The organism is Spirosoma aerolatum (assembly GCF_002056795.1).
GTDB lineage: Bacteria > Bacteroidota > Bacteroidia > Cytophagales > Spirosomataceae > Spirosoma > Spirosoma aerolatum.
The window spans coordinates 6,070,960-6,127,942 of sequence record NZ_CP020104.1 but is presented as its reverse complement, the minus strand read 5'-3'; the positions used below and the strand labels follow the sequence as shown (position 1 = coordinate 6,127,942).

The 56,983-nt window shown below is 49.7% G+C and carries 62 protein-coding genes (2 of these 62 running past the window's edge); 40 read left to right on the top strand and 22 right to left on the bottom strand.

Annotation, left to right across the window (positions count from 1 at the left end; genetic code table 11):
- Positions 1-673, bottom strand: partial view of a ParB/RepB/Spo0J family partition protein gene (locus tag B5M13_RS25405; protein ID WP_080058341.1) — the 5' portion only. 242 nt of this gene lie to the left of the window's left edge; only the first 673 of its 915 coding nucleotides appear in the window; it begins with the start codon at positions 671-673; its stop codon lies beyond the left edge, outside the window.
- Between the two features lie 120 nt (positions 674-793).
- Positions 794-1,576 carry a ParA family protein gene (locus B5M13_RS25400; protein WP_020594914.1) on the bottom strand — a complete coding sequence of 261 codons (783 nt, stop codon included), beginning with the start codon at positions 1,574-1,576 and terminating at the stop codon, positions 794-796.
- Between the two features lie 382 nt (positions 1,577-1,958).
- Here B5M13_RS25400 and B5M13_RS25395 point away from each other — a divergent pair, with 382 nt between their 5' ends.
- Positions 1,959-4,685, top strand: a complete 2,727-nt coding sequence (locus B5M13_RS25395; RefSeq protein ID WP_080058340.1) for an alkaline phosphatase family protein — start codon at positions 1,959-1,961, stop codon at positions 4,683-4,685.
- Positions 4,686-4,860: 175 nt separating this feature from the next.
- Positions 4,861-7,353, top strand: coding sequence for an alkaline phosphatase family protein (locus tag B5M13_RS25390; RefSeq protein WP_080058339.1), 2,493 nt, complete (start codon positions 4,861-4,863; stop codon positions 7,351-7,353).
- Between the two features lie 54 nt (positions 7,354-7,407).
- Here B5M13_RS25390 and B5M13_RS25385 read toward each other — a convergent pair whose 3' ends face one another.
- The gene (locus B5M13_RS25385; protein WP_080058338.1) at positions 7,408-8,199 is read right to left on the bottom strand and encodes an MBL fold metallo-hydrolase; all 792 of its coding nucleotides are present in this window, start codon (positions 8,197-8,199) and stop codon (positions 7,408-7,410) included.
- Positions 8,200-8,400: 201 nt separating this feature from the next.
- Between B5M13_RS25385 and B5M13_RS25380 the strand changes: the two genes are divergently transcribed.
- Entirely contained in the window at positions 8,401-9,942 is a 1,542-nt protein-coding gene (locus B5M13_RS25380; protein WP_080058337.1) for a YifB family Mg chelatase-like AAA ATPase, read from the top strand.
- A 554-nt stretch (positions 9,943-10,496) separates the two neighbouring features.
- Here the strand turns inward: B5M13_RS25380 and B5M13_RS25375 are convergent.
- Complete coding sequence (locus tag B5M13_RS25375) at positions 10,497-11,351, bottom strand: DUF2911 domain-containing protein (RefSeq protein WP_080058336.1); 855 nt, start codon at positions 11,349-11,351, stop codon at positions 10,497-10,499.
- 298 nt (positions 11,352-11,649) lie between these two features.
- On the opposite strand from B5M13_RS25375, the gene B5M13_RS25370 reads away from it, so the two are divergent.
- A complete protein-coding gene (locus B5M13_RS25370) occupies positions 11,650-13,215 on the top strand; it encodes a sensor histidine kinase (RefSeq protein ID WP_245859493.1) in 1,566 nt (521 codons plus the stop codon).
- Between the two features lie 245 nt (positions 13,216-13,460).
- Positions 13,461-14,285: a DUF1835 domain-containing protein gene (locus tag B5M13_RS25365; protein WP_080058335.1), complete on the top strand. Its 825-nt coding sequence runs from the start codon at positions 13,461-13,463 to the stop codon at positions 14,283-14,285.
- Positions 14,286-14,325: 40 nt separating this feature from the next.
- Here B5M13_RS25365 and B5M13_RS25360 read toward each other — a convergent pair whose 3' ends face one another.
- From B5M13_RS25360 to B5M13_RS25335, 6 genes are all read right to left on the bottom strand, one after another.
- A complete protein-coding gene (locus B5M13_RS25360) occupies positions 14,326-15,900 on the bottom strand; it encodes an FG-GAP repeat domain-containing protein (protein ID WP_080058334.1) in 1,575 nt (524 codons plus the stop codon).
- 197 nt (positions 15,901-16,097) lie between these two features.
- On the bottom strand, positions 16,098-18,464 hold the full coding sequence (locus B5M13_RS25355) for an ABC transporter permease (RefSeq protein ID WP_080058333.1): 2,367 nt from the start codon (positions 18,462-18,464) through the stop codon (positions 16,098-16,100).
- Positions 18,465-18,594: 130 nt separating this feature from the next.
- Entirely contained in the window at positions 18,595-20,970 is a 2,376-nt protein-coding gene (locus B5M13_RS25350) for an ABC transporter permease (protein ID WP_080058332.1), read from the bottom strand.
- Between the two features lie 498 nt (positions 20,971-21,468).
- Positions 21,469-22,080 (bottom strand): hypothetical protein, encoded by a 612-nt coding sequence (locus B5M13_RS25345; protein WP_080058331.1) that lies wholly within the window; start codon positions 22,078-22,080, stop codon positions 21,469-21,471.
- A 24-nt stretch (positions 22,081-22,104) separates the two neighbouring features.
- Positions 22,105-22,506, bottom strand: coding sequence for a hypothetical protein (locus B5M13_RS25340; protein WP_080058330.1), 402 nt, complete (start codon positions 22,504-22,506; stop codon positions 22,105-22,107).
- A 77-nt stretch (positions 22,507-22,583) separates the two neighbouring features.
- Complete coding sequence (locus B5M13_RS25335; protein ID WP_080058329.1) at positions 22,584-23,393, bottom strand: XRE family transcriptional regulator; 810 nt, start codon at positions 23,391-23,393, stop codon at positions 22,584-22,586.
- 62 nt (positions 23,394-23,455) lie between these two features.
- Here B5M13_RS25335 and B5M13_RS25330 point away from each other — a divergent pair, with 62 nt between their 5' ends.
- The 19 genes from B5M13_RS25330 to B5M13_RS25250 all read left to right on the top strand — a co-directional run bounded on the left by B5M13_RS25330 (position 23,456) and on the right by B5M13_RS25250 (position 32,299).
- Positions 23,456-23,638, top strand: a complete 183-nt coding sequence (locus tag B5M13_RS25330) for a hypothetical protein (protein WP_080058328.1) — start codon at positions 23,456-23,458, stop codon at positions 23,636-23,638.
- A 68-nt stretch (positions 23,639-23,706) separates the two neighbouring features.
- The gene (locus tag B5M13_RS25325) at positions 23,707-25,785 is read left to right on the top strand and encodes a hypothetical protein (protein WP_080058327.1); all 2,079 of its coding nucleotides are present in this window, start codon (positions 23,707-23,709) and stop codon (positions 25,783-25,785) included.
- Positions 25,786-25,805: 20 nt separating this feature from the next.
- The gene (locus tag B5M13_RS25320) at positions 25,806-26,120 is read left to right on the top strand and encodes a hypothetical protein (RefSeq protein ID WP_080058326.1); all 315 of its coding nucleotides are present in this window, start codon (positions 25,806-25,808) and stop codon (positions 26,118-26,120) included.
- A gap of 49 nt (positions 26,121-26,169) precedes the next feature.
- Positions 26,170-27,144: an ATP-binding protein gene (locus tag B5M13_RS25315; RefSeq protein ID WP_080058325.1), complete on the top strand. Its 975-nt coding sequence runs from the start codon at positions 26,170-26,172 to the stop codon at positions 27,142-27,144.
- Between the two features lie 15 nt (positions 27,145-27,159).
- Positions 27,160-27,546: a hypothetical protein gene (locus tag B5M13_RS25310; protein WP_080058324.1), complete on the top strand. Its 387-nt coding sequence runs from the start codon at positions 27,160-27,162 to the stop codon at positions 27,544-27,546.
- 42 nt (positions 27,547-27,588) lie between these two features.
- Positions 27,589-28,023 (top strand): hypothetical protein, encoded by a 435-nt coding sequence (locus B5M13_RS25305; protein WP_080058323.1) that lies wholly within the window; start codon positions 27,589-27,591, stop codon positions 28,021-28,023.
- Between the two features lie 3 nt (positions 28,024-28,026).
- On the top strand, positions 28,027-28,251 hold the full coding sequence (locus B5M13_RS25300; protein ID WP_080058322.1) for a hypothetical protein: 225 nt from the start codon (positions 28,027-28,029) through the stop codon (positions 28,249-28,251).
- 12 nt (positions 28,252-28,263) lie between these two features.
- On the top strand, positions 28,264-28,488 hold the full coding sequence (locus B5M13_RS25295; RefSeq protein ID WP_080058321.1) for a hypothetical protein: 225 nt from the start codon (positions 28,264-28,266) through the stop codon (positions 28,486-28,488).
- Between the two features lie 37 nt (positions 28,489-28,525).
- The gene (locus B5M13_RS25290; RefSeq protein WP_080058320.1) at positions 28,526-28,720 is read left to right on the top strand and encodes a hypothetical protein; all 195 of its coding nucleotides are present in this window, start codon (positions 28,526-28,528) and stop codon (positions 28,718-28,720) included.
- Positions 28,721-28,988: 268 nt separating this feature from the next.
- Positions 28,989-29,375 carry a hypothetical protein gene (locus B5M13_RS25285; protein ID WP_080058319.1) on the top strand — a complete coding sequence of 129 codons (387 nt, stop codon included), beginning with the start codon at positions 28,989-28,991 and terminating at the stop codon, positions 29,373-29,375.
- Between the two features lie 66 nt (positions 29,376-29,441).
- On the top strand, positions 29,442-29,669 hold the full coding sequence (locus B5M13_RS25280; RefSeq protein ID WP_080058318.1) for a hypothetical protein: 228 nt from the start codon (positions 29,442-29,444) through the stop codon (positions 29,667-29,669).
- A 5-nt stretch (positions 29,670-29,674) separates the two neighbouring features.
- Positions 29,675-29,998, top strand: a complete 324-nt coding sequence (locus tag B5M13_RS25275) for a DUF3850 domain-containing protein (protein WP_080058317.1) — start codon at positions 29,675-29,677, stop codon at positions 29,996-29,998.
- Positions 29,982-30,377: a hypothetical protein gene (locus B5M13_RS25270; protein WP_080058316.1), complete on the top strand. Its 396-nt coding sequence runs from the start codon at positions 29,982-29,984 to the stop codon at positions 30,375-30,377. Before B5M13_RS25275 ends, B5M13_RS25270 begins: the two co-directional genes overlap by 17 nt.
- 10 nt (positions 30,378-30,387) lie before the next feature.
- Positions 30,388-30,564 (top strand): hypothetical protein, encoded by a 177-nt coding sequence (locus tag B5M13_RS33590; RefSeq protein ID WP_170061191.1) that lies wholly within the window; start codon positions 30,388-30,390, stop codon positions 30,562-30,564.
- Entirely contained in the window at positions 30,521-30,958 is a 438-nt protein-coding gene (locus B5M13_RS25265) for a hypothetical protein (protein WP_080058315.1), read from the top strand. Before B5M13_RS33590 ends, B5M13_RS25265 begins: the two co-directional genes overlap by 44 nt.
- 2 nt (positions 30,959-30,960) lie before the next feature.
- Complete coding sequence (locus tag B5M13_RS33585; RefSeq protein WP_155297328.1) at positions 30,961-31,116, top strand: hypothetical protein; 156 nt, start codon at positions 30,961-30,963, stop codon at positions 31,114-31,116.
- The gene (locus B5M13_RS25260; RefSeq protein WP_080058314.1) at positions 31,116-31,514 is read left to right on the top strand and encodes a hypothetical protein; all 399 of its coding nucleotides are present in this window, start codon (positions 31,116-31,118) and stop codon (positions 31,512-31,514) included. The genes B5M13_RS33585 and B5M13_RS25260 overlap by 1 nt, the downstream gene beginning before the upstream one ends.
- Before the next feature lie 66 nt (positions 31,515-31,580).
- Positions 31,581-31,847, top strand: coding sequence for a hypothetical protein (locus B5M13_RS25255; RefSeq protein WP_080058313.1), 267 nt, complete (start codon positions 31,581-31,583; stop codon positions 31,845-31,847).
- Positions 31,844-32,299, top strand: coding sequence for a hypothetical protein (locus tag B5M13_RS25250; RefSeq protein WP_080058312.1), 456 nt, complete (start codon positions 31,844-31,846; stop codon positions 32,297-32,299). The genes B5M13_RS25255 and B5M13_RS25250 overlap by 4 nt, the downstream gene beginning before the upstream one ends.
- 297 nt (positions 32,300-32,596) lie before the next feature.
- On the opposite strand, the gene B5M13_RS25245 is transcribed toward B5M13_RS25250, so the two are convergent.
- The 12 genes from B5M13_RS25245 to B5M13_RS25190 form a co-directional block, all read right to left on the bottom strand.
- Positions 32,597-35,257, bottom strand: coding sequence for a beta strand repeat-containing protein (locus tag B5M13_RS25245; protein WP_080058311.1), 2,661 nt, complete (start codon positions 35,255-35,257; stop codon positions 32,597-32,599).
- A complete protein-coding gene (locus tag B5M13_RS25240; RefSeq protein WP_080058310.1) occupies positions 35,233-35,514 on the bottom strand; it encodes a hypothetical protein in 282 nt (93 codons plus the stop codon). Before B5M13_RS25240 ends, B5M13_RS25245 begins: the two co-directional genes overlap by 25 nt.
- A gap of 28 nt (positions 35,515-35,542) precedes the next feature.
- Positions 35,543-35,881, bottom strand: a complete 339-nt coding sequence (locus tag B5M13_RS25235) for a hypothetical protein (protein ID WP_080058309.1) — start codon at positions 35,879-35,881, stop codon at positions 35,543-35,545.
- Positions 35,878-36,336, bottom strand: coding sequence for a hypothetical protein (locus B5M13_RS25230; RefSeq protein WP_080058308.1), 459 nt, complete (start codon positions 36,334-36,336; stop codon positions 35,878-35,880). Before B5M13_RS25230 ends, B5M13_RS25235 begins: the two co-directional genes overlap by 4 nt.
- Positions 36,333-36,809, bottom strand: coding sequence for a hypothetical protein (locus tag B5M13_RS25225; RefSeq protein ID WP_080058307.1), 477 nt, complete (start codon positions 36,807-36,809; stop codon positions 36,333-36,335). The genes B5M13_RS25230 and B5M13_RS25225 overlap by 4 nt, the downstream gene beginning before the upstream one ends.
- Before the next feature lie 39 nt (positions 36,810-36,848).
- On the bottom strand, positions 36,849-37,277 hold the full coding sequence (locus B5M13_RS25220) for a phage virion morphogenesis protein (RefSeq protein WP_080058306.1): 429 nt from the start codon (positions 37,275-37,277) through the stop codon (positions 36,849-36,851).
- Between the two features lie 93 nt (positions 37,278-37,370).
- Complete coding sequence (locus tag B5M13_RS25215) at positions 37,371-38,168, bottom strand: DNA-methyltransferase (protein ID WP_080058305.1); 798 nt, start codon at positions 38,166-38,168, stop codon at positions 37,371-37,373.
- A gap of 61 nt (positions 38,169-38,229) precedes the next feature.
- On the bottom strand, positions 38,230-39,318 hold the full coding sequence (locus B5M13_RS25210) for an LPD3 domain-containing protein (protein ID WP_170061190.1): 1,089 nt from the start codon (positions 39,316-39,318) through the stop codon (positions 38,230-38,232).
- 134 nt (positions 39,319-39,452) lie between these two features.
- On the bottom strand, positions 39,453-40,823 hold the full coding sequence (locus tag B5M13_RS25205; protein WP_080058303.1) for a phage portal protein family protein: 1,371 nt from the start codon (positions 40,821-40,823) through the stop codon (positions 39,453-39,455).
- Between the two features lie 122 nt (positions 40,824-40,945).
- Positions 40,946-41,389, bottom strand: coding sequence for a phage protein Gp36 family protein (locus B5M13_RS25200; protein WP_080058302.1), 444 nt, complete (start codon positions 41,387-41,389; stop codon positions 40,946-40,948).
- A 2-nt stretch (positions 41,390-41,391) separates the two neighbouring features.
- Entirely contained in the window at positions 41,392-42,960 is a 1,569-nt protein-coding gene (locus B5M13_RS25195) for a hypothetical protein (RefSeq protein WP_080058301.1), read from the bottom strand.
- The gene (locus B5M13_RS25190) at positions 42,957-43,418 is read right to left on the bottom strand and encodes a terminase gpP N-terminus-related DNA-binding protein (RefSeq protein ID WP_080058300.1); all 462 of its coding nucleotides are present in this window, start codon (positions 43,416-43,418) and stop codon (positions 42,957-42,959) included. The genes B5M13_RS25195 and B5M13_RS25190 overlap by 4 nt, the downstream gene beginning before the upstream one ends.
- Positions 43,419-43,641: 223 nt before the next feature.
- Between B5M13_RS25190 and B5M13_RS25185 the strand changes: the two genes are divergently transcribed.
- The 16 genes from B5M13_RS25185 to B5M13_RS25110 all read left to right on the top strand — a co-directional run.
- Positions 43,642-44,658, top strand: coding sequence for a hypothetical protein (locus B5M13_RS25185; protein WP_080058299.1), 1,017 nt, complete (start codon positions 43,642-43,644; stop codon positions 44,656-44,658).
- Between the two features lie 119 nt (positions 44,659-44,777).
- Positions 44,778-45,680, top strand: a complete 903-nt coding sequence (locus B5M13_RS25180) for a phage capsid protein (RefSeq protein WP_080058298.1) — start codon at positions 44,778-44,780, stop codon at positions 45,678-45,680.
- A 78-nt stretch (positions 45,681-45,758) separates the two neighbouring features.
- Complete coding sequence (locus B5M13_RS25175) at positions 45,759-46,931, top strand: DUF2586 family protein (protein WP_080058297.1); 1,173 nt, start codon at positions 45,759-45,761, stop codon at positions 46,929-46,931.
- A gap of 2 nt (positions 46,932-46,933) precedes the next feature.
- Positions 46,934-47,362 carry a hypothetical protein gene (locus tag B5M13_RS25170; protein WP_080058296.1) on the top strand — a complete coding sequence of 143 codons (429 nt, stop codon included), beginning with the start codon at positions 46,934-46,936 and terminating at the stop codon, positions 47,360-47,362.
- An 8-nt stretch (positions 47,363-47,370) separates the two neighbouring features.
- Entirely contained in the window at positions 47,371-47,727 is a 357-nt protein-coding gene (locus B5M13_RS25165; protein ID WP_080058295.1) for a hypothetical protein, read from the top strand.
- Complete coding sequence (locus tag B5M13_RS25160) at positions 47,697-48,146, top strand: DUF5675 family protein (RefSeq protein WP_179950460.1); 450 nt, start codon at positions 47,697-47,699, stop codon at positions 48,144-48,146. The genes B5M13_RS25165 and B5M13_RS25160 overlap by 31 nt, the downstream gene beginning before the upstream one ends.
- A 20-nt stretch (positions 48,147-48,166) precedes the next feature.
- Positions 48,167-48,568 carry a hypothetical protein gene (locus B5M13_RS25155; protein ID WP_080058293.1) on the top strand — a complete coding sequence of 134 codons (402 nt, stop codon included), beginning with the start codon at positions 48,167-48,169 and terminating at the stop codon, positions 48,566-48,568.
- A 168-nt stretch (positions 48,569-48,736) separates the two neighbouring features.
- The gene (locus tag B5M13_RS25150; RefSeq protein WP_080058292.1) at positions 48,737-50,605 is read left to right on the top strand and encodes a tape measure protein; all 1,869 of its coding nucleotides are present in this window, start codon (positions 48,737-48,739) and stop codon (positions 50,603-50,605) included.
- Entirely contained in the window at positions 50,605-51,117 is a 513-nt protein-coding gene (locus B5M13_RS25145; RefSeq protein ID WP_080058291.1) for a DUF6046 domain-containing protein, read from the top strand. The genes B5M13_RS25150 and B5M13_RS25145 overlap by 1 nt, the downstream gene beginning before the upstream one ends.
- A 16-nt stretch (positions 51,118-51,133) precedes the next feature.
- A complete protein-coding gene (locus tag B5M13_RS25140) occupies positions 51,134-52,177 on the top strand; it encodes a hypothetical protein (RefSeq protein WP_080058290.1) in 1,044 nt (347 codons plus the stop codon).
- Positions 52,177-52,779 (top strand): hypothetical protein, encoded by a 603-nt coding sequence (locus tag B5M13_RS25135; protein WP_080058289.1) that lies wholly within the window; start codon positions 52,177-52,179, stop codon positions 52,777-52,779. Before B5M13_RS25140 ends, B5M13_RS25135 begins: the two co-directional genes overlap by 1 nt.
- A complete protein-coding gene (locus B5M13_RS25130) occupies positions 52,776-53,072 on the top strand; it encodes a hypothetical protein (protein ID WP_080058288.1) in 297 nt (98 codons plus the stop codon). Before B5M13_RS25135 ends, B5M13_RS25130 begins: the two co-directional genes overlap by 4 nt.
- Positions 53,069-53,350: a LysM peptidoglycan-binding domain-containing protein gene (locus tag B5M13_RS25125; RefSeq protein ID WP_080058287.1), complete on the top strand. Its 282-nt coding sequence runs from the start codon at positions 53,069-53,071 to the stop codon at positions 53,348-53,350. Before B5M13_RS25130 ends, B5M13_RS25125 begins: the two co-directional genes overlap by 4 nt.
- A 3-nt stretch (positions 53,351-53,353) precedes the next feature.
- Positions 53,354-54,169 (top strand): hypothetical protein, encoded by an 816-nt coding sequence (locus tag B5M13_RS25120; RefSeq protein ID WP_080058286.1) that lies wholly within the window; start codon positions 53,354-53,356, stop codon positions 54,167-54,169.
- Positions 54,162-55,661 carry a putative Ig domain-containing protein gene (locus B5M13_RS25115; protein WP_080058285.1) on the top strand — a complete coding sequence of 500 codons (1,500 nt, stop codon included), beginning with the start codon at positions 54,162-54,164 and terminating at the stop codon, positions 55,659-55,661. Before B5M13_RS25120 ends, B5M13_RS25115 begins: the two co-directional genes overlap by 8 nt.
- Positions 55,661-56,983 carry the 5' portion of a hypothetical protein gene (locus B5M13_RS25110; protein ID WP_080058284.1) on the top strand. It continues 84 nt past the right edge of the window, so 1,323 of the gene's 1,407 nt are visible here — the first part of the coding sequence; it begins with the start codon at positions 55,661-55,663; the stop codon falls past the right edge of the window. Before B5M13_RS25115 ends, B5M13_RS25110 begins: the two co-directional genes overlap by 1 nt.

Sequence of the window (56,983 nt, the reverse complement as noted above, 5' to 3'; positions counted from 1 at the left end):
ACCATTCTTCGTCAACGGCTTTCGTAAAAAGTCGAATTTGTGTTTCAGGATTTTCGATGTTGATAATGGCCCGTGCGTGGCCCATCGAAATTCTATTGTCGCGAAGAGACGCCTGTATCACGGGCGGAAGCTTCAGCAGACGGATGTAGTTATTGACGGTTGTCCGGTTTTTGCCTACCCGTTCGCCTAGCTCTTCCTGCTTCAGACTGCATTCGGTAATGAGTCGCTGATAGCTAAGGGCAATTTCGATGGCGTTGAGGTTTTCACGCTGAATGTTTTCGATTAGCGCCATCTCCAGCATTTGCTGGTCATTGGCTGTGCGGATATACGCAGGTATATGCGTAAGACCGGCTATTTTGGAGGCCTGCAAACGGCGTTCACCAGCAATGAGCTGATAGCGCTCTTTGCCTAGTTGCCGAACAGTAATCGGTTGTATGATACCTTGTGTCCGAATCGAATCGGCAAGTTCCTGGAGAGCTTCTTCATCGAATCGGGTACGAGGTTGAAAGGGGTTCGTTTCAATCAGCGACAGACTGATTTCAGTCATCGTACTGATGGATTCGTACGGAGACGGTTTCGACTGTCGGTTGACCGCTTCGGTATCGTGCAGCAAGGCACCTAAGCCACGGCCCAATCCTATCATCTTCTTATTCGGTGCTTTGGTGTTATCCATGCGTAAAGATGTATGATATAAGATGTATGATATACGATATAGGGTACAGAATGTATGGCCACTGTGGGTGAGCAGGCATCCTTATACGTTATATATCATACACCATACATCATACATATTTTAAGCTTCTTGTGGCATCATGCCATTTTTAATCAAAATCTCACGAGCCAGATTTAAATAACTGACTGCTCCTTTACTGTCGGCATCCTGAGCCAGGGCCGGAACCCCAAAACTGGGTGATTCGCTTAGCCGAATATTTCGCGGAATGATGGTGTTGAACACCATTTGCTGGAAGTGACTTGTTACTTCACTTACCACCTGATTCGACAACCGAACCCGCAAATCATACATGGTCAGCAGAATGCCTTCAATGGCCAGATGCGTATTTAACCGCGACTGGATGATTTTGATCGTGTTCAGTAATTTGCCCAATCCTTCGAGTGCAAAATATTCGCACTGAACCGGAATAATAACCGAGTCAGCAGCCGTTAAACTGTTGATGGTGATCAATCCGAGCGAAGGCGAACAGTCAATGATAATGAAGTCGTACTCATCGCGCAGGCTACCGAGTGCTTCTTTCATCTTATCCTCCCGATTCTGGAGGTTAATCATTTCGATTTCAGCACCTACGAGGTCGATGTGGGAAGGCAGCAGGTCCAGGTTCGGGAAGTCCGTCTGGATAATAGCATCCTGCGGCCGAACACCTTCGACCATGCATTCGTAAATACTGTTTTCGATTTCCTTCGGATTGTATCCCAGTCCCGACGTGGAGTTCGCCTGAGGATCTGCATCAACAATGAGCGTCTGAAATTCGAGGGCGGCCAAACTGGCGGCCAGATTTATCGTTGTTGTAGTTTTACCGACGCCCCCCTTTTGGTTGGCGATAGCAATGACTTTACCCATCGGTCTGTACGTTGCAGGTCCAAAGATGCCGGATAGTTTTCACGAAAGCAAGAAATGTTCCACGGAATGTTCCACAAAATTTTATTCCGTATAAAATGCTCTTGATACAGAGACAAAAAGGGGCAAAAAGTGTCCGATCATGCGAAATGGCTACCATTACGATAAAAAAGGCAGAAAAAAATAATAAAGAATTAATCAGGGTGGGAAGCTAAGGGCTGTGCAACAAGTTGATAAGTGACTGAGCCATTGGGATACATCGTCGGTTTCTTTGGCGAGTTGATATATGTTTGCATACTGTTAAATCGTAAGGCGTATCGTTGCGATTTACCGACGGATAGCGATTCTTTGGCTATCTTTCTGGCTCCGCTGGCAATTGCGTCTTATGAATACCTATTTTACATCAATTCTCTACGGGCTGGCTACCCTGTTTATTGTTACGCTTCTGCAAGGATGCCGTCATTCGTTGAATCCGTCGTCTGGCTACGGACCATCCGCTTACAAAACCGCAACGGATGATAGTACGCTCTACAATCTGAAGTCGCCTTTCCTGATGCCCTATAACCGGATTATCGATGCGGCCGGGCAGTCGGTTAGTTTTGGGGATGCGAGCCAGGAAAATCATAGCCTGGATGCTGTATTGCTTCCCGATGGCAAAACGTTAGCGGTCGAAGATCGGTATGGCGTGGCTTTTTTTGATGCTAACGCCCATCAGCTTATTTCGCGCTGGGAGTATGCCAAAGCCTCGAACCTGCGCGGGAGTATGAGTTCGTTTTCGGGTATAAAAGCCATCGTTCACCACGATTCGACCTATATTTTCTGGGGTGCCGGTGGACGCGGCAAGCCCAATTCGTATGTGGTGCAGGCTGTTTGGGATGGCTCTCGCGCCCGGTTGGTTCGGACGTTTCCGTTTGAGCCGCTGGCTCCAGCTACCATTGCTCTACCGAATGAAGTGGCTGTGCGGGAAGAGTCGGGCGAGTTATATCTATATACGGTGCTTAACGGGAATAATCAGCTCGTAAAAATCCGGGTTAGGGATCAGCACACCATTTGGACGGCTCCTACTGGTGTTGCCCCCTATGGGCTGACATTGCTCGGGCAGAAAGCCTACGTAACTAACTGGGCCGGGCCTGTGCCTGACCCTACCAATGGTTTTGAAACGGCGGGTGTTCCCTGGGGGAGTGCCTACGTTGATCCAAAAACGGGAGCGATGGCACGGGGTACGGTTTCGGTTATTGAGCTTCAGCAGGGTAAACCCGAAACGGAGTTGTCGGTCGGTCTGCACCCCAACGCCATCATTAGCAGCCCCGATGGACGATTTTTGTACGTGGCCAATGGCAATAGCGATCATGTGTCGGTCATTGATGCCCAGAAACAACAGGTGACCGACTCCATTTTTGTCGGATTATTCAACCGGGGTAATGGCTACATCGGCAGCACGCCCAATGCACTGGCTATCGATCCGCAGGGAACGACGCTGTATGTGGCCAATGGTATGGATAACGCCGTCTGTGTGGTTGCGCTGGGGAAGACTGCCTCAACAAACGGTAAAGATAACCATCAGATTAAAGGGTATATTCCGACGCAGGCGTATCCATCCGGGCTGGTGCTCAACAACGGCGAAATCTACGTAACGAATCTGGAAGCGATTGGCCCCCGAATTGCGAATCCCGTCGATCAGGGTGGAAAGCCGACCAAAAAGGAACTGAGCGCCTTTAACTCGCACAAGCAACTGGCTTCCATCTCGTTCATTCCGCTGCCAACGGAGAGTCAGCTAGACGTCTACACAGATAAAGTCAAACAGCAGAGTCTTCAGTTTCGGCTTTCGCTGACCGAACAGGCTCCCCGGCCTAATGTGGCCCCTCGGCCCGTTCCTGAGCGAATTGGTGAGCCATCGGTTTTTAAGCATGTACTCTACATCATTAAAGAAAACCGGACGTATGACCAGGTACTGGGCGACATGCCGGAGGGAAAAGGAATGCCTGATCTCTGTATTTTCGGTGATAGCGTAACGCCCAACCAGCACCGGATTGCCCGTGACTATCTGCTCATGGATAATTACCACGTATCGGGCAAATCGTCGGCGGAGGGCCACCATTGGGCCAGTGCTGCTATGGTGACCGATTATACCGAGAAGAACGTCCGGGCTTGGTTCCGAAGCTATCCCCACGTCTTATACGATGCATTAGTGTATGACAAAAAAGGGCTGATCTGGAATAATGCGCTTGATCACGGCAAAACCGTTCGGCTCTATGGGGAAGCCTGTACCTGCCATTTCGATAGCAAGCAGTATAACTGGAAAAATCTCTACCAGATGCGTCAGGAGAGCAAGCCATTCTCCTATACGAATACCACGACCATTTCGCGCATCCGGCCCTATTTGTCGATGGACTTTCCAGGTTGCGACGATGAGAATATCAGTGACCAGATGCGGGCTGATGCGTTTATCAAGGAACTGAAGGAAATTGAAGCGAACCCCAATGCCGATCTGCCGAACCTGATGGTGATGTCGCTGCCCAACGACCATACGTCGGGCTTGAACCCTGCGTTTCCGGTGCCCAGGGCCATGGTAGCTGATAACGATCTGGCGGTGGGCCGGATTGTCGACGCCATTACGCACAGCCGCTTTGCCGCATCGACGGTCATTTTCATTACGGAAGATGATTCTCAGGCGGGTTGGGACCACGTATCGGCTTACCGAACAACAGGCTATATCGTCAGTCAGTATTCCCGCCTGAAGAAAACCGTTCATACGAATTACAACCAGACATCGATGGTCAGAACGATGGAGCAGATTCTGGGATTGCCGCCCATGAATGTGATCGACGCAACGGCCCTGCCTATGTTCGACTGTTTTACTGACCAGCCCGATCGATCATTTGCGTACAAGGTTCTGCCTAACCGGGTCAATCTGGCCGAAATGAACCCATCACCAACCGGGTTGAAAGGACCAGCACTTCGGTTTGCCAACCAGTCCATCAAGCATGGGTTTTACCAGATTGACCGTGGACACGATGACCTGCTGAACCGAATTTTATGGTTTGCGGCCAAGGGTAAAAAACGGTATCCCGCCGAACTGGCAGGAGCCGAGGAGGAAGATGACGACGATTAGATTTTAATTTTCTAACAGTATCCACAAGATTTGCAGGATGAATTTTGCACCATATCAATCTTGCAATCTTGAGAATCCTGTGTGAGGGAGGGTTTAAGAACCCGCCCAGCGAGGTAGGTAAACTGCTGACTTGAGCCAACTCCTTAGATTTGATCACGCCCTAAATATGTCAATCATGGTTAATCGTTCTGGTATTATTTACAGTCTCGGTGTGCTGCTGGCTCTCCTGCTGGCTGGTAGCTGCCGACGAAATGTTTCGTCCTCAGACGAGGCCGAAGCCTACCAAAAACTAGCGGCTACGCGGGTGAAGCTGCCCAATGGCTGGGCGTTGACCCCACCGGGTCGCAGCCTCAAACTCGACGATCTGCCGCTTAACCTGGTTGTATCGCCATCGAAGAAATACCTGGCCGTTACCAACAATGGGCAGAGTACGCAGAGTATTACCCTGATCGATGCCCAAACCGAGCAAATTATCGATACCGCTAAAGTCGGGAAAGCCTACCTCGGACTGGCCTTCAGCGATGATGAAAAATGGATCTATGCATCGGGTGGGAATGACAATAAAATTCTGGTGTATAAACTCAACAACGGCGATCTGCAAGCCGATGAACCGATCAGTTTGGGCAAGCCGTGGCCGGTGAAAATTTCTCCGGCAGGACTGTGTGTCGATGCCGCTAAAAACCGGCTGTACGTTGTCACGAAAGAGGATAGCTCACTCTATATTGTCGATACAAAAGCCCGGAAAACCGTTCAGAAATTGAATCTGGGAGCGGCTGCGTACACCTGCCTGCTCTCGCCCGATAAAACGGAACTGTTTGTGTCAGTATGGGGAGGGGCAAAAGTGCTGGTTATTAACACCGCCACCCAGGCCGTAACCGCTGAGATCGCGACCAACAAAAATCCGAACGACCTGTTGCTGACCCGCGATGGGAAGTACTTGTTTGTGGCCAATGGGAACGATAACACTGTCGCCCTGCTTGATGTGGCAAAACGGCAGGTCATCGAAACCCTCACTGCATCGCTTTTTCCCAATGCACCCGTAGGCACTACGCCGAACGGACTCGCCCTGAGCGACGACGAAAATACCTTGTACATTGCCAATGCGGATAATAACTGTCTGGCAGTTTTCGATGTAACCCGAAAAGGGCACAGCCAGTCCAGCGGATTTATTCCAACGGGCTGGTATCCGACGGCCGTTAAAGTAATTGGGTCAAAAATCTTTGTAACCAACGGGAAAGGGTTTTCATCGCAGGCGAACCCGCGTGGGCCAAACCCCGTTCGTACGCGAACTCCACAGCAGGTGGGCCCTAATCCACAGGCCAATCCGGGACCGGTGCAGTACATCGCTGGGCTATTCAAGGGAACCCTTTCCATCATCGACAGGCCCGATGCGGGGCTGCTATCGGCTTACTCGCGACTGGTGTATGCCAATACGCCCTATACCAAACGGAAAGAGCTTCAGGCCGAAGGCGAACCCGGCAACCCGATTCCGATGCGGGTAGGCGACAAATCTCCGATCAAATATGTGTTTTATGTCATCAAGGAAAATCGGACCTACGACCAGATTCTGGGTGATATGGCGGAAGGAAACGGCGACGCCAGTCTGTGCCTGTTCCCGCAGAAAGTAACTCCAAACCAACATGCCCTGGCGAAAGAGTTTGTGCTGCTTGATAATTTCTACGTCGATGCTGAGGTCAGTGCCGATGGACATAACTGGTCGTCCGCAGCGTATGCGAACGATTACGTCGAAAAAAACTGGGTGACGAGCTATGGCGGTAGGGGCGGTACTTACGATTACGAAGGACAGAAAGAAATTGCCTACCCGCGCGACGGCTTCATCTGGAATCACTGCGAGCGGGCCGGAATTTCGTACCGAAGCTACGGCTGGTTTACCGATGAAAAACCGAAAGATAAGGTATTGCAGGGACATTACTGCCCCGATTTTAAAGGGTTCGACCTGGGATATCTGGACATAAAACGGGAAGAGGCCTGGGAGAACGAGTTCGATAAGCTGGTGGCAACTGGCAACCTTCCCCGGCTGAGCACCATTCGTATGGGTAACGATCATACGTCGGGGGCTCGCGTCGGATTACCCACGCCCGATGCCGCTGTAGCCGACAACGATCTGGCCGTTGGTCGACTGGTGGAGCATCTCTCGAAAAGCCCCATCTGGAATGAATCGGTTGTTTTTATCCTGGAAGATGACGCACAGAATGGTCCTGATCACGTAGATGCCCACCGATCCATTGCGTTCGTGGCTGGAGGGTTTGTTAAACGAGGGTTTGTCGACCATACCATGTATTCGACCTCGGGGATGCTACGAACTATCGAACTGATTTTAGGCCTGAAACCCATGAGTCAGTACGATGCGGCAGCTACACCCATGTGGCGGTGCTTCTCGAAAAAAGTGGATGCTACACCCTTCAAATCACGCGAAGCGGGCATCGATCTGAACGAGAAAAACGTAGCGGTTAATTACAACTCGAAGCGGTCTCAGCAATTCAACCTGACCCATCCCGACGATATCGACGATCTCATCTTCAGCGAAATTGTCTGGCAAACAGTCCGTGGACCGAAGAGTGTCATGCCTGCTCCTCGTCGTGGGGCATTCGTTCGCCTGGGCAAAGGCATGGATGGCGACGAGGAAGAAGGCGATGATGACGATTAAGGGATCAGCCAAATGCCTTATCTTATAAATGCCCCGTGTCTACGAAAGCACAGCTTAAACGCTTACTGAGTTTTCTACCTCCGCTTTAATCCTGAAAATCGGTGTCGCTTCGGAACGCGAGGCTACAATCAGCTCGGTGCCGTTGAGGTGCGGAGTAAACAGGTCGCGGGTCAGTTGTGGGGAGTTGTTATCTTTTGAGAGGTGCGATAGAAGCACGTGACTCATGTACGATGGCTTATGCGCCAGGAAAAGGTCTAATGCCTGCTGGTTAGATAAGTGCCCCTTTTCGCTCCGAATCCGACGTTTCAGGTGGTAGGGATACCGGCCTTTTTCCAGCATATCGTCGTCGTAGTTGGCCTCCAGAAAGGCGGCATGGCATTGCCGGAAATGATGAATAACGTGCTCGCACGGCTCCCCGATGTCGGTAAAAACACCAACGTTGGTACCCTGAAAACTGACGAGAAAACTATGCGGATCGCTGGCATCATGCAATTTCGGGAATGCGGTAATGCTCAGGTCGCCAATTTGTATCGGTTCATAAGCCCGTAGAGGGCGAATGGGAAACAGTTTTTCGGGTAGCCGGGCGTGACGTAGCGTGTGGGGCGTAATAAAAACCGGGAGCTGGTATTTTCGGGCCAGTTGCGGAATGCCGATAATGTGGTCGGAATGCTCGTGCGATACAAAAATGGCTTTGACCGTTCGAAGCGACAAACCCAGTTGCTGCATACGGGTTTCGGTTTGTCGGCACGAGATACCGGCGTCGATCAGGACGGCTTCCTGCTCATTGCCAACATAATAACAGTTTCCATTGCTCCCCGAATTCAGCGAGGTAATAAATAAAGACATACTGAGTAATTGGGTACGAATTACGGTGCTTGATTTGCCCTGTACGAAGATAAGCCGAACCGATTGATTTGCCCTTCAGAAATCAGTTTATTTTGCCAGGGGTGAGCCTGAAATACATTAAACCTCTCCTTTCTTTTTTATTGGCTCAAGAGGGTGTAGTTTTGAGACAAATAGACCTGATTCGTTTACTTATTCCCCAGTATGTTAGCCAAAACGTTTGGAGCGGCTGTTTATGGCGTCAATGCCAGCCTGATTACGATTGAAGTTGTTGTTGCCCAGGGATTGCATTTTCATTTAGTGGGCCTGCCCGATAGTGCCGTTAAAGAAAGTGAGCAGCGCGTGGAAGCGTCGCTGAAGTTTTTTGGCTATCGAATGCCCCGGCAGAAAGTGGTTGTCAACCTGGCACCAGCCGATATTCGGAAAGAGGGGTCAGCCTACGATTTGCCAATAGCGCTTTGCGTGTTACAGGCATCGGAACAGATAACCGTTCAGCGTAGCCTGGAAGAATACGTCATTATGGGCGAACTAGCTCTCGACGGTTCGCTGCGGCCCATTAAAGGCGTATTACCCATTGCGATCGAAGCCCGAAAACGGGGTTATAAAGGCTTTGTTTTACCCGTGGAGAATGCTCAGGAAGCCGCTATTGTCAATAATCTGGATGTCATTGGCGTGTCGACTATGCAGGATGCTGTTGAATTTTTTGACGGCAAAAAAGACATTGCCCCTTTAGTAAGCGACACCCGCGATCTGTTTATGACTCAGGCAAATGCTTATGACGTAGATTTTTCGCATGTACAGGGTCAGGAGAATATCAAACGGGCGCTCGAAATTGCGGCTGCTGGTGGGCATAACGTCATTATGATTGGTCCTCCCGGAGCCGGTAAAACCATGCTGGCGAAGCGTTTGCCAACCATACTCCCACCGCTTACGTTGCAGGAAGCTCTGGAAACAACCAAGATTCATTCGGTGGCTGGTAAGCTGGGGGCAAAGGCGAATCTGATTGCAACCCGACCTTACCGTGCTCCACACCACACAATCTCTGATGCCGCATTGGTAGGCGGTGGTAGTTTTCCGCAGCCCGGTGAGATTTCACTAGCGCACAATGGAGTCCTGTTTCTGGATGAGTTGCCCGAATTTAAACGGTCGGCGCTGGAAGTGATGCGGCAGCCGCTCGAAGATCGGAAAGTAAGCATTTCACGGGCTAAATGGGCGGTAGAGTTTCCGGCTAGTTTTATGCTCATTGCCAGTATGAATCCCTGCCCCTGCGGGTATTACAATCATCCAGATAAAGAGTGTGTTTGTGCACCGGGCGTGGTCCAGAAGTACCTGGCTAAAATCAGTGGTCCGTTACTCGACCGGATCGACCTGCACGTTGAAGTGACGCCTGTTTCGTTCGATCAGATGACCGCCAATCGACCTGCCGAGTCCAGCGAAGTGATTCGGGAACGGGTCATTCGGGCGCGGGCGCTTCAAACGACTCGTTTCGAGCAAAATACGGGTATTTATTCCAATGCCATGATGCCTTCGCAGATGGTTAAGGAAGTGTGTTTGATCAGCGATGCCGGGCGGATATTACTCAAAACCGCTATGGAACGATTGGGACTGTCGGCCCGGGCCTACGATCGTATCCTGAAGGTGTCACGCACCATTGCCGATCTGGCGGGTAGTGAGGAAATCAAAATCGAACATTTGGCCGAAGCTATCCAGTACCGCAGCCTTGACCGCGAGAGTTGGGCTGGATAAGAGTTTTGTATTCTTACAGATGTATTCAGCCTATACCTGTTCTTGGAATAGAGTTGACAAACTCAAAGGCCAGTCTCGCTACTACAGCCATCCTACATCGGTACACTTTCCTGTGTCTGAGAGCCTGACGCTTTCTATACGGAAAACCGCATTTATATATGCGTAACTTACTCGTAAAGGGTAGTTTTTCGCATGTTAGCGTTCTACTCATGAGCCATTAACAGCCTAAGCCCGTCTTAAAATCAAGATGCTTCAATGCGCATCAATTGACTCCCCGTACAGTCGGTAATTCCGTTGAATCCGACTGCCTGGTCGTATTAATTACATTCTATTACTCTATGCGCTTAAAACGTCTACTCCCATCTTTCTGGACGGTACTCCTGATGGTACTGGTGACCCTTTGCTGGGTGGTTTTTATGATATGGACGGAATAACCTGGCCGAAGCCATCCAGTACCGCTGTCTCGACCGCGACAACCGGACCGGATAGGGCTAAAAATCAACGGCAGACCGAAAACTTCGGTCTGCCGTTGAGTATGAACAATGTGGGAGTACTTATTTCTGGGCGCTGGCAATCAGGTCGTTTGCCATTTTAACATAGTCGCCATTTTTAGCAGCAGTGGCCAATTCAACCGTCTTCTGGGCGCTGGCAATAGCGTTTTTCTTCTCGTTCATTTTTAACTCGATGCGGGCTTTCAGCAGCATGATCCAGAATGCGTTCGGATTTTGCTCCGTTGCTTTGGTAACCCAGGCCAACGCCTGAGGCAAGTCCCGGTTGGTTTCATAATAGTAACTGGCTGCTTCAAAATACGCGGGTTTTTCAGAGGCCATCGACGCCTTTATATTTTGAGTAATCGTTTGGTCGATGTCGGCAGTGAGGGGTACGGCCACGCGAGTTTTATCCCACATGATTTCCAGCGTTGCCGAGCTGGGTAGAATATCGGCGATATTGATTGTAAACGTCTCTACTTTGAACGGCAAGGTTGTCGGTTTTACTTCAACCCGTGCCACCTCATTGGCTACTTTATAATCGGCAACGTTGGCCCCTAGGTTCAAATCTTTCGATAGCATCACCTGCCAGCTCGACTTACCGGGAATCGTGAATAAACCGTATGTACCGGCTTTGACCTCTTTCCCTCCCACTTTTACGTCGTTCGAAAACGTGATTTTGGTGGTTGCATTGGCTCCCGTCCGCCATACTTTGTCGAAAGGAACCAGATCGCCGAAAATGGCCCGTCCTTTGGTAGCAGGTCTTGAGTACTCAAGGGTGATTTCACCGAGGGCAAAGCTCTGTTTGGTCGTTTGCGAGGGGCTGGCCGCTGGGATTTTTAACTGGGCGAAAGTGGTGTTAATGGAGCTTACGGTCAGCAGAGTAGCGGCTGAAAGAACTAAAAAACGGTTGGTTTTCATGAGCGAATCGTGTACGTACTATCTAGGCTTAATTTTTCTGCAAGGTACGAATTCAGCACGTAGCAACGAAGGCTGATAAGAAGTCTATAGACTTTTCGCAATAACAATAGGCATAGGATGGCTTTTCTGGCGCCCTTTCAAATTACAGTCGATGGCATTTTGTACATATGATTTAGGTAAATAACTATTTTGCCTATAATTTTAGCTCGGTAATAGGTGTTCTCAATATTTTTTTGATTCGCTCCTGCCGTACCCGCTAATGATTAACGATCATTAAAACCCACCAGGATGGTTCTTGATGATGCCTTTTTCTGCAAATGACCCGGATGGACAATCCATCCCTGTTTTTCTTCTTAATGCGATGCCTGGTAAGCATCTGGTACTTAAGCCAGACGCACCGATCTTCACGATTCTGGCTGTATCGGACGATTACCTGGCCGCACTTGACCTGCAGCGGGAATCTCTGATTGGGCGTGGAGTATTTGATTCGTTCTTCAGTGACGGGCATAATGATGGCATTGCTGATCAGCTTCGGCAATCGTTATGGCAAGTGTTGCAAACCAGACAGGTTCACGCGATGGCCGATCAGCGCCACCAGTGGCTTAATGCGCATACGGGTGTACTGGAAGGGCGTGCCTGGCGACCAGTCAATAAACCCGTTTTAGGGCCTGATGGTGAGTTAGCCTACATTATTCATTCGGTTGAAGATGTTACGCACGAAGTGCAATTGGTGGAAGTGGCGCAGGCCAATGAGTATCTGCAAACCATCATCAATTTATTGAAAGAACCGTTGCAGGTTCTGCAACCGATTGTTGAGAATGGTGAAATCGTGGATTTTCGTTTTCGATTCACCAACCAGGCCTATGCCGCCTATGCGAATACTACCCCCGACCAGTTGCAGGGCAAACGGGTAGGAGAAGTGTTTCCGGGCTATTTCGAAACGGTGAGTTTTACCAATCCTGTCGAAACTTACAAAACAGGTCAGCCGCTTACGTTTGAAATCCATTATGATAAAGATGGGCTTGACCTGTATAATCTGATGAGTACGTTCAAGCTGGACGACGAGGTCGTTATTCACTTTACCGATTTCACTCGGTTGAGGCAACTGCAACTCCAGCTTGAAGCAAAGGTTGACGAATTGAATCGCTCGAATGAAAATTTGAAGCAGTTCGCTTACATTGCCAGCCACGACCTTCAGGAGCCGCTGCGTAAAATTCAGTCGTTCAGCACGTTGTTGGAAAATCAATTGGATGGGCAACTGACCGAGACCGGCAGCGATTATCTCCAGCGTATAAACCTGGCAGGGGCTCGCATGTCGATCCTGATTAAGGATCTACTGACTTATTCACGAACGCCAATAAGTCCCCAGGATTTTCGATTAATTTCTCTGGCTGACGTACTAGCCGATGTATTGACGACACTCGACTGGACCATTAGCCAGCAGAATGCCGAGATTGTCGTGAATACTCTACCGATGGTGAACGGGGATAGTTCGCAATTGGAGCAGCTTTTTCAGAATCTAATTGCCAATGCCCTAAAGTTTAACAAACCTGGCCATCGCCCATTTGTGGAGATAAAAAGCGACCTGCGGCCACGAAATGAACTCCCCCAATCCGTTAAGCCGACCAACCTTGCTACGCTGTTTCATGAGGTCAGTGTGCGTGATAAAGGGATAGGGTTCGACGTTCAGTATGTAGATCGTATTTTTCAGGTTTTTCAGCGCCTGCATGGTAAGAACGAATATGCCGGTACAGGTTTAGGGCTGGCTATTTGCCAGCGCGTAGCAGAAGCGCATGGGGGCGGTATTACGGCAACCAGCTCTCCCGGTGAAGGAGCTACGTTCTGGGTTTATTTGCCCGTTTAAGGGCTCATTCGTAGGGATTTTTTCGTGCAGAAAGCTATCTTTAACATAGGAACTGTTTAAACTTTCCTGCTCAGGTCAGAAGTTGGGTTATTTTGTCATGCTGAGGAACAAAGCATCTTTTGTGGCGCTATAACTCCAGCTATCGAAGATGCTTCGTTCCTCAGCATGACAAAAACGCACCTGTTTGGACTCAATTTGTAAACGTTTAAACAGCTTCAGATAGATAATAAGAACAACATAGACTAATGAAAAAAATCTTACACGTATTGAACGGCGATGCTACGGCCTATTCGTTTGCAGAAGCTGGATTGCCCGGCGAGGTAGCCATATGGCGCGAAATGTTGTCTGAAGGGCCATTGCTGGACGCCATGCAACCGGATGCTGCCTTATGGCAATTGCGCGAGAACTGGCTACGTACCGAGTTTGGCGATCGGCCAGATGAAGCAGATACGTATCAGCAGAAAGTGGTTGCCGAATTTGACCGAATCTATCAGCCCGGCACCTACGATCAGATTATCCTCTGGTTTGAACACGATTTATTTTGCCAGATTAATCTAGCCTTTTTACTGGCTCGTTTTTCGCGCATCGAACTGGGTAATACTGTATTGAAACAAGTCTCCATCAATCAGTTCGACGGTGTTCCCGATTTTAAAGGACTCGGTCAACTAACGGCTGCTCAACTGGCTTCGCTGTATCCGCAGGCCGAACCCTTGACCGGCTTTGAATTGGAGTTGGCGGCTCATGTGTGGGCTGCCTATGCTGCCTCGGATGTGGTGGCTCTGAACCAGGTAATGTCGGGAGGTTTTGGCCGATTGCGGTTCCTGCGCGAAGCCTTACAGGCCCATCTGAATCGTTTACAGGTAGGGGCAAATGGCCTGTCGACTATCGAAAACCAATTGCTGAATCTGGTTCAGGCAGCGCCTAAAACGCCCCGCCAGATTGTAGGTGAATGGTTGTCGACGGATCGGATTTATGGTTTAGGCGACTGGAGCATTGAGAATTACCTCACCCGGCTCATCGATAAGGAAATCATTCAGGAGCAGGATGGTAAGTTGGTTGAAAGTGCATAGAAGAGTCGGTATAATACAACCGAGCTTTAGACGTAAGAGTCTACCGGATTGTATTTTCCAGAACGATGACCGAAGGCCCCTCTGAAAGCCACTTTTTACCTAATCCGGTCGTATCGCCCTGCGGGATAAAATAAACAAACGAGCCCAGAACCAGATCAATATCACCGTCGGCATCCATGTCGCCCGCATCCATGACGACCCATCTTCCTCGGGTGGCCTCCGGAAACGAATAATCGACGAAGGTTAACTTTCCCTTATTTTCCAGGTAGATAAAGCTTTCTGTTGGGTAGCGAAGGTAGTCTGGGAAAAACGATATAGCCGCTATATCCAGATCGCCATCTAAGTCATAATCTCGTACCATGGCCTTATAGGCGCCATTCAGTTGGTAGAAATACGATTGGGTAAAATTGGCTTTTCCGTCATTCAGAAAAATGTAGATACCGTGGTACTTCTTTAAGATTGGGGTTTTGTCGGCGTTGTCGCCACAAACATAGACGATGTCGTCAAATCCATCTTTGTTAAAATCGGCCAGTTCAATCTGTTGAGATCCATTGAGGGGCAGGAAAGTGAGCAATCGTTTTTCTTTGAATGTACCTCCTCCCTGGTTTTCGTACAGAAAAATACCTTCGTCACCCTGCGCCATCAGCACATAAATATCTGGTAATCCATCCCGATTAGCATCCTTAATAATGGCGGTGATGGCACCGGGCTTTTCTCGTAAAACGCGTTTTGTGTACCCGCCTTTTTTATCGTTTTCGTACCACGCCAGTTGGCCGGTCTGGTTACCAAACTCACAGGCTACTACATCCTCGAATCCGTCTTTAGTCAAATCACCGTATGCCATAAACACGGGTCGACGTAAGTGAGGAATGGCAACCGTTTCGGATTGATAGCCCGGCTCCGATCTATTTTTCTGCAAGCGTGTCAACGATCCGTTGGCGGCATCGGTCGGGAAAACACCTTTCCCAATGGTGGTCAGGTATAGCTCATTGGCTTTTTCGTCAAACTGAATCGGGGTTGTGGCCAACCGCATACTATACCGTTCCGTCAATTCGGGAGTTAGAAACGTCAGGTTGTTACGCCTGGGCTTGCCATCTCCGAAAACGATTCCCCGATGATCGGGAAGTATCTTGACCATTGACGTCAGAGCAGGCCGATTTGCGAACGAAGCTTCTCTATACCTGAAATGCTTCAGTCCCATCCGAATGGGCGTTTTGCGAATGGGAGGCAGGATGGTATCAGGGGCGCTGTCGAGATAATAGCGTTCTATCTTTCGCCAATCGTCTTTGGCCAGCGTAGGCTTTTCCGGGAAAATAGCAGCCTCGCGAACCGTTTCGCCACTTTCGCCCGCGTCAAACAAACTGTCGGGTCTGGTACCTCCGCTGTAGATACCCATCCGATGGCCCATAGCGGGGAGCACATCCCGCCAGTTTGCTTTGGCCAATACATCAGGACTTACAAATGCATGGCAACGGCTACAGTGGGCTACCGCCAGTTGTTTACCAGAAAGCCCGGAAACAGCTAAGTCATGAAATTCCGTTTGGTCAGTCTGCTGTTTAGTCGTGCATGAACTAAAAAAATAGAGTATACTACAAACGGCGATAAGTTGCCTCATAGTCCAAAAACGAAGTCGTGGGATTGGCAACGAACATAGGGCAATAAAACTGAATTTTTAGTGGGCAGAACAAAATAATTGAAGGCAGCGTGGCTCACTACCTTTATGACCATTGTAGAGACGCGATCCCTCGCGTCTCCTTTCCGGATGGTTTATTGCTGACGCCCATGAGACGCGAGGGATCGCGTCTCTACAGGTTATTCCGTTTTCAACGATTTGACCGGATTCAATAAGGCGGCTTTGATGCTCTGAAAACTGACCGTTATCAGCGCAATGAGCATGGCACCAACCAAGGCCACCAGGAAATACCACCAGGCCAGTTCGATCCGGTAGGCGTACTTTTCCAGCCAGCCATTGAGGAAATACCAGCCCAGCGGGAAAGCAATGAATGCAGCCAGCAGCACCAGGAGCATAAACTCTTTCGATAGCATACCAACCAGATTGGGAATACTGGCTCCCAGTACTTTCCGAATACCAATTTCTTTTGTGCGTTGCTCTGCCGTGAACGCAGCCAAACCAAACAGACCCAGGCAGGAAATGAAAATCGCCAGAAAGGCAAAATAACTAGCCAGTTTACTGACCGTGTTTTCGGCTTTATACAGGTTGCCAAATTCCTGATCGGTAAACAGGTATTTGAACGGAAAGTGTGGGTTGAACTTCTTATGCAGCGTTTCCATGCTGGCGATAGCCTGTTTGGTTTCGTTGGGCTGCGTACGTACCAGAATGGTTCCCCAGTTTCGGGTGGTATCGTTGCCGCGCTGCAGGTGTAAAATCAGTGGCTCGATGGCACTATGGAGCGAATTGTAATGGAAATCTTTCATCAGGCCAATGATTTTCCCTTTCCGGCCCCACATTGTTAATTCTTTGCCGACTGGATTTTTATAGCCGATTTTTCGGGCTGAGGCTTCGTTGATGATGTAGTTGCTAGTGTCGGTGGTGAAGTCTTTCGAAAAATCGCGGCCGTCGAGTAATTTAATACCCATCGTTTTAATGTAGTCGTACGAAACAGCGTTCTGACTGAACAGCATAAGTTGGGTCGTATCTTTTCCGGGCCAGCGTACTCCCTGGGTAGAGCTGCCCACTTCGAGCGGGTCCGACTGAGCACAGGTGACCGACTTGATGCCCGGCTGATGCTCCAGTTCCTGCCGGAACGACGGGAAATTGCGTTGCAGGTCGCCCTCCAGAGCCATATACAGCAGGTTTTCACGATCGTAACCCAGGTTTTTCGTCTGGATGTAGTTGATCTGACGGTAAACGACCAATGTACCCAGAATTAGCATGATCGACAGGCCAAACTGCAATACGACCAGGCCTTTTCGGAAGTACGTGGCACTCGATTTAAACTTCAGCGAGCCTTTGAGAATAACCACCGGATTGAGCGCCGACATAAACAGGGCCGGATAACTTCCCGACACAAGCCCCGTTACGACCGATAAGCCAAGCAACAGGAGCAGGAAAGTAGGATCGGAAAAGTCAAGCGAGAGCTTTTTACTGGTTAGTTCATTGAAAACAGGCAGGATCAGCAGCACAATCAGGACCGAAAACACCAGCGAGAGCATAGTAATGAGCATAGACTCGCCCAGAAACTGCCCGATCAGACTGGCTTTATAGGCACCCACTACCTTCCGAACCCCTACTTCTTTCGACCGTTTGACCGAACGGGCCGTAGCCAGGTTCATGAAATTAATACAGGCAATCGCCAGAATGAAAATGGCAACAATCGAGAAGATGCGTACGTACTCGATCCGGCCACCATTCTGCACCCCGCCTTCCCAATTCGAGAACAGGTACGAATCGCCGTAGTTCTGCAAAAACAGTTCTACGTTGCTGTCTTTATTTTTACTCTTGATGTAATTTTTGATCTTGGCATTGACTTTATCAACCGACGCATTGTTGGCCAGCATCACGTAGCAACGCGGACCATTATTGCCCCATTCTTTCGCCCATTTGTTGTTTTTCAGCCAATGATCGAAGCTTTTGAGGTAATCGAATTTCAGCGACGAATTTTCGGGAATATCGGCTAGAATCCCCGTTACCATCAGGTCGTCGGTATTATCGACCCGAATGATTTTGCCCATCGGGTTCTGTCCCTTAAAATATTTGTCGGCGAGTTTCTGGCTAATGACCAGGCCATCGGGTCGTTTGAGAGCCGTTTTGGGGTCGCCTTCCTTGAGCGGAAACGAAAACATCGTCAGGAAATCGCCCTGCACCGAACGCCCTTTTTCTTTTTCGAACGTATTGCCTACCGTAAACAGCGTTTGCTCTTCCCAAAGCATCTGGCTTGCCATCTGAATTTCAGGAATATCTTTTACGATGTTTTCGGCCAGAATCCCCGGTGTCGACGGGAAGGTATTGATAACGCCTACGTAGTGCTGATTTTCCATCACCCGATATAGCCGGGCGTCGTTCTTATGGAAGTGATCCATATGGCGTTCATCCTGCACCCAGATCATGATGAGCAGGCTACAGGCCATGCCTAAAGCCAGTCCAAGAATGTTGATGAAAGAGAACGTCTTGTTTTTCCAGATGTTTCTCCAGGCGATTTTGATGTAGTTGCGTAGCATAGAGTGTGAGGGTTGTGGTAGAGACGCAATACCTTGCGTCTCCTATGCGTCAGCAACACCTAGTGTCAGCCAAAACCATCCGGTTAAAGAGCCATCCGGTCAGGAGACGCAAGGTGTTGCGTCTCTATAATTATTCCGTTCGTAACGATTTTACAGGGTTCATTAAGGCGGCCCGAATGGCCTGATAACTGACGGTCATTAGGGTAATCATGGTGGCTCCTAGACCAGACAAGGCGAAAACGGCCCAGGAAATAGATGTCCGGTAATCGTACTGCTGGAGCCAGTCGTCCAGAAAATACCAGGCGATGGGCGTGGCAATCAGGAACGAAATGGCGACCAGCCGGACAAAGTCTTTGGAAAGCAGCCCCCACAGGCTGAAAACCGATGCGCCCAGTACCTTCCGAACACCAATTTCTTTGATACGTTGCTCCGCCACGAACGAAGCCAGTCCAAACAGACCGAGGCAACTGATGAAAATGGCTAATACGGCAAAGACCCGCGCCAGTTTGCCCACTCGTTCTTCGGTCCTGAACTTGGCATCGTACTCTTCGTCGGTGAATTTAAAATCGAACGGGGTGTCGGGGTCGTATTTTTTAAATACCGCTTTGACCTGCTTAATCGCATCGTCGACAGGCACATTCGGTTTGAGCTTGAGCGTAAGCACATTCGCCCAGCCGTAATTGATCAGGAAAATGGTAGGTTTGATAGGCTCATAAGGCGACTCCATCACCATATTCTTTACCACACCGATTACCTGCATGGGCTTTCCGTTATAGCGAATGGTTTTCCCAACGATGTTTTTCAATCCAGTCAGTTTAACAGCAGCTTCATTCAGGATAAACGCTGAGCTATCCGTCGAAAAGTCTTTGGAGAAGTCGCGGCCTTCCAGAATCTGCCAGCCAATGCTTTTGCCGAAGTGATGCGTACAGGCCACGATACCGAACAGGGGTAATGATTTTGGATCTTTACCTTCCCAGTCGAACCCAATTTGATTGGACCACACGCCCGTGGTGGGGCTCGACGATTGGCTCATTTCATACACGACACCCGTCTTGAGCATGTCGTCCCGTAAAGGGTCATATTTCCCATACGTACCCGGACTGAGGGATGTTTGCAGCAGATTGGACCGATCATAACCCACAGGCCGGTTTTTGGCGTGCTGAATCTGCCGGAATACAATAAGCGTACCGATGATAAGGGTGATGGATACCGTAAACTGAACCACAACCAGCACTTTGCGTGGAAGTGCCGCCCAGCGACCCACCCGGAATGTACCTTTCAGTACACTCAGTGGATTGAACGACGATAGATACAAAGCTGGATAACTGCCTGATAGGAAGCCCGTAATGAGTGAAAAACTGATCAGCAGTAACCAGAAAATGGGATTGGCAAAGGGAATACTGACCTTCTTGCCCGATAGGTCATTGAACGAGGGGATCGCGATCAGAACAATAATCAGAGCGATGAGTAGCGCAAAGAAAACGACCAGCATCGATTCGCTCAGAAACTGGAAAATCAGTTGCTGACGAAGCGAGCCTACCGCTTTCCGAATGCCCACTTCTTTGGCCCGTTTCTCGCTCCGGGCGGTGCTCAGATTCATGAAATTGATACAGGCCAGCAGCAACACGAACACACCGATCAGGCTGAACAGCCAGACAAACTGAATACCACCACCTACGTTTTTGCCCTCTTTAAAATCGGAATATAGGTGCCATTGGCTCATGGGGTGCAGAAAATATTCTGGCTTTTCACCTTCCGAAGCGTGTTTTTTCTCTACATCCCGGATTTTAGCCGACACCTTGTTCATATCGGCGCGGTCGGCAATTTGGGCGTAGCACTGAAATGAGTGATTTCCCCACTGTTGCAGCGATTCTTTTACCCAGGATTCGTCGGCCAGGTAGGCGCTCCAGGGTAGGTAGTAATTGACTTCATAAAAGTTGGAGTTGAAGGGGAGGTCTTCAAAAACGCCCGTCACCTTCATATTGCGTTTGGCATCCACTTTAACGATTTTGCCAAGTGGATTGGCACTGCCAAACAGAGCCTCGGCCGTTGATGCGGAAAGTAAAATGGAAGAAGGTTCTTTTAACGCCGTGGCATAGTCGCCTTTGAGCATGGTGAGCGAGAGCATCTTCGGTAGCTCCGGCTCGGCATACATCCCTTCCTTATTGATCTTCCGGTCGCCGTTGACTAACAGATGGCCAAAGTTCCACGAAGCCAGGGCTACGGCAGTGAAGTCAGCTTTATAGTTGTTTTTGATCGTATTGGCCGATGGGAGCGAAACCGCCCGGCTACTACCAGTAGTGCCGTTAAAGGTTTGATTAACATAGAGTTGAGCCAGACGATCGTAATTCTTATGGAATTTATTGAACGACAGTTCATCGTAAATCCATAGACCAATCAACATCGCAATGGCCATGCCAACCGCCAGACCGATGATATTGATTGCTGAGTAAGCCTTGTTTTTAGATAGATTTCGTAAGGCAATTTTTAAATAATTGCGGAGCATAGGGCTAAGGGTTTAGGAGCGAAGGCTTGTGTAGGGGGCACCCACACACTTTACCCCACAAAGACAGCCCAGGTCGCAAAATGTTGCTTATCGCCGTATGCTGGCTTTTAAATGGCAGGACCATTGATGGTTCGGGATTTGTTAGCTACGCTAACAGGGTCAACTACTGTGCCATGGCCTCTAACCCGCCTAAATTGGCCAGATTGGGCCGTTTGGCAGATAAATTCTGTCCGAAACCGTACAACGTTTGTCCGTTTCTGAACAGACGTATTGCTGAATGGTAAACTATAAGGGGTAGTTCTAAATGTAAAAGAAGGCTTTCTTTATATTTTGGCCGAAAGCTGATAATCAAGTAGTTATATATTTTGGCCGAAATCACCAAATGTAAAAATTTGAAAAAGGCTTGATCGAGTGTTGAACTATCTGGCAAAACCAGGCTAAAAAGTAGTTGGGAAATTGAAAAGCCTTACAAGTTTATCCTGTAAGGCTTTTCAATTTCTAGTTGCATAAGCTTCTATCCACGTATTGTTTTCGACCGCTGGCAGTTAGGTAGTAGCATCCACCACGAGGGCCACGAATGTAGTATTGGGACGATTTTGGGGTGTATGTGCGATGGCTACTGCTTTTAGGGGTTGAAATGACGCTATATACTCCAGATGGCTCCGATTGGGTGGGTTGCGAGGGCTGAGTTGACGTAATTTCTAGTCGATTGATCCGTTCTACCAATTCGCTAAATGATCGCCTGTAGGACTCGTTTTCGGCCTTTAATCGGTCAGTTTCCTGCTCTAAAGCATAAATGCGTTTGTAAAGGCGGTCGTTCTCATCGTCTATCTGCTTATTAACGTTCTCGACCAATTCGATTCGGTGGTCTAAATCGTAGTAGCTGCCCTTTAGTTCGGATAGCTTGAGTTTCATATCCTCCCTTTCCTGGGTTTCTTTTTGCTTGACTTCTCTTTCCCGTTGGGTCTGGCCTGTAATCTCCTTTTTTGTCTGATTTAGGGTCCTTGTTGTCTGTATAGCGTCTTGTACAGATTGTGTAATGGATTGGCCTTTTGTGTTGTAAATGAATAAGATAAGTAACGAGAAGGTCAAGGTGTAGAGTGTTTTCATGGCTTAAGTGCTAGTCGGATCATCTTAGATTGTAATGTCATCTTGGTGGATATAAACGTTCTGACCTCTAAAGGGGCCATCCAGAAGGCTTATTTTGTATAAAAAGTCGCTTTTCTCTAAAATCAGAGCTTTGGTGTCTTTTGTGAGTGGAATAATCTTTCCCTCTTTCAATAACCCTACCCGATTAAGCTCATTTTTAGTTTGTTGGGCTTCTGTTGCATCTAATAGATACGCTTCGGTTCTGCCTCCATAACAGCTTAGTTTGATAGCTCCTGTTTCTCCAATAATACTACGTGTGGTGTTGTTTTGTACTGGTGGACTTGATGTGCTAGGCCGTGCTAGGAATGCTACTATGGCAAAGAAAGCTAATAACGCGAACCCAGTCTTAAACCAGGATGACCGAGAGATTGAAGATTGATTTAGCATAGCATTAGGATGGTTTTAAGATTAAAATACACACCTAATTTTTACATTTGAAATTAGGTGTGTCAATAGGTGTGTATTTAGGTGTGTGGGGTGTTTTCGGAAAATCCAACTTTTTCAAGTCGATCAATACGGCGTTCAATACGTTCAAGATGGCCTCGCATTGATGGTTCTTGCCGATAGAGCTGGGTAGTTAGGCAAGCTTCAGCGTGATATAATTTAAGGATCGACTGTATATCTAAACTGTCATTTGGATAATCGCTATTATCTGAAACTAGCAATAGTTTATCATCGCCATGATGATAAAAACATCTTTTGACTGTGAATTGTACTCGCTGGTCTTGTTGATGGACAATGATATAAACCTCTCCATTTCTCAGATCAAGGAGTTGTTCTATTTCCTTGCCAACAACATAGTCACCTTGTTTAATTGTTGGCGTCATACTTTCTCCTCGAACCTGGATGCTAGCTAATGCACCACGGAAAAAATAATTGGGAAAGCTTATTACTGGAAGCTCTTTGTAGTAATCTGGTTCGTCCAAAATAGTTGGAGAGCCAGCGGCAACTTTAATGTCAAGGATCGGTACAATGCTATTTTCTGTTGTATCAACCGTCACAATTGAGGGCTTACCCACATGCTTTTTTTGAAAAGATGATCCCTGTGCGACGCTTCCAAGCTTCTTGGACAGGTCGTTTTTGATCATTTCATCAATACTGCATCCAAAAAAATTGGACAACTGAATCAAGTTTGTCAAGTTTGGCTCAGTATTGCCGTTTTCATAGTTGTTGATAGTATTTTTCTTTATATCAACACGTTGAGTCATGTCGGCAAGGCTTAGACCTTTGCTCTCTCTCAAAAATTTAAGATTTGCCGCTAAATAATTGTCCATTTTTCTTGGTTATCCAAGTTTCTTGGTTATATTTGCATTGTTGCCAAACGGAAACAAAGGAAATGAGCAATATCCAAGAAATCAAGAAGCATTTAGGGCATGGCGACTATACCCGCATTGGCAGGATAGTCGGAGTGACACGAAAGTATGCTCGTGTACTACTCGAAAGGCCCAATGCAGCCCTTCACAAAGAGGTATTAAAGGCTGCAAAAAAAGTTGCTGATTTCAACCAAAAACACGCCTAGCATTGAAACGAATTGCTGACATATGGTATGTTGATTTTGCTGATCTAACAACCCTTTGTGGTGTCTCTATGGACACTGTAAAACAGGGAGTTAGCCGCAATTTATCAACATGGCAGTCAATAAAAGACCCTGACGATAAACGGTGTCGGTTAATTCGCTATGATACGCTGGCTGATAAGTACAAGATTATTGTTCGTCGGGTGTTGTGCAATGGCCTCGAACCTTGGGAGGTTCGCGCTCAGAAAAAGACGGAAGTTTTGAGCGAACGGTCACTGTCTGAGCTACTTGAGCTTGTTTTGAAAGATGGGTATCGTCGGTATATGGGTCTTTACCCGGCTGAAGACACGACGCGAATAGCTGAGCGGAAACAAAAGTGTTTGGCTCGTGCGGCTGCTACGGTAGAATTGATCGGTACGTATATACGTGAGCGTGAGATAAAGGAAAGTAGTTATGCGCCGTATAAAGAGGTGGTCGAATGGCTCAATCAGGACGGAAATTATGACTTTTATTTCCCCAAAGGATGCCAGTATTTGCCCTGTAACGAAATCCGTCTGAAAGAGAAAGTAACCCTTCGGTTTGGCAAGGTTGGTAAGGAGCCAGTAGCCATCACGGAGGTTATTAAACGCCCTCGTGAGGGGAATAAGAGCCGAGATAAATTCGCTGGCGATGCTGAACTGATGGCCTGGATTGCGATTGCTCGCGCCAATGTCGATAATTCAGGTACACCAAACGCCTACATTATCCGCAAAATTCAGGATGTATGCCGGATTGTGGGTAAAGATGTGCCGTCTAATTCGTGGCTCTCGCAAGTGCTGGTATCGGGTAAAATGCAGTACATGACAGCGCCTACCCGGTTTGGAAAGGGTACTAAGCAAGCTAGTCGGTTTGTGCCTTATATCTCGATGGCCAGGGCGATGTATGCAGGTGACTGCTGGATGATGGATGCTACCCGCGTCAATTTTATCGAACATGCTACTTCGGATAAGGATAAACCTCGTTTTCTGTTTGTTGTGGTGGTTCGGGATGCGTATTCGGGGGATGTGGTAGGTTGTTATTTTGACACCAAAGAAGATCGATGGGGGTACGTAAATGCCCTTAAAATGGCCTATAAATCGACTGGGTACCTGCCTCATACGCTCGTGCATGACCGTTTTCCAGGGCATTTGGCCGATGAAATGCAGTCGGTTTTGGATGGCTTTCGGGATAAAGGCGTTGAGTTAATCTGTACCCATGAAGCCACCGGAAAGGCGCTTTTAGAGCGGTGGTTTGATACCCTGCAAACGGTGTTTCTGACGCGTTCGCGCTACTATTACGGACAAGGGATTCGCTCGACACGGCCTTATAATCATCGGTCGCCGGAATACCTGGCTAAGATGCGCAAACGGGCCAAAGCGGAGAATTGGGACTTTGAAGCCGCCTGGCAGGAAGCCTGGAGACGCATCGAGGAATACAGGCAGACACCTATAAGCTACTATTCCAGAAAGCGACTCGATTTGAGTCCGATGCAACTCCATGAGCAGAGCGAAAAGCCGCATGTGATCCGGGTGGAAGGCTGGCAGGAAGCTACGCTATTCTGGGCTACTAAAGTGCTGGACATCAGCCGTGCCCGAATTGAGCAGGAAGTACATGGTAAGGTCTATCGGTATATGATTTACGATGAAAATATACTGTATGCCTACAAGCGGGTAGCGATTCGCTACGAAGAAAGTGACCCAAGCAAGGTGATGCTGTTCGCGGTCGGCGCTGATGACAGGGTGACGGATTTCTTTATCGATGAGCTAACCCATACGGACGACATCGTTATGTATGGCCCTGACGCTCAAAAAGGCCGTTTGGCGGGTCGGATGGAGAAGAATAAGCAGCTACAGGAGCGGATTCGTAAAGACCTGGAGGAGACGGTAAGTCATGCGTCGATGGACCCTGAATATGTCCTGGCGATGCGTGGCCTGGCCCCTAAAGATGAAATCGAAAGCGTCCAGGATGCAATTCTGTATGAGCAAATGGGCGTATCGATGGCGATGGAAGCCCAGCGCCCAGCGGCTCATAAGCGGGATAAGATCGCCAAATCGAAGGCGTCTCCGGTGCCCTCCTCCGAGGGGGTGATTGATCCTAAGTCATTCGTTAACAATAGCTATTTCAATCAGTAACCATAAATCGAATACGAGACATGTATCCAGAAACAGTAACCGAGTCGGGACTTATCCAGACCGATACGTTAGTAGGTGCGAAAGTGGCTAATTCCTTCACCCTTCACCAGGTATTGCGCTATCAGAGCCTGGGCGAACTGCAAAACCACGATGCACATGATCTACTGAACATGAAGGGGGTGCTACAGGCGAAAATTGCCGAAGTGCAGCACATGATTTCCAGCGTCAACCAGTTCAAAAGCATCAATCAGGAGCTAAAAAACGATGTGCGCTGGTACATCTGCGTAGAACTTGAAATTGATGCGCTCCTGGCGGCTATGTTCCACTGTCGATAGGCGCTAAACTAAGCTTAACCGTCAATTAACCACCTAATACCTAGAGAGAATGAAAGAGGAAAAAGAGTTAACTCCTGTCCAGAAAGACGAAATAGCCCGTCTGCTGGTACTGGAAAAAGAGAAGCTCGGTAGCTGGGATCGGGTCGCCAACAAGGTAGCCGCCAGCGAAGCGACCGTTTCCCATAACATGCAGGACCCTGCTAAATGGGATCGGGTGAGCCATACGATGTGGGCAAAAGTAGCGGGTAAACTAGGCTACACACTGACCGATACCGCCTGGAAGTTTGTGTCTACGACCAACACGGAGGTGATGTTTGAACTACTGGATCGCGCCCAAAATGAGCAGTTATTTATGGCCGTTTCCCATCCTGCCGGGCAAGGCAAATCGGCGGGTACCCAGCTTTACCGCCTGGCGAAAAAGGGTGTGTTTTACATCGAGTGTAAGGAGAGTTGGAGCCACAAAATGTTCGTCATCAAAATGGCCGAAACGCTGGGTATCAAGGTGGATCGGATGAGTGTAGCCGTGCTAACCGATCTAATTGTTGGCTACCTCAAAGAGCAGGCTATCAAGACGCGTCCGCTTCTGATTGTGGACGAAGCCAATAAACTGAACCCGGCGAGCCTTCGGCTGTTTATCCCGCTGTTTAACGAGCTACAGGACGAAATTGGCCTGGTGCTGATTGGGGCGCATGACCTCGAACGGCGCATTAAGGAAGGGGTTCGACGGGATGCACGGGGATTCGATGAACTGGAATCCCGGCTCGGTCGGACGTATTACCGACTGGTAGGTGTGTTTGAGCACGATGTTACGGCCATTTGTGCGGCCAATGGGGTGACTGATCCAGCCGCTCAAAAACGGTGCTGGAACCGACTGCATCCCGAACGGAAGTCCATCAATGGAACCTATCACCTGGTATCGACAATGGACCTGCGGGTACTCAAACAGGCGATTAAACACGAGCGGTTACGGGCTAAGAATCAAGCCTATAAGAGCGCACAACTGGAAGTAGTGGGGGGGGGGTAAAACATTCGTTGCCGCATGAACCTGAAAGGCTTACGACTCCCCTTCGACAGTCAAACGGCCATGCTGTCGGTCTTGAAAGATGAAACGGGCAATCAGGTGTGGGCCTCCTTTGCTATCACCGACGAAGCGGCACTGACGGAAGTGCTGACCTGGCTAACAAGCGGAAATGATCAAATGTACGTCATGGCGAAAACGATCAATCTGCTGTATCATGGATTGCCTGCCATTCAATTCACCATCAGCCAGCTTGATCCGCTCATGGAAAAGGACGGGCGCAACTGCTGGATGGTCACCGAAACGGATCGGCAAGGCGGGTTTGTTAGCCGCCAGCGACTGCAAACCGCGGAACAGATTTGGGCATGCGTAGTAGACTGCTGGTGCCAACAACAAGAGCATAATTAACGCCTAAAACCGAGTCAGACGGTCAATTCTGACTCCACTAAAATGACTAAGAAGGATAGAGAAAAACTGAGTGTTGCGATGGCTGAACTTCTGCAATTGAAGGGATTAATATCCTCGCTGGAAGATCAGGTTGAAGGTTTCAAAAGGGTTGTCACAGCGATCTGCGAAGCCAATAAGGGGGAGTTTGTAGATGGCATTTTGGCGGTCGAAGGAGTTGGTCAGGTGAAGATTGTTGCAAATGCGCCAGGATTGAAATTGATCGCAACAGGCAAGAATTTGAACGCCATCGAACAGGCTGGTTTAGTAACCGTACTTGGTCCGAAATTCGGTAAGCTATCGGTTGATGTGGTTATGGTTCGCGATGAGATTCGGAAGGGGAATAAAAAAGTTGTTAGCGCCCTAAAGAAGCACAAAGTTGAACTGGTCCAGGTGGATCGGTACGATGTTAAAGAGGTAAAAGAAGTCAAAAAGAATTAAGCTATGGCAACTACGTTTGATGCTACGTTCCTGGATAGCCTGTCGGATCGGTTTCTCAAATCACTGCACATGGCTACCCTACTCCTGAAACTAGGCGATGGTGCTGTCTTAGAAATTGAGCTATTCGAGAAGCTGTCTACGGAGTTAAAAGGTAAGCCCTGGCTCGACTTCTGCCGGGAGGTATCTGAAGCTTATGACAGACGATATGGTGACGTGCCAGGCTACTAAAAACCTACAACGATGACAAAGCAACAAATAGACTTTCAGATCACAAAGAACAATATCAGCGCCCTGTCGGATGGTCAATTAAAAGCCTTGCAGGAGCTATGCGAAGCCATCATGGTAGACAGCGATGAGCAAGCGGTAAAGAGCATGGAGGCCATCAATGTACTGGTCGGTGACCGGGGCGATGAGATGATGGGAATGTTTATTTATATGTTCCTGCAAGATGAGCTTAAGAGATGATCAAGTAAGTCAGAGGGAAATCTGAAGGCCGTGTCTGATGGCAACCCTGGGTGATCTCTACCGACAGGCCGAAGCGATGCGAAATCAGCGCATTGGCCAGCAAAGTAAAGAAGTTCCTTCTTACGCCCTGATGCGTGAGATTGACGATCTAAAGCGAATTATGGACGGGCTTTTACTCGCATTTAAGCAAGCTGGAGGGAGTAAGGCTCCTGATCCTGAAAAGCCCAATTGACCCCCGAATAAACAGGTTTTGAGCGTAAAAATCAGAGACTGACAAAATCAGTCTCCTGGCCAAACTCATGCCTACACGTTGTGACAAGCCCGGAAAGACGGGCAAAATTACAGGATGGCGGAATGGTAAACGCACAAGTCACAAATCTTAGCCGATAATAAACGACCTAATGCGGCTGAGTACTTGGGGTTAGGTCGTAACCCTTGCTGGTTCGAGTCCAGCTCCTGTAACAATGGCAATAAAGCCAGGTAACTAAACCAATTTTTTTATGGCTAAGCAAAGCAACAAGCCGTCAGCGGGTGAACAAACCCCACCTATCGACACCGGGCAGGGTGGCAATCCAGGTGAACAAACCCCACCTGCCGACACCTTACAGGAACTGGTTGGGGGTGCTACGATCCGAACCCGCTTTCATGTGGAAAGCATTCAGGATTTATCCAGTCGGGATGTCTTCCAGAAACGCGTATACATGCATCCGGTACGGGGTGGTCTGGCAACGGGTGAGCCCAGTGAAAACACTTCGTTTGCGGTCAATACGCCTTCGGCTGTGTTTGAACTACTGAACGAGCGTGAGGAACTGGACGGCTTCTTTAAATCCGGTAAGCAGTACTTTATTGACATCACGGAAGTTGAGCCAGCGGCTCCAGCGGTCTAATTAGTCACCTTGTCATCGGTCGTTAGTCGTCATAGGTTAACGACCGATGGTGTAAATCAAAATGGTATGGCAAAGCAAGATATTAACAACATCCAGGTGAAGTCGGATGAAGACCCACTGGATGTGTTTTATAACCGCAATGAAAAGGCGAATGGAATAGTTCTGATAGCCATGCATCGACTGCCCAAAGGAGAGGTTGATTTTGATATTTGTAATATCGGGCTTACTGAGCACGAAATGGGGCTACTGACACTACGGCTGTTAGATCGGGTCGCTAAAGATTTAAAACTTTAACGACCATGAAAAAGCACTTTTTAAAATGCTGGCTGGAGGAGTTCGACGCGATTGTAGCGGGTAAGAAGCGGTTCGATTTGCGCAAGAACGACCGCGATTATCAGGTTGGTGATGTGCTGATTTTGGCCAAATATGACCAGTACAAAAAGAAGTTTTTACCGGGCTATGTCGCGGTTGAAGTTACGTACGTGGTTGATTCAAAATTTGGCATGAAGGATGGCTATTGCGCCATGAGCTTCACGGGCGTTGCCCAGGCTACCCAGGAAATGAAAGATTATTACCTGCTCATGATTGGCCTGGCCACAAACGCCCATGCTTCAAAAAACTGACCTCCCTTTCGATAGTCCACCAACGCCCTATGAAATTCAGTACGCGAAGGTGGTACTACGGCGAAAGGCAGCGCACCAAAAACGGATTGTTGACAAGTATTATGAAATGGTCGCGCTCCTGGTGAAACACGAACGAAAGGCTACCCTTTCGATTCAGTTTAGCGAAAAAGGTGAAATGTGGGTCGTACTTGAACAGCATGACTGTAGCTCGTTTCATCTGTATGATTCAGACGACTGGAAAGAGCTTAAGGAAGGGTTCGGGTTGATCCAAGCTTACATCGTAAAAGGGGTTTCCATCCCCTACTATTCAATGATTGATAAACGTTTAAATATATCTGGCAATGGGCAAGATAACAGTAACCAGAGTACAGGGGTCTGATCAGGCTCCTATGTCGCTTGATACCGAGCACATCAAAGGGGTTGAGCCGTCACCCAATTCCACACGCGCTATTGTGCTGTTGGACTATGGGTATTCCGTCGAGGTAATGGGAACAAAGCAGGAGATTGAAACACTCATAGCCGATGCCAGCGCAACTGACACCCAGGACGAAGGAGCAGAACAGTAAGTTTCATACGCTCCTAACGCTTCGCCACTTCGACAAAGAAGATAAACTGGCGCTGGTCCAATTCTACACGGGTGGCCGGGAAACCTCCAGTAGCAACATGTCTATGGATGAAATGGCGGAAGCTATTAAGCATCTGGAGGGCGAACAGGATGCCAGCATCCGGCGCATGCGAGCAAAGATCATCAATGTGGCCAGGGATATTTTTAATCTCTGGCCACAAGATAACTGGACGCAGGAGCATTACGACAAGCTTAATGTCTTCCTAAAAAAGAAGTTCAAAGCGGAGCTTAGTAAGCTCAGTTATGAGCAGCTACGAAACGCGGTTACCGCCGTCGAAAAATGGCGGGATTCAGGTACGCAAAAATTCCTTAAAGACCTCTTAAACAACACGTAATCATGATCGGATTCTATATGCTTATCGGCTTTTCGATGTTTCTGTTGTGCCTGTTTTTTTACTGGCTAGGCCGGGCCAGAGCCTGGCAGTTCTGGGAGGATGTTATAAAGAACGAACGGTTATCTATCGAGGCACGTAATAAACTGGCTGGAAAATAATGACACCAAAGCTTAAACTAAAACTCAATCTTGCCCAGCTTCAGGCGCTGAATGCACATTTGTTTCAGACGCTGACCAGCCAGCCTATTGAGGATTTGCGGTACTACCCACAGGACTTTCTGATTTGCTCAACCCTTCAGGAATTGTACGCCAAGACCAGTGCCAGGGTCGAAGATATTCGGCTGTTTCCTACGCGTCGAACCGATGTCGAATACCCGGTTACGCTAACCCGCTCCCAGGCACTGGCGGTATACTGTTCCATCCTGACCGAAAAACCTCAAAGCGATGAAATGGCCAGTCAGACCATGACGGCGCTGGCTATGACTGAGCCGGGTACCTATGAATCGCACTTCCTTCAGGAATTGCATGGGACGATCCATCGGAAGTTTTTGATTTAGAATTGTATGAAAAGTTCTTTATTTTGCGTTAACGGCTCAAAATCAGTGTACCCACCTACTCCCTTCGTGAAAAAATCGACCTCGGCAGGATTGTCTTATGATACGCTACGGGATCAGCGCAACGCAAAGATTCGGGCGGAGTTCTTTCGTATGCACGATGTGGAAGGGAAGCGTAATGAAGTGATCTATGCGCTGTTATCCCAAAAATACTTCCTGGCGGCTGATACCATCGAGCGGATCGTTTTTCAGCGGGGGCGGTACCGATCAGTGGAGGGGGGGGCGATTGCCAGTCAGCTTAATTTGTTCGATGCTTCGGAGGGGCAAGCGGCATGAGACGGTATCTACTGACCTCTACCCGCTTCGAGGGGGAATTGTCCTTTGCCTATGATAGCGAAGGGATTTTACAAGCCTTCAGTTGTGAGGCTCGGTTGAGCAACGACCAGCGGGATTGGCTCCATAGTCGCTTTCCTTTTCAAGAGTATGGGTTTAGGGCGCTGGTCAATGACAGCAAAACCCTGATAATAAAGCTAGTCGATGCCGATTTAAGCTTTGCTCATTTCTGGGAGAGTTACGGCTATAAGGTGGGTCACAAATCCAGGGCCGAAAAGCTATGGGCGAAGCTGCCCGATTCGGACAAGCTCAAAGTTCTGGAGTCGATACCGGGTTATGTCTACTACATCCAAACCCGTCCGCATATGGAGCAGCTTTACCCCGAAACGTATTTAAGTCAACGTCGGTTTGAGACCGATTATAAAGCACTGGCGAAAGCCAAACAAGTAGGTTAAGTAAGTTACGGTGGTTGTAAAAAGGCTACCCGGATTCCGGGTAGCCTTTTTTGTTTTACCTAACTATGAGAAAGTGAAAAATCAGGCAGGGGGTACAGGGTCTTTTGATCTGGCGCGGATTAGGGCCGTGGTTGCCATCGCGTGAAGTACCAGGAATACAACGCCTGCATAGCTGCCTTCCTTCCAACTGTATACAGATAACGGCAAAAAGCCTGAATTGAGGATAGCGATAGCGTATATTACCCAGGATGGTAATAAAATTAATGGCTGCTGGTTGTTTTGTTGCTGTTCCATCTGCTAGTTTCCGCCAATGATAAAATACCCATCGTTAGTGGCCTCAACGACCACATATTTATACTGAGCTGTCAGCGTATAAGATGATCCGCCCTCAATGGTTCCACCACCTGACCCAATGGTCACGGCATTGGAGCCTGAGTTAAGCCGCTTCACGATAAAGGTTTGGCCTATGACTGAGCTGACATTGGGCAGCACCACGGTAAATGTGGCGGTCGAGGCATTGGCTAAAATCAGATGGTCGGTAGCGGCAACGCTGTAGGTGCTGGTTACGGAGGTAGTGCCCGTAAGTGCAATAGTTGAACCCGTTGCTACTCCTGCACCGTTCACCCGAAACTTTCGAGCGCCATCAACCTCTAATTCAAGCAACCCAATATCGGCTAAATTGCCAGGGCCGTAGGCGCTTGCGTCTACCTTGATCGCAATAGGGTTTACGGCATCCGGCAGGCTGATTTGGGGATTGATCAAAATACCCGTTTCGTCGGTGCCTTCCATTGTGCGTGTGTACGTGTTGGTGCCCGTATACACGTTATCGCCCGACATAAACACATCGCCCTTGTTGGCAAAGGTCGTGTAGTCAGTCGCGCTTATATAACCCGCCTGGGAGGGGCTGGCCTGGGGCAACGAAAAAGCGCCCGTGCTGGAATTGTACGCCAGGGGCGCTGTAGCCGATAAGTCCGTTTTGCTGATCTTGGCGTTCAACTGGGTTTGTATCGAGCTGGTTGCATCGAGATACGAAAGTGAAGTCGGAATATCGGCTGCTGTCAGTAAGTCCGCCCAGCTACTGCCGTTGTAAAACGTAGGTCGGTGGCTTGTCAGGTTGTGTGCTTGCAGTCCTTCTGCTGGCGATGCGATAGCATTGCGCTGGGTCGTGGTCATGCGGGGAATGAGTATACCCTGCGTGGTAGAGTTAAACGTGGCAATCGAGGAGGCAACGTCTGTAGTCGTGCCCATCAGGAAGTTGTTGGCGCTGGTAAACCGAGCTACTTCGCTCCCTCCATTATTCTGAAATTTCATCCCTGACCCGGATAGCCAGCGAATCTGATCCCAGACGTTTAGTACGTTAGGTGCCAGGCTACCCGAAACGCTTAAGTTTCCCGTAAAATAGCTGTTCCCCGTTATCTGCAACGTGTACCCCGCCACTGCCGAAGCTGAGGAGCCAATTACCACCGATGCACTACTAGGTATTCTGAGAATATTGCTTTCCTGATATGAGGGATTCACATTTCCTAAATAGATATTGTTGCTCCCTGTCGTTGTCGATGCCCCTGCCTGATAGCCCAGAAACAGATTACCACTGCCTGTCGTCAGTGCCACACCTGCACCATTGCCCAGACCCGTATTGTTCGTACCTGTCAGGGTTGTATTGCCACCCGCACCTACGAACGTGCTGCCGGCGGTGGGACCGTAGAGCCAGTTGGTGCCGCTGAGTTGTAGTTTAGGAGAAGAAGCGGAAATATTAATTCCAGACGACCCAAGAGAAGCGACTAATGCACCATTCGTATAAAAATTATGGTTATAATTCTGTCCACTAGGAATAATGTATTCCTGGTTTCCACTTTGACTTACACTAATCCCATACTTCCCTGCCGCACTGGTTTCGTAGATTACAAATTTTGGAGAAGAACCTGCAACAGAACTTACAGTAGAGCCTAGGTTAATTTGAATAGGTGTAGTGGTTGAAACGGCTGCACTGCCAACAGAACCCACTACCAAATTCCCCCCAATCGTCATGCTACTCGTTAACGCTCCCGTCACCGCGCTAATCGTCGAAAAGCTCCCCGTTCCAGCGACTGTTAGGCTCCCTGTGTACGTAGCCGAAGCGCCCGTTAGTGAGGCTACGCCCGTTAGATTCTGACTAGCCATCGTGCCCAGGGTTGGCCGATCCGTTAGAGCGGTATAGGAGCTACTGCCCGATGAAATGGTTCCCGGTGCCCATCCGGTACCGTTCCAGAAAACCCCCTGGCCCGTGGTCGCTCCTGATTGAGATAAGTCCGAAAGCGGGTGCGTGTGGGTACTGGCCGCTGCTCCAAGATTGCTCCGGGCGGTTGCGGCATTGGCTACGTCCGACAGGTTGCTGCTGGCCGAAAGCTTACCCGCCGTTACGGTGCTCAGGCTGCTGATCTGGGCCGTGTGTGTACCTACGGTGCCGCTTAAGCTGGCCAGGTTGGTGTTGGTAGTTGCCAGGTTGCTGGTTAGTGTGGCTGTTGCGGACGCTAAACCTGTCACCGACGTGTTCAGGCTTCCGATCTGGGTGGCCTGGGTGCTGACGGTGCCGCTCAGACTGGCTACGTTGTCGTTGGTAGTGGCCAGGCTATTGCTTAACGCACCTGTGGCTGAGCTTAAACCTGTCACCGATGTGTTGAGGCTGCCGATCTGGGTAGCCTGGGTGCTGACGGTGCCGCTTAAGCTACTGATTTGGCCCGTGTGCGTGTCGGCGGTACTGCTCAGGCTGGCAATCTCCGTGCTATTGGTGCCGACCAGCGCGGATAGGTTATCCAGTCGAGTTGAAAGCGCCGTCGAAACACTGAGCGCCTTGGTATTGATCAGGGCGCGAATGCCCGATAGATCGACTAATGAGGAGTCGAGTTTACGTTGTCCACTAGCCAGGAAAGGCAGAAGTAGAAACAAAAATAGGGTTAAACGCTTTGCAAGGGTAACCATAATTTAGTCGTGTTTATAAGGAAATAAATGGTGGGACGATTGGCATTGGTAATGTCGGAGGCAACGCCATAAATCTGGAACGTTGGCCCGACATCGGCGGGTAAGTCGGCAAAGGTGGCCACGGTCGGAATCTGCTTTTGGTAGTTCTGCATATCCTGTCGTACCTGGGTGATGAGCGCCCGAATCTCGGCTGATCCGCCAGCCGGGGCGGTCATCGAAATGGTGTTCGGACGGGCTGTGATGCTGATCTCGTTCATAATTATAAAGGTGTGGTGATGCGTTGGGTTAAGCCTCGGTAGCCTCGGTGACGCTCGGCTCGATGAGCAGGGTGCCGTATAGGATTGTGTTGACCGTGCCGGAAATCTCCTCGATCAGGTCATATTGGTAGGTACCCGTGTCGATGTCCATATCCTCGTCCGACTTGTCGAGCAGGATTTTGGTATCGGCAATCGTGATGCCATCGCCCATTGTGAAATCGAGCTTGACGGCATCCGATTCGTTTTTGACCTGCATTCGGAAGGTGTAGCCCGATAGCGGCCTGTGTAGATCGATGTCCAGTTGGAACGTGCGTCCTTTTTTGGCGCTCAGGTCGAGTTGAGCGCCCGTGTCGAGGTTGAAATTCATCGTTTGGAAATGGATAGTTTAAAAATGTAAGACAGTAAAAAAATGAGTACACAGACGGCCAGTACACCGATGGCAATCCAGAAGCCCAGGCGGTACCAGGGCGCAATACCAAAACTGGCCACGGGTGGGCAATTGGCCTGTATCTCCCGGATGATGGTATCGGGCAGGCATTCGGCTTTGACCTGGGTAATGGTGTGGGTGCGGTCGTAGATGATCCTGGCCCTGCCTTCCTGGATAACCTGATGCACGGTCGTGGTATCGGTCTTCAGGCGCAACACCACGGAGTCTTTCTTAGTAATCAGGGTGTCGGTAACGACTACCGTCGCGGAATCTTTGGCCAGGTGGCCGAATTTGCGTAGGGCTTTCTGGTAGGTTAGGCAGCTTGTCAGAAAAAAGCAGGCTACGGCAAAGAGCAGACAGTTGGCAAGGATCAATAAAAAGCGTTCTTTTTTCATGGTTGGTTGGGTTTAAAAAGGGTGGGATTGATGTCAACTGTTACTTGTTTTTCGGTGTAGGACGGGCCGGATGTGAATCGACCTAAATAGGTTTCCTCTACGACATAAAAGGTATCGACGGCATACTGCCGGGTGCGGGTACGCCGGGTTACGCCAGGTACCCCTAAAATGGCATCGCCCACCTCGTCGGCCAGTTGAAGCGCACTGAGGTTTTTACTGAAGGTCGGATCGGTCAGGCTGGTTTGGGCGGGAAGCCGAAAGATGGTTTTGACGGTAAAGAGTCCGTCGCCAACTTGATTGTTTCCGGCTAACTGTTCCCAGGGGACATCGACCTGACCAATCAGCACACCGGGTACAATGATGGAATTGTACTGCTCCGGCTTGTCGAGCTGGCCTTTATCGATGTCGATCCAGCGAATAGCGCGGACCTGTTTGCTGACGGCGGTTCCTAGCGCATAATAGGCGTGTAGCATAAATGTAAGTGTGGTTTAAGCTTCCTTTAAACGGGCCGTTTAGTGCCCAAAGATTCGGTCAAATTCCCGGTCGAGCTTTCGGACGATTCGTTCGTGCATCTGCTCGGATTCGCCCAAAAATTCCCGTTCTGGCATACCCGAAAGCCCTTCGTTGTGTCTGGCGGCATAGGGCACGTCAGTGCCAATGACGACCTGATGCAAGGCGGGTTGGGCTTCGTAGTCGATGGAATCTTCCAGGTTTCCGGTATCGTGAAGAATCTTAGCCAGGTCGCCATTGGCTTTTCGCTTCTGATCCTTTCGCTTCTGGCTGATGTCTGGCCAGGGAACAAACGTTTTATCGGTAAAACCTTCCTCCTCGAATGCCTGGTGGGTTTGCCGGACGGCCTCGACGCCAGCGATGATATATACGTCGTGGGTCATCAGTTGATGTACCTGCTGGGCTTTTGCTTTTAATTCTTCAGGACGCATGAACTAAATGGGTTAAACGATTCGTTAGTAGAGTGAGCATCTGAAACGGCATTGGACTGTATCCTCTAAGCACGTCGGGTGCTTTTTTTATTGTCAGTTTTGGGGAGTGGGTGAGAAACCCTCGCCTTTAGGCGAAAGCTTTAGCTGTATTCTGGACTGAGCATTGTTGAAGTGATTAGCATCGTTCTCAAAACCAATCCAATTTCTATTCGCATTCATAGCCGCAATTGCAGTAGTGCCACTTCCCATGCAATTGTCAAGTACTAAATCACCCTCGTTTGTGTAAGTGCGAATCAGATACTCAAAAAGAGGAACGGGCTTTTGGGTGGGATGCTTCGTTGCGTTATTGGTATTGCCAAATAGCGCCCCGTTCCAGTTGCTGATTTTTACAACGCTCGTTGGGTAGCGAGTGCCATCCTCTTTCCATTGCCAGTCATCCCGCCTGAACTCGTTATAGCCGTCCCATGCTCCCGAATTCTTACGGACTCGGCCAACATCTTTGCGGTCAATCATGGTCTTTTGTGGATTGTAAACAGGCTGTTTTTTGTAGAACACTACGATGTCTTCGTGACAACGAAGAGGCTGCTTCTTGGCATTTAGAAAGCCGGTAGGCAAGGTTTTTTGCCACGTAAGCGAGTATTTGAACAGCTTTCTATTACTACTAATTAGGTCGGTTGTAAAGGGTTGAGCGGCTGTCAGCACAATAGCCCCATTGTCTTTAATAATGCGCTCGTACTGCTTCCAAAGCAGATCGAATGGGATAACGACATCCCATCTATTCTTTGTGGTTCCATAGGGCAAATCGCAAAGAATCATATCAATTGACTTGTCAGGTATGCGCTCCATCCCTGTCAGGCAGTCTTCGAAGTATAGTGTGTTTAGTTTAAGCATTTCTTTAGTCGGCTTTAGCCGAATTTTTAGAAGCCACCGCCTTAAGGCGGTTGTTTAATTGTCACTTCTGGGTATCAGCAATCGTGTAGAGGGTGAATTTGCCCTGTATCGATTCTTCCACCACCACATACGAGGGGTCACCTGCCAGGGTAAAAGTGAAATAATGGTACGCCTTGATATGCGGTTTTTTGTCCGGCTTGGTGTTGGGGTGAACGCCAACGTACTCCGCCTTCAGCATCACATCGATCAGGTCATTGGCGATCAAATCCAGCTTAGCCAGGTAATGGCGATGCGGTTGGTTGATGGCTTCTTTGAGTCCTTTCCGGGTAAAATCAATCTGGCCGATCTCCTCCCGTTCAATGGCTATGTCTCGTTCCAGAATCTGACGGGTGACCGCTTCCAGGGTAGTTGTCCGGGCGAGTTTGAGCTGCTGTTTAACGCCAGCTTCATCGATAGCAGTTTGCTGGTGATCGTTCAGGTTTTGCGAATAGCCCGACGCGTCATTATCGAATAGCTGGCCCGACCGGGCCGGGTTGTTGGCTAGGCCGGGTTCAGGCGCTGGTCCTTCGGGAATAGCCGTTACCGATTCGTCGGACTGCTCGACGGAGCATTGACAGTTGAAGGCCGAAGGCGGCAAATGGGTATTCCAGAACACATCGTCAATCGGACGCACGAGGCCATAATACGGCTTATGCTCCTGGCGGGGTGTGGCCGCTCGGCTGGGTAAATATTTCAGGTTTGGGTAGAGGTGTTTAGCTTGTTCCCATTTTTGAAACTTTTGCGCCATCCGTGCGGCTCGGCTCCCCGTGTCGTACTCGGTTTTTAGCCATCGCTCATTGTAATTACCGACGATGGGTTTGGCCAGTTTCTTGAACTCAGGCCAGGGACGGCGGGTGCCGTTTTTGTCCAGGAGCGCGGCCAGGTCTTTGGCTTGCTGGTAGGACTTTCGGGCGGCAAAATGAGCGACTGATGTTTTGAGCTGATCGACAAAAGCGCGGGTAGGCAGGTTATAGGCCACGGTGCCATAGCCCAGGTCGATAGCGTTTGCCAGGGCATCGTAGGTGATCTGAAACAAGTGCGGCTCAACCAGCTTATCAAACCGTGTGACGGACCATCCGTTATGGATGTTACGGAGAGCGGAACGCGTCAATCCCGTAATGTCCACAATACGCGGATCAAACTCACTGTGATCGTCGGCTAGTTGTAAGCGGTGGTGATGGCGAGGGTCGCCACAGCCACAACCGGAATACTGGGCTTCGATACGTGCCCCAACCTCGGATAGAGCTACCGGATCAGGGCTTGGGCGAAAAAACCTTTAAACTCCTCCCAAAGCTCCAGTAATCGACGTTCCGGGATGGTGTTCTTCTGCTTTCCGGCTGGCCCGGCCTGGCTTGGCTTGGTCTTAGGTTTTGACCGTTTGGGGTTAGTTTTCTTTTTGTCCGCTGGCTGCTGGTCGTCTTCGTCTGGTTCGGTAGCGGGTATGGCTTGCCGACGCCGTTCGATTTCGGCTTCATCGAAGGGATAGCCAAAGGTGTCCGTAAACCACTGTAATTCGATGGGCGCTACCTTGGTGTGAACGCTGATGGCGTTGGTAAGCTGCTCGGTTTCGGTGAGCTTGGCTTTGGTTTCCTCGAACTCGAATTGCCCGTCGGTCGGAAGTCCCTGTGCGGCCATGAGTGCCCGTACCCGGCTATTCAAAATATTTAGAATGAACCGCTGATCTGACCGGGCAATCTTTTCGGCTAGTCGCTCGTGTACTTCGCCCTGGCTTCGGCTACTCCCGTTCTCGGTCGTCATTGTCTGACCAACGATCAGTTTACTCATGCCTGCATCCATTGCCTGCATAAGCCGTTGATAGGTGTCGGCGCTGCCTGTCTTGTTGACATCGGGAAATTCAACCTTACTCCCATCGGGGAGCACGATGTAAGACATACTGCCCGTGTTCTTGGCCGCTGACTCAACCTGGTTCTTTTGGGCGGGGTCGTTGCTGGTGTAGTAGAACACGCGGGTTGGCTGGCCGAACACTTCGTTAAACGTTGCCCAGTCGCTGACATCCCCCCGTTTGATTAAGACCAGTACGGCGGCAACGGCGAGTAGCCCTAAGTCCTTTGGTTTGCCAGCGGCAATATACAGATGGGTGTAGGGGGGCTGGCTGTAGTCGATCCCTTCCATGCTGTTGGGGTCAACAACAACCAGGGTGCGCGACGGAATGACGTGTTCCCTGGGTACCAGCTCTACGATGGGTTCGGGTTCGCCTAGTCCATTCTTAGCCGTCAGGTCAGCGTAGCAAAGTGAATAGCCATAGTAGCGTGAATCGTGCAAATGGGTGACCAGCTCCTCAAAGCCTTCGCTATTGATGATCCGCTGGATGTCTTCGACTACCTCACCGTTTCGCTTAAAGGTTAGTTTAACGTCCGTCAGGGCTACGCGTCGCTGATCCATGACCGACCGTAAGTGTTCGTCCAGGTAGGCATCCGCGTAGAGGTTATAAAGCAAACGTCGGGTCGGCTGAAGAACGCTTTCAGCGGCCTGGAGTGCCAGCCGCCAGCGGTTCAAATCCATCCGGCTCCGATCAACGGTCTGGATGTTGATCCCAAAGTCCTGAACGACGACCGACTGATTTTGAGAAGGGGTATTGGCCTTTTTCTTCGCCATGTGAAAAAATGCGTTTTAAGGGGGCTTAAATGGTGGGATGACCTACGTGTCAGCTTTTGGATTTGCTGCTTATTTAAAGAATTTACGAGAAACTTAAGGATGGTTTAGTGTCCGGTGCCCGATTAGCTGTACTCCATCGGGCCGGGTAGGTGGCCAAGTAGGGTCGCACGGCGGGGATTGGAGCCATAGCTGATTTGTCCGACTGGCAGGGGGTCGGGCACGGGTGCCGGACTTATGCCGGGTAATGTGCCCTTTCCGGCCTGAATCATTTTAAGCTGTTCAATCGCCTGGGTGTAGAGCAATTCCCGGTGTTTGGGTATGGTCTCCTGTAAAGTGTAGAGTCGGTAGATGGCGATGTCTTTAGCCAGGGCGAGCAGGTAGCCATTTCGGGCCGGGCCGGATTTGGCTAGTTCCACGGCGATGTCGTAGCGAACGCCTAAGTAGGCCGTAAGAATGCCATCGGCATCGTTCAGACAGGCGGCAATAATGGCATCGCTATAGCGGGCCATCATACCCGAAATTTCCGGGTAAAGCGATGAATTAAGGTCTTGTTTGGTGAGTAGCATAATTACCAGCGGGAGTTACGTCGTTCCCCGCCCATAATGGCAGGAACTGACAGTTGTAATCGTTTATTGATCTTATAAATGGCTCCCTCCTGGGCGTCGGGTCCATCATCATGCGAAGCAGGAAATCCGATTAACTGATCTTTAAAATTTCGGAAATCAACCGTATTGCGAATGGCTTCGTTGAACCAAATAAGGCCACGTTCGTAGAGCGGGGTCATACCCTCGATCCGACCGTATTTATCCGGCTTCTTGCGGTCGTCCCCTCGAATGGGTAGCATATAGCCACGGGTAACGGACTCCGTTACATAGTCTTCTAAAATCAAGTCCTGAATGAAATTTGCCTCCATCCAGTGTTCGACCAGATTGGCACCCTGACTTTCCAGCCATTCGGCCATGTCGTAGTGCGCCTTGACCATCGCGCCCGTTGTGGCCTGGCGAATCCACATCGCCAGTACATGATAGTCCTTGCCAAGTTTGCCCATCGCCAGAATCGCTTTGTAGTCATTCTTTTTGGTGTCTTTGAATGACGGGTCATTATAGGTAACAATGTGGCTATAGGCGGCCAGGTTGGGCATGGGGGTGAACTTGATCCATTCGGATTTGAAGATTCGCCCTAGCTCCATGTGCTTGTGGAAATACTCGCGCTGGGTAGAGATGTAGCCGATTTTAGCCCAGATGTTTTTTTCTAACTGCTCGCGGGTAAATCGCTCTTTCCAGGCGGGAACGCCATCGATGCTCTGATCTTCTTTGTGGGTCTTCGGGTTCTCCAGGGCGAAGACTTTCAGGTGATAGATTTCGGGGTTGACCACATCGCCTTCCTCGACATCGCCGACCAGGTGTGCCAGGATCGACGCCCGGTGTATCCGGTTTCCAACGACCAGAAAGCGCCCTCGAAGGCCGTCAAAGCAACCGAACATATCTTCCCGTGCCCAGTTGACGGCTTCGATTACCCGGTCCTGGTTGCGGACAATCTCTTTATCATCTACGTCGTCCAGGACAATGTAATCGGGGCGCTTCTGGCCTTTGCGCGTACCCCTGGGTGATTGGCCACGACCAAACGCCCAAAAACCCGTTCCGTCCAGGGTGCTGAAATTGCCTTCTGCCCAATCGCCGTGTGAATACTGTTGGCCGAAATCGGCAATGTATCGGGCGTTGCTTTCCAGTTGCGCCTGAATGTCGATGAGCAGTCCAAGCGCCTTAGTCTGGTTGTTTGAGCCAATGATCATCCCGTTTAGCTCTCCATTGGCCTTAAGGAACATGGGGAGCATCATGTCGGCATGGACCGATTTGGCATGCGCACGGGGCCATTCCAATACCGCGAATATGTTGGGGTCTGCCAGAATATCTTTGGCGGCTCGTTTGTGAAACCAGCCCAGGGGTGAGCTGCAAAACTGCGGGAAATAGTACTGACAAAAGGCGCTGTAATTACCTAGTAGCTTCGTGATTCGGGCTTGTCGGTTTGCTTCGGTTTCCGTTGGATCGGCACCATCAGCCATAGCCGCAATGCGCTTACAGGAATCGTAGTATGCCTGTAGCTCTTTTTGCTGTTTGGTGGTTAGGTTCTGGCTCACAGTTGAAATTGTTCCCGTTTGGTTCGTACAAATTCATGGCTGATGTCGATCACCTGTTTGGCGAGTGCGGGGGAGCTATTGCTTAGGTATTCAACGAACTGTCGAATGATCGATACGATGGTACCGAAATCGTTTTGGTCGTTGCTGATGCTGAGCAGCATCAGGCGAAGGGAGTACAATTGGCCTTTGTCTAATGATGCCAATGAGTTACCCTGGCGTTGAACATTGACGAAGTTATCCATTACCTCAAGTTGGTAGTCGATTAACTTGTAGAGACGGTCTTCAATCGTCTTTTTCAGGGTACTTGTTTTTAGGCGCTCTTCCCGCCAGCCGTTTTTGACGGCCCAATTCGAGACAGTGGTTTCGCTGACATCCAGAATGCTGGCAATTTCCATGTTCGGGATGTTTCGCATGTACAGGGCTTTGCCTGCCTGCATAATTTTCTGCTGTGTACTCATGCTGCGTTCTGGTGAGGCTTAAAAGCATGCACCAAAGTTGAACACACGCGCCCGTTGATGGAAAAACCTTTCGTACCGATTCACCTCTGGAGGTGAACCGTTCACCTTTTAAGGTGAATCGGTACGAAACACTTTTGCGAGTTTTCAGTTACCCGCCCAATTTCGAGCCAGCTAACCCGGTTTTCCGGCTTCAATCCACACCATTCACTATGTACTTTTAACCATGTCCAAGCCATCGTCCAATACGTTTCTGGTTAGTGATGAAAGCATCAATTCCTATAACTGTCGGCTGATCTCCAAGGGCGGAGACGCGACCGCTTTCGAGAGCAATCCAGTGATGCTATACATGCACAAACGCGGAAGCGTTATTGGGCGATGGGTAAACCTGATCCTCAAAGATGGAAGCTGGTACGCTGATCCCGTGTTCGACCTGGACGATAAACGGGAATGTGGCGGGGCCGAAATTGGCGGCAAGGTCGAGCGCGGCTTTTTGAAGGCGGCATCGGCGGGCGTTCGGATCAGCGATGAAGAAGGATCGGTGATCTACAACGACACCCTGAAATGCTACGACATTATGAAATGGTCGTTTCAGGAAATTTCGATTGTCGATATTGGTTCCAATGCCAATGCCCTCAAGCTCTACGATGCCAGCGGGGAGCCAATGGATGAGCTAAGGTTATCGGCTCACCTGGAACAGTTCAAGCCGTCGTCCACTACACCGACACCTCAAATTTCACTTATACCCCAATCCAATCAAATGGAACTAAAAACAATCGCCCTGGCATTGGGCCTACCCGACACGGCCACGGAGCAGGAAGTATTAGCCCTGGCGTCTCAGAACAAAACGGCTTCGGCTGAACTGGTTACCCTGAAAGCGGCTGATGTGAAACGCAAGAATGATGAAGCGATTCAGTTAGTCGATCAGGCTGTTGATGAAAAGCGGATTCCAGCCACGGCGAAAGATACGTACCTGAAGTTGTTTGCTGTCGATCATGAGTCGGCTAAAACAGCCCTGGCCGCTATCCCCAAACCCCAAAGCCTGATAACGCTGGCTACAGGTCAACAGGCTTTGTCGTCGTCGGCTACTGTAGTCAATTTATCGACTGAAGACCGGGTTAAAAAGTACGATGAACTGGACAAAGCGGGTACTCTGCTGAAGCTGGCTCAGTCGGACAAAGAGTCATTTAATCTGCTTTTTGAGGCCAAGTTTGGCGTTAAGCCCGACAAGGTAGCGATATAAAATCAATCCCTCGTATCGCGCTGATGCGGCTGAACCAGGGCCGGGAATGGTCCGGCCCTGGCATTAAAGTTTAGAGTACGCGTACCCTTTCACCACACCACACATAATTTTTCAATCCAATGGCTTTACAACCAGAAATCTGGCATGGCGACATTGTGGGTAACTTCTATGCCTCCAATGAGTTTATGCTTTTTTCGACCAATGCCGATCAGTACGTTGTCGGCGGTCGGGCGGTTCACATCCCCAACGCCAATGCCCCATCGAACGTGTCGGTTAACCGTTCGGTCTTACCCGCAACGGTGAGTACTCGTACCGACATCGACGTAAACTATACGCTCGATGAGTACACCTCTGATCCGATCTCGATCCCCAACATCGATACGATTCAGTTGTCGTACGACAAACGGGCTTCCGTCATGGCAGAGGATACCTCGAACATCAAAGACAAGGCGGCTAAGAACATGCTCTATAAATGGGCGGTCAACTGTACGACCAATGTCTTTACGACGGGTACTGCGGCTTCGGCTACGGCTGCGGGGGCTACCGGAACCCGCAAGCTGTTCACCAAGGCGGATCTGCTCAGTGCTAAAACCCTGATGGATAAGCAGGATGTACCCCAGGCTGGTCGGGTAGCTGTTCTGCCTCCTGACTTTCTGGCGCAACTGCTGGCCGATAAAGATTTGGCGGTCAACTTCACCACCTACGCTGACATCGCCAAAGGGGTTGTTGGGGAGGTGTATGGCTTTAAGATCATGATGCGGTCCTCTACCCTGGCGGCTGACAAAACAACCAACGTAGCCAAAGCGCCATCGGCAGCTACGGCGGCTACCGACAACTCGGTGGCTCTGTGCTGGCACCCTGTAGCAGTTGAACGGGCAATGGGAACGGTCAAAATGTTTGGTCAGCAAGATAACCCGCTTTACTACGCGGACATCTATTCGTTCCTGCTGATGATGGGCGGTCGCGCCCGTCGCAATGATGGTAAAGGCATCGTTCAGATTATTGAAACCTGGGTATCGTAAGTCGTACCTATCGTAACGTATAACCAAGCCCGTTGGCTACTCTGACGGTAGCTAACGGGCTTTTAAACAATCTTTGCTATGCCTTTACCAGGTGTTAACGTAGCGTACCAGAATGGCGGGTTGGGGCTGGTCGCTCAGACGGAAGATCGGGTGGTTGGGTTGATCTGTTCGGGATCGGCTCAGCCGCTGGCGGTCAATACACCCCGTCAATTATTCAACCCCGATAATCTGGACGCTATCTTGGGATCAACCGATCCGTATGCGGTCTTTGCCCGTCAACAGATTATCGACTTTTACACCGAAGCGGGCCGGGGGGCGGAGCTTTGGTTTATGCTGGTGACGCCAGCGACGGCCACGGCTACCCTGTTTACCAATGGGGCTGTGGCGGGTATGCTCAATGGTGCTCAGGGGCGAATCAATGTGCTGGGTGTATCCCGGTTTGTATCTTCAGCCGACAACACAACCACACCCCCAACGATTCTCAACTGTCTGGATGCGGATATTCTCAATGCGATGGATGAGGCTCAGGCGCTGGCCGTTGATTTTGCTAGTCGGCATATGCCTTTGCGAATCGTGCTGGATGGGAAGAATCTAACCTTCAGCCTGACTGGGCTTCGTGATCTAAAGACGCACACCTTTAACCGGGTTGGGGTATGTGTCGGCTCGACGGGCGAAGGTCGTTATGCGGCAATGGGTTTACTGATGGGTCGGATCGCGGCTACGCCCGTGCATCAGAACATTGGCCGGGTTCGTTCGGGTGAGGTGCTGACATCAGAAGGTAGCCTTACCAACGGCTCGACGGTGGAGGAGTTCGGGGATTTTATCAATACACTAAACTCCTCAGGCTATATCACCTTGCGTCAGTTCCCAGGCTATGCGGGTTACTACTGGAACGATGACCACATGGCGACGGGTGACACGGACGATTACTACAGCCTAGCTTACGGGCGAGTGATCGATAAGGCGGCACGGCTGGTCTATAAGACGATGGTTCAGGAGGTGAATGATACCGTACCCGTCGATGAGAAAGGCAAGATCGTAGCCGTCAAGGTGAAAGCCTACCAAGTGGAAGCAGAACGCGCCATTCAACTGAATATGGGTGATGAAATCAGCTTTGTCAAAGCCTTCGTTGATCCGGCTCAGGATGTGATTGCGACCTCGAAAATCGTCCTGGACTTGCGGATTACTCCTATGGGTACGTCTCGTATACTGGAGGTAAAAATTGGACTCTATAACCCTAACGCTGCTTAACCATGTCGCTATCTCGTGTTCAGTTTAATACTCAGCAATATTCGTGGTCAGATACTGAGATTTTGGTAAACGGTACAGTACTGACGGGGGTTCAGGGGGTCATGTATGGTTCGACTCAGGATAAAGAGTTGATCTATGGCAAAGGCGCTTATCCTTTAACGATTGGCCGGGGAAATAAGTCGTTTAAGGGTGAGCTTACTGTCTTGCAATCGGAACTTGAGCGAATTATTTCAGGTGCGCCCAGTGGCGATATTTTAGATTATCGCAACTTAAGTGTGGTTGTTTCCTATGCCAGCGAAGGGGGGAGTCTGGTGACAGATGCATTAATAGGCGTTGAGTTCGTGGATGTAGAAAAGGCGATACGGCAGGCAGACACGAAAATGGTTGTCAATTTGCCCATTATCTTCCTGAACGTTAACTATAACATATAGGTAGCGTCATGAAAGATATTTTGGCAAAAGTGATCAGCTATTTTGGGCTTGACCATCTGATTGTAACGGGCTTTGCTTTCCTGGCTTCCGTACTGGCGGCTCGCTTCGATACCAGTGCACTGATCCCTCGCTTTCTTAATGCCGCTTCTGGATTTATTGTAGCCTGTCTGACAGGGTATATTCTTCTGGAGCGAGGTTGGCAACAATGGGCATCGTCGGGTATGGCGTATCTGCTGGGAACGTTGGCGCATTTTCTAACTAATGCGCTGCTCAATGTGGCAAAACAATTGGCGATTGATCCACTGTCAACGACGGGGAAAATCATCAATCTGATATGGACTTGGAAACTGCCTCCCAGATCATGAGGGCTATTCTGAATTTGACCCTGGAAACCGAGTCGTTTCCTGATGGTACCAACGGGACGCTATCGTGTGGCAGTAAGTATATCTGCCAGACGATAGAGTTGCCCTGGCTGGATAATCAGCCTCGCATTTCCTGCTATGTAGGTGGCCGCTATCGGCTGATGCCTCGCTTTACACCTGAAAAGGGAAAGCATTTCGAGGTGCTGGATGTGCCAGGTCGTTCGGCTATCCTGTTTCATGCGGCTAACGATGCCAGGAAAGAACTGCTGGGCTGTACGGCTCCCGTGAGCCGGATTACGGGACATGGTAAAGGGGAGTCATCCCGGATTGCCTTGGCTAAACTGGTTGCCTTGTGTTACCCCGTCTTTGAGGCCGGGGGTGAAGTGTGGGTCGATGTTAAGCGTGTTTTAAACGCCGTTTAAACGGCACTTAAGTAAGGGTTATGAATAAGGAAAAAAAGCCGCAAACGTCGGCTGAAGTGACCGAAGAAGTACTTGCAGGTTGGAAGCAGAAATTTGGTGAGGTGTTTATAGTTGAGGTTGCCAAAGATGCCGTCGATCCCGAAAATGTCTTTGATGGCGTTGAGTTCGAGTTGGAGGATGGTGCGGAAATCGCTGGTGATAAATTTATTGGTTATCTGCGGAAGCCCAATAAACAGATTCGGGCAATGGCCTATTCCTCTCTGGGTGTCGGTGGTTATATGGAAGCTGCTAAGAACATGCTAAAGGCTTGTTGGCTAGGGGGTGATAATGAAATCTTATTGAATGAGGCACGGCTTCATTTTGCTGCTAGTCAAATCGCTGACTGGATACAGATTTATCAGGCGTCCCTAAAAAAAGCTTAGACACCATCGGTCCAATTCAACGTGGGGCCGATGGTGGTGATTTACGCTACATGGCGGCTATGATCCGTCATTTTTTTCACGTTGATCCTTACCAGCTCTCACCACGGGAATTTGTTATACACTGGCGCGAAGCCGAATTGTTGCTGAATGAATTTAAGCCGATAGCCAATGAATAAAAAGTATCACCTCGCTATTCAGATGGATGATTACGTATCTCCTGTTATGATGCGCATGCAGCGTACCTATGGGAGTGTGATAGCGCGGATTGAGCAGCAAAATCGTCGGTTTACGGGCGTTTTTGGACGGGTGGCTAGTTCCTTGACGGGAGGTTTTAAGCAGGCTATTCAGTCGGTCGATCAGTTGCGTCGTGGGTTGTTAGGTTTGCCAAGTCGCATTGGTGTTCAGGTTGATACGTCTAGTGTGCGTCAAGCTCGCCAGGAGGTAGAGCGGCTTCGGGATGCCCAGGGGCGTTTGCGCGATAGTTGGGGGCGTTTCATGGGCAACGGGGGCGGGTCTTCCCGTAGTTGGTTAAGTAGCCTGGGTTTTGCTGGGTTTGGTATGGGTAGTTTAGTGGGTGGTTATCTGGGAATACAGGGATTGCGTATGGCGGCTGGGCAAACAATTAGTCCGGCTATGCAGTCAGAGCGCAATCGGTTTACTTCCGGGGTAATGCTTAGAAGTAGCGAAAAGGCCAATGCTTTGGATGATGAGTATAGGTCATATGCGAAGTTAAATCCTGTTCTGGGTTATAAGGATGTTCAATTTTCGGGTACCCAATTGGTGGGTATGGAAGAACGATTGAATCGCATTATGCCAATTATTCGCACGATGTCCGATGTGGCCGTAGGGTCGGGCGGTGGCGGTGAGCGCCTAAAGGAGCTGGTCAGTATTCTTGGTCAGGTCAAAGGGAAAGGTCAGTTCTACCGGGAGGAAGAGCAACAGTTGAATGAGCGTAATATAAATATTCGACCGTATCTGGCTAAGGCTCTTAATGTGAAACAGGAGGCTATTCCGAAATTGATGCAGGATGGAAAGATCGGTTATGAGAATCTGCTTCGGGCGTTTAGTATCATGACTGGCAAGGGTGGGATATTTAATAATATCTCCGAGCGAGTCGGGAAAGAGACGACCGAAGGGCGGTATCAGACTTTGCTGGAAGATATGCAGCAACGGGGGATGGATTTAGGAACAAAGCTCTTACCTGCTTTAAACAAGGCGATGGAGTGGTTTAATAACTTCATCACTCAGATTGAGGGGCCATTCGGTAAAGCTTTTGGCTTTTTAGGCAATCAAATGGATGGTCTGAATGTAGGGGTGAAAAATCTATTGGTATCCTTTGGGATTATCAGCAAAGAAGGCACTACTACAGAAGGGGTTATCAAGATATTGGCCGGAACGATTGGCGCTCTGGGTGTAGCTGCGAAAGTTGCTGGTGATTTCCTGTCGGGATTCGCTCAATTTATAGATCAAATCAAGGGTATTCTTCGTACGCTTTTTAATCTGCCTCGTGATCCTTGGGGGGCCATAACAGGGCAGTACTGGAACACTTCAGAAGCGCCAGCTACTGGCGGGGTAACTACTGAGACGCCAGAGGAGAAATTTCGTCGGCAGGGGCGCTTGTTTAATCGAAAGCAAGAGGATCCCAATTTTGATCCTGCCTACACAAAAAATCTTATTGATACTAATAATAAACTGGCGTCGGGAAATCTGGAATACCTTAAACGGGTTGCAGATCGGGATGCCCGTCGTCAGGCCCGTCGTCAACGGTTAGGTGAGGTTGCTGATCCATCTTCAATGCTGGGTAGTGGCGATTTAATGTCTGGGAAAAAAGATAAAAGCCTGGGCGATAAAGCAGGGCTGGAAGCAACGGTTTCCGGGGCGAAGTCTACCCACATCACGGTTAATTTTTCCGGTAAAATGATTGAGAAACTGGAAATGCATGTCGGTAGTGCGCAAGAGGGTTTGGCTGATATGGAAAGTCAGCTTCGTGATCTGTTAAAACGGGTTCTCTATTCGGGAACCGCACTTGATGTATAATGGCTGGTACTGATCCTATATCCATTCGCCTTTCCGATCTGGAGCAGACCAGTGCTGAGCTGGATTACGTCGAGAAGGTCAAAAGTACGGGCGTTATTATGCAGTGCCCGGTGCGCCTGGGTTTCAAACAGGATGGTTCCGACCTATGGACGATCCCACTAGAACCCATTGTTCATGCCAAGGGGGTGAAGACCATTATTCGGCGTAATCTGTCAAAACCAAGGGGGCAAGGCAGCATTAAAGAGCAATGGAATATCGATGATTATCTAATTCGGTTGGAAGGGACTTTGCAGGGCAATGTATTCTTTCCTGAAGAGGCCGTCAGTAAGCTTCAGTCCTTTTTTGTGGCTGGGCAAAGCATCCAGATTCGGGCCAAGCTGCTGGATGTGATCGGGGTTAGTATGATTTGTATTGAGTCGGTTGAGTACACGGGTACGCCCGGTTTGGAAAACCAGCGGTATTTGATTACGGCTTATTCAGATCAGTTTTTTGATTTACTCGTAACCAATTAAACACACCATAATTCACATGAAAGCCATCGGATTTTTTTTGAGTTCACTACTGTTTGCGTCAATCGCCCTGGCGGGTTCCACAGCTATGTTCAAAATGGATTATCAAATCAAAATTGGCGGTTATTCACTCCAGGGGCTTGAGTCGGTCACAGTCGATTCGAGTGCGGATGATTTATCGGATAAATGTACCATTGTTGTTCCGGCAATGAGTTATAATAAAGGGCTGGCTGTTGAGGATAAGCTTAAGCGGGGTGATGTGGTCAGCGTCATGCTGGGCTACAATGGTAATTTATACCAGGAATTTACGGGCTATTTAAAGGCCATTTATCCCAATGCGCCAATGCGCCTGGAGTGCGAAGATGCCATTTATTTGTTTCGTAAAAAGATTGCCGATAAGCAGTTTAAAAAAACGACGGCCAACGAAATTCTGGCCTATGTGCTGTCGCAAATCAACCCACAACTTTCGGCCTCCCAGAAAATGAAATTGGTGGCTTCGGCCAGTGGCTATCAGTTCGATAAATTCACCATCGTTCGGGCTACGGGTTTTGAGGTGTTACAGAAGCTGAAGCAGGATACGGGATTAGGTATTTATGTGCGGGGTAACCAATTGCTTTGCCAGGGACTCTATACAGAACGTCGGGGCAATGCAGCCTACGATTTTTCCCGCAACATTGAAGCTTCTGAAGGGCTGGAATATGTTCGGCGGGAAGATCGAAAAGTGTTGGTCAAAATGATAGGCCGAACCAAAAAGGGTGTAAAGGTCGAAGTTGAAGTAGGCGAGTCTGGGGGTGATATGCGGACCATCCAGCGCCCGAATGTTTCTAGTAAAGAGACCCTTGAGCTGATCGGTAAGAATGAACTAACCAACCAGTCGTTCGATGGATACCGGGGGGCCATTAAAGGCTGGCTAGTGCCTACCTGTGAGATTGGCTATACGGCGTCTGTTTTCGACCAGGATTACCCAGAGCGGAACGGCAAGTATTATGTCAAGGCGGTAAAGACCGAATTTTCGTCAGCGGGTGGTCGTCGTACCATTTCGCTGGGAATCAAAGTTTCCTGATGAGCTTTTCGGATGCAGAAATCCGGGAGTCTATACGAAATCTAGCACCGGATGTACCTATTCAGGTTTGGCCTGCCATCGTTAAATCCATCCAGGGTACCAATTGCACGGTCGATATTCTGGGTACCGATCTGGAGGATGTGACTGATGTGAACTTACGGGCCGATGACGAAGCAACCGAAGGGGTGCTACTTATTCCCCGCGTAGGTTCGTTCGTCTATGTTGGCGCGGTCAATAATTCGGTGGATAGCCTGTACGTCTGCATGGTGTCGGAGGTGGATTCGGTTCAGGTCAAGATGGGCAACACGGTAGTTACGGTTGATCAGGACCAGGTTCACGCGGTTCGGGATTCATGCGAGCTGCTCTTGTCTACCCTGGCTACGCTCAAACAGGGTCAAACCGAAGTTACCCTGGATTCAGGAAAGGTCAGCATCAAAAATGCCGGGGTAAGCCTGAAAGATGTGTTTAGCGACCTGATTAGTTTACTGCAAAACTTTCAGGTCGTTTGCGCTACCGCTGGCGCCCCTTCGGCCAGTGTTTTTCCGGCAACCCTGGCGCTGATTACCTCGCTGAACGCTAAAATCAATCAGCTTCTGCAATGACAACTGATATTTTATTCGATCCCCAAACGGGCAATATCCTAATCGAAAATGGGGAGTTGGTGGTGGGGGATTCGACCGATCAGCACACGAATCATATCCTGCTTGCTGATAAAGGCTGGTGGAAGTTTACACCGAGTTTGGGCGTGGGAATTGTCCGGTTCGTCAATGACGTGGGCAATGCGCCGAATCTGATGGCGACCATTCGCAGGGAGCTTGGACGGGATGGGCAAAACGTCGATTCGATTTCGCTCCAGGATAGCCAAATCATTGTTCAAAGCACCTATCCCTCATGATTACGTATTCGATCAAATCCGAGCAGAGTTTATTCGACATCGCTGTAGAAGTCTATGGCGATGTAACGGCTGTGTTCTGGCTGCTGGACGATAACCCACAGCTCAACGGCCTGACGGATCGGATCAAGCGGGGGGAGGTGCTCCGTGTGCGGGATGCGTCAATGAATCCCAGGCTGGTGAATTACCTGGCTGACTTTGGGTCGATCCGCACCATCTCAGAAAAAGACAAACCTATCGGTATCGACTTCTGGCGAGCCGAGGAATATAAAATTGGTTAACCAATGGTACGGACACAGCAACAGATTACCGCCGAAATCGAGGACTTCCAGGCGAAATATACCGAACTCAGCAAGCTAACCACGACCTCGCAGACGGGCGTTTTTACCCAGATCAAAAATTTGTGGGTGCTGCTGAATATGGCCCTTGATCAGCGGGTCGGTCAGTTGATCAGTCAAATAACCGCGTTGATTGGCGCTGCCCAGGTGGGTTCGCTTTCCTGGTACGCCAATACGATCAAAGCCTTTCAATTTGGCGATTACCTGACCGTCTACGAAGGTGCCCGGATCGGCTATGCGTCGGTCAATGCCGATAAGCAAATCGTTAAACAGTGTACGGTTACAGAAGGCACAGACGGGCGGCTACTGGCCAAAGTAGCCAAGTCGGTAGGCGGGGTACTAGCGCCTTTGCAATCGGTCGAACTCGACGCCTTGAAAGAATATATCCGGCAGATCAAGTACGCCGGGGTGATTGTCGATTGTATCAGTCTACCTGCTGATGAATTGCGCCTGGAGGTGACGATCCGGTATGATCGTCTGGTCTTAAACGCCAGCGGTCAACTGCTGACTGATGTGACGAAATACCCTGCACTGGACGCGATTAAGGCGTATTTACAGGCGCTTCCCTTTGATAGCACATTGCGGTGGACGGAGCTAACGGACTACCTGCAAAAGCAGGCCGGGGTAGCCGATTTTGTGATTACCCGAACCTATAGCCGCGTGTCGGGCGTGACAGCCTGGACGGAGTTTAGCCGGGAGACGGTGAGCCGGGCGGGGTACATGAGCCTAAACCTAACTGAATCGATCCTGACCTATGTTTAGTTTAGCGGCCTTTATTCGTCAACTGCTGCCCTCGAATCTACGAACCGATTTGAATGTATTGTTCATTCAAATGCTGTTTACGCCCGTGGTTACACTGATGAAGTCGATTGAGGCTGACCGCCAGCGGCTTCTGATCGAAGCCAGGGCAACCGGGCAGGTGCTCATTCTGCAAGAGCTTTGCAACCGGGTAGCGTATAATTCAGCCATCGGGCCGATCTACCTGCTGGAAGGTAATTATTCCACCATCGATTTTCAGGTGATTGTGCCGCCAGGCTTAGGCTCCTCGATGCTTTCCAATATCCGGGGGGTGCTGGATAAGCATAAGATGGCAGGCAAACGGTATCAACTGGTTGAGCAGGCGGCCTATAATGCGCAACCCACGGTGATTGCCTGGGAAACGGGGTATCCGGTTCTCAGTAGTACGAAGCTTACCTGGGCGATTAACACCACGGGTACCTATCAGACCGTCGTTTCGGTGGATGGGGTCGAGATACTCAATCAGGCGGTCGGCTACACGGCTGGTATTTCGCTGGAGTATTCCAATACGGTCGGAACAACGTTTGTGGTTACGGTCGGATCGATTTCGGCTAGTCTAACCCGCAACGTAGCCACGGGGGTCATCAATCGACTAGGTTACTGGAAATTCGGGGCACTGCTGTTTATTCTGCCGAATGTCGATGTGGGTGATGTTGAAGTCAAGCTGGTGGGTATCGGTAGTACGAATTATTCAGACACCTATCAGGATGCCAGCGTAGGCAATAACACGGTGTCGGGTGTTAGCTACAACCGTCAGCGGATTTACGCGGGGATCGGTAATGGTACCTACCGGGCATACGCCAGGGTGAAAGGACAAACCACTGAAGTGACGCTGGATTTTAGTTTGGGTGTCGCCAATCAGTCGCCCATTGTCAGCTACGAAAACCCAAATCAGACGGGCAAAGTGGGTGTGTTTTTTACCTATCAAATACCGCTGAATACCTTCACTGATCCCGATGGTCCACAGCCGTCTATTTCGGTCGGTGGGTACCCTTCGCCCTTAACCTACGATGCACCGACGCGGACGATCTCAGGAACGCCAACCGCTACCGGAACGCACACGATCACGGTAACAGGAACCGACAATCAGGGGGCCACGGTTCAGGATGTTTTCATCTTGACGATCAATCCAGCCGATACGGTCGATCCTCCGCCGATCACGGGTGCCAGTTCGATTGTGATGTATAACAGCAATGTGTTTAAACCCGTCATTCAGTACAATTCGTCGGGGATGGCTCGCATTGTCGATACATCCGGGTTTAGTGTGCCATCGGGCAAGAACGTGTACTATTTTATCAGTGGTTCGCCCTACGTCACGAGTTTGCCGACAACCTATGATTTTGCCCAGGGGCAAACGGTCACGATCTGGAAGTTGGTGGCCACTTCGCCTGACCGCTGGGCGAACACCTTCTACGCCAAAGGATTTTCAATTATCTACATCGGACAACCATCCTAATGGGAAAAGCAACTAAGCCCTCACAACTCGATCCAACTGATCAATGGCTGGCGAAAGGGCAAAAGACGATGCCAGCCCTGAATCTGCCCGATGGCCGCTTCCTGACGGTGGTCAATCGACGAAGTGACCAGGCCAGTATTTCAATCATCGGCAAGGGGGGTACTATCGCCGTTATGGATACGACGATTAGTCCTGACCAGTACCGTTATGAGTGGACGCATGCCGCACAATTCGGTGTCATTGGTAAGCCTGCCAATACATCACCCGGAGCGTATGCGGCTCAGGATTTCACCGAAGACGATTGTAAGCGGGTGGCTGGAACCGTACCGCTGACGACCATCGAAGCCAATGAGATTGGCGAAGGGTTTTGGGGTATGCCGCTGTGGGCACCCCAAAAGGCGTATTACTACAAAGCGCGTCGGGATATGGCGGTAGCGGCAGGTAAGACGATTTGGAATTTTGGGACCTATGGGGGCTTTGAAAATTTTAATGGAGACCCCTGGTTGTATGCGACCGATGGCAATCCGAATGTACCCCCGAATGACCAGCGGTTCAAAGCCAAGCTCCAAAGCACGTCGGCGGCTCGTGCCTCCTGTGAATATTTTGCCCGGTTCGAGCAGTATGGGGTTGGGGCAATCGTGAAGAACTATGCCGACACCCTGGACTATGCGCCGGATTTTTACCGGAAAATGTACGCGGCCCTGGTGATGGGAAAAGGGATGGGGAAGGTGGGTGGTATCGGGCCTGGGCTGCTTGGGTATCTGGACTGGAGTAAAATCGAAGGTTTGGGTGTATCCCCAGGCGATATAACACTTGGTCAGAAGCCTGAACGCTATACGCCAGGGGGGACGAAGGTCGTATCGGCAGACGATGCACACACCCAGGTTGAATACGATTGGCTGGTAATGTGCCGGACCATGATCGGCATGGCGCTTTGTAATGGGGTGATGCCCTTTGATGAGCGTTCACCGATTTGGGGGGTTGATCCCAATAGTACCTCGCAGACGGGTTATCCGACCGAACCCCAACGCTGGCATGATAGCGGGTTCGAGGCTGCTTACTTCTACTCGCTCTGCAACCGTACGGAGGGCGTAAGCTGGAAAGAATGCCGCTGGCGGTTTGAGGGGTCGGAAACATGGATCGAGCCAACGGCTGATTACACGGGGCTACTGGACGCGGCTGCTGCCTTTGGTGGTCCGTATGGGCTGCTGAATGGAGGTAACTCGCGCCGGGGTCGGCCTTACGCACTTTACCGGGACAAAGGCAATGCGGTGGATGTGATGGTGGGTGATGCTTCGCAGGCTGTTTATAAGAGTAGTACG

Coding starts and splice junctions, on each gene's coding strand:
- B5M13_RS25400 (WP_020594914.1), bottom strand. CDS start 1,576: ATGGGTAAAGTCATTGCTATCGCCAACCAAAAGGGGGGCGTCGGTAAA.
- B5M13_RS25395 (WP_080058340.1), top strand. CDS start 1,959: ATGAATACCTATTTTACATCAATTCTCTACGGGCTGGCTACCCTGTTT.
- B5M13_RS25390 (WP_080058339.1), top strand. CDS start 4,861: ATGGTTAATCGTTCTGGTATTATTTACAGTCTCGGTGTGCTGCTGGCT.
- B5M13_RS25385 (WP_080058338.1), bottom strand. CDS start 8,199: ATGTCTTTATTTATTACCTCGCTGAATTCGGGGAGCAATGGAAACTGT.
- B5M13_RS25380 (WP_080058337.1), top strand. CDS start 8,401: ATGTTAGCCAAAACGTTTGGAGCGGCTGTTTATGGCGTCAATGCCAGC.
- B5M13_RS25375 (WP_080058336.1), bottom strand. CDS start 11,351: ATGAAAACCAACCGTTTTTTAGTTCTTTCAGCCGCTACTCTGCTGACC.
- B5M13_RS25370 (WP_245859493.1), top strand. CDS start 11,650: ATGATGCCTTTTTCTGCAAATGACCCGGATGGACAATCCATCCCTGTT.
- B5M13_RS25365 (WP_080058335.1), top strand. CDS start 13,461: ATGAAAAAAATCTTACACGTATTGAACGGCGATGCTACGGCCTATTCG.
- B5M13_RS25360 (WP_080058334.1), bottom strand. CDS start 15,900: ATGAGGCAACTTATCGCCGTTTGTAGTATACTCTATTTTTTTAGTTCA.
- B5M13_RS25355 (WP_080058333.1), bottom strand. CDS start 18,464: ATGCTACGCAACTACATCAAAATCGCCTGGAGAAACATCTGGAAAAAC.
- B5M13_RS25350 (WP_080058332.1), bottom strand. CDS start 20,970: ATGCTCCGCAATTATTTAAAAATTGCCTTACGAAATCTATCTAAAAAC.
- B5M13_RS25345 (WP_080058331.1), bottom strand. CDS start 22,080: ATGAAAACACTCTACACCTTGACCTTCTCGTTACTTATCTTATTCATT.
- B5M13_RS25340 (WP_080058330.1), bottom strand. CDS start 22,506: ATGCTAAATCAATCTTCAATCTCTCGGTCATCCTGGTTTAAGACTGGG.
- B5M13_RS25335 (WP_080058329.1), bottom strand. CDS start 23,393: ATGGACAATTATTTAGCGGCAAATCTTAAATTTTTGAGAGAGAGCAAA.
- B5M13_RS25330 (WP_080058328.1), top strand. CDS start 23,456: ATGAGCAATATCCAAGAAATCAAGAAGCATTTAGGGCATGGCGACTAT.
- B5M13_RS25325 (WP_080058327.1), top strand. CDS start 23,707: ATGGACACTGTAAAACAGGGAGTTAGCCGCAATTTATCAACATGGCAG.
- B5M13_RS25320 (WP_080058326.1), top strand. CDS start 25,806: ATGTATCCAGAAACAGTAACCGAGTCGGGACTTATCCAGACCGATACG.
- B5M13_RS25315 (WP_080058325.1), top strand. CDS start 26,170: ATGAAAGAGGAAAAAGAGTTAACTCCTGTCCAGAAAGACGAAATAGCC.
- B5M13_RS25310 (WP_080058324.1), top strand. CDS start 27,160: ATGAACCTGAAAGGCTTACGACTCCCCTTCGACAGTCAAACGGCCATG.
- B5M13_RS25305 (WP_080058323.1), top strand. CDS start 27,589: ATGACTAAGAAGGATAGAGAAAAACTGAGTGTTGCGATGGCTGAACTT.
- B5M13_RS25300 (WP_080058322.1), top strand. CDS start 28,027: ATGGCAACTACGTTTGATGCTACGTTCCTGGATAGCCTGTCGGATCGG.
- B5M13_RS25295 (WP_080058321.1), top strand. CDS start 28,264: ATGACAAAGCAACAAATAGACTTTCAGATCACAAAGAACAATATCAGC.
- B5M13_RS25290 (WP_080058320.1), top strand. CDS start 28,526: ATGGCAACCCTGGGTGATCTCTACCGACAGGCCGAAGCGATGCGAAAT.
- B5M13_RS25285 (WP_080058319.1), top strand. CDS start 28,989: ATGGCTAAGCAAAGCAACAAGCCGTCAGCGGGTGAACAAACCCCACCT.
- B5M13_RS25280 (WP_080058318.1), top strand. CDS start 29,442: ATGGCAAAGCAAGATATTAACAACATCCAGGTGAAGTCGGATGAAGAC.
- B5M13_RS25275 (WP_080058317.1), top strand. CDS start 29,675: ATGAAAAAGCACTTTTTAAAATGCTGGCTGGAGGAGTTCGACGCGATT.
- B5M13_RS25270 (WP_080058316.1), top strand. CDS start 29,982: ATGCTTCAAAAAACTGACCTCCCTTTCGATAGTCCACCAACGCCCTAT.
- B5M13_RS33590 (WP_170061191.1), top strand. CDS start 30,388: ATGTCGCTTGATACCGAGCACATCAAAGGGGTTGAGCCGTCACCCAAT.
- B5M13_RS25265 (WP_080058315.1), top strand. CDS start 30,521: ATGCCAGCGCAACTGACACCCAGGACGAAGGAGCAGAACAGTAAGTTT.
- B5M13_RS33585 (WP_155297328.1), top strand. CDS start 30,961: ATGATCGGATTCTATATGCTTATCGGCTTTTCGATGTTTCTGTTGTGC.
- B5M13_RS25260 (WP_080058314.1), top strand. CDS start 31,116: ATGACACCAAAGCTTAAACTAAAACTCAATCTTGCCCAGCTTCAGGCG.
- B5M13_RS25250 (WP_080058312.1), top strand. CDS start 31,844: ATGAGACGGTATCTACTGACCTCTACCCGCTTCGAGGGGGAATTGTCC.
- B5M13_RS25245 (WP_080058311.1), bottom strand. CDS start 35,257: ATGGTTACCCTTGCAAAGCGTTTAACCCTATTTTTGTTTCTACTTCTG.
- B5M13_RS25240 (WP_080058310.1), bottom strand. CDS start 35,514: ATGAACGAGATCAGCATCACAGCCCGTCCGAACACCATTTCGATGACC.
- B5M13_RS25235 (WP_080058309.1), bottom strand. CDS start 35,881: ATGAATTTCAACCTCGACACGGGCGCTCAACTCGACCTGAGCGCCAAA.
- B5M13_RS25230 (WP_080058308.1), bottom strand. CDS start 36,336: ATGAAAAAAGAACGCTTTTTATTGATCCTTGCCAACTGTCTGCTCTTT.
- B5M13_RS25225 (WP_080058307.1), bottom strand. CDS start 36,809: ATGCTACACGCCTATTATGCGCTAGGAACCGCCGTCAGCAAACAGGTC.
- B5M13_RS25220 (WP_080058306.1), bottom strand. CDS start 37,277: ATGCGTCCTGAAGAATTAAAAGCAAAAGCCCAGCAGGTACATCAACTG.
- B5M13_RS25215 (WP_080058305.1), bottom strand. CDS start 38,168: ATGCTTAAACTAAACACACTATACTTCGAAGACTGCCTGACAGGGATG.
- B5M13_RS25205 (WP_080058303.1), bottom strand. CDS start 40,823: ATGGCGAAGAAAAAGGCCAATACCCCTTCTCAAAATCAGTCGGTCGTC.
- B5M13_RS25200 (WP_080058302.1), bottom strand. CDS start 41,389: ATGCTACTCACCAAACAAGACCTTAATTCATCGCTTTACCCGGAAATT.
- B5M13_RS25190 (WP_080058300.1), bottom strand. CDS start 43,418: ATGAGTACACAGCAGAAAATTATGCAGGCAGGCAAAGCCCTGTACATG.
- B5M13_RS25185 (WP_080058299.1), top strand. CDS start 43,642: ATGTCCAAGCCATCGTCCAATACGTTTCTGGTTAGTGATGAAAGCATC.
- B5M13_RS25180 (WP_080058298.1), top strand. CDS start 44,778: ATGGCTTTACAACCAGAAATCTGGCATGGCGACATTGTGGGTAACTTC.
- B5M13_RS25175 (WP_080058297.1), top strand. CDS start 45,759: ATGCCTTTACCAGGTGTTAACGTAGCGTACCAGAATGGCGGGTTGGGG.
- B5M13_RS25170 (WP_080058296.1), top strand. CDS start 46,934: ATGTCGCTATCTCGTGTTCAGTTTAATACTCAGCAATATTCGTGGTCA.
- B5M13_RS25165 (WP_080058295.1), top strand. CDS start 47,371: ATGAAAGATATTTTGGCAAAAGTGATCAGCTATTTTGGGCTTGACCAT.
- B5M13_RS25160 (WP_179950460.1), top strand. CDS start 47,697: ATGGACTTGGAAACTGCCTCCCAGATCATGAGGGCTATTCTGAATTTG.
- B5M13_RS25155 (WP_080058293.1), top strand. CDS start 48,167: ATGAATAAGGAAAAAAAGCCGCAAACGTCGGCTGAAGTGACCGAAGAA.
- B5M13_RS25150 (WP_080058292.1), top strand. CDS start 48,737: ATGAATAAAAAGTATCACCTCGCTATTCAGATGGATGATTACGTATCT.
- B5M13_RS25145 (WP_080058291.1), top strand. CDS start 50,605: ATGGCTGGTACTGATCCTATATCCATTCGCCTTTCCGATCTGGAGCAG.
- B5M13_RS25140 (WP_080058290.1), top strand. CDS start 51,134: ATGAAAGCCATCGGATTTTTTTTGAGTTCACTACTGTTTGCGTCAATC.
- B5M13_RS25135 (WP_080058289.1), top strand. CDS start 52,177: ATGAGCTTTTCGGATGCAGAAATCCGGGAGTCTATACGAAATCTAGCA.
- B5M13_RS25130 (WP_080058288.1), top strand. CDS start 52,776: ATGACAACTGATATTTTATTCGATCCCCAAACGGGCAATATCCTAATC.
- B5M13_RS25125 (WP_080058287.1), top strand. CDS start 53,069: ATGATTACGTATTCGATCAAATCCGAGCAGAGTTTATTCGACATCGCT.
- B5M13_RS25120 (WP_080058286.1), top strand. CDS start 53,354: ATGGTACGGACACAGCAACAGATTACCGCCGAAATCGAGGACTTCCAG.
- B5M13_RS25115 (WP_080058285.1), top strand. CDS start 54,162: ATGTTTAGTTTAGCGGCCTTTATTCGTCAACTGCTGCCCTCGAATCTA.